The 57,208-nt window shown below is 40.9% G+C and carries 45 protein-coding genes and 2 pseudogenes; 32 read left to right on the top strand and 15 right to left on the bottom strand.

What is annotated here, in order from left to right:
- The first annotated feature begins 107 nt into the window (after positions 1 to 107).
- Positions 108 to 488, top strand: a complete 381-nt coding sequence (locus H5185_RS04760) for a PA2779 family protein (RefSeq protein ID WP_124017611.1) — start codon at positions 108 to 110, stop codon at positions 486 to 488.
- Positions 489 to 503: 15 nt separating this feature from the next.
- A complete protein-coding gene (locus tag H5185_RS04755; protein WP_182722041.1) occupies positions 504 to 1,484 on the top strand; it encodes a PA2778 family cysteine peptidase in 981 nt (326 codons plus the stop codon).
- Between the two features lie 248 nt (positions 1,485 to 1,732).
- Here the strand turns inward: H5185_RS04755 and H5185_RS04750 are convergent, their stop codons facing one another.
- Together H5185_RS04750 and yegQ are read right to left on the bottom strand one after the other, a co-directional pair.
- Positions 1,733 to 1,990, bottom strand: coding sequence for a YfhL family 4Fe-4S dicluster ferredoxin (locus tag H5185_RS04750; protein ID WP_182722040.1), 258 nt, complete (start codon positions 1,988 to 1,990; stop codon positions 1,733 to 1,735).
- Between the two features lie 11 nt (positions 1,991 to 2,001).
- Positions 2,002 to 3,366, bottom strand: a complete 1,365-nt coding sequence (gene yegQ / locus H5185_RS04745) for a tRNA 5-hydroxyuridine modification protein YegQ (RefSeq protein WP_182722039.1) — start codon at positions 3,364 to 3,366, stop codon at positions 2,002 to 2,004.
- 250 nt (positions 3,367 to 3,616) lie between these two features.
- Between yegQ and H5185_RS04740 the strand changes: the two genes are divergently transcribed.
- Positions 3,617 to 4,459 (top strand): HDOD domain-containing protein, encoded by an 843-nt coding sequence (locus tag H5185_RS04740; RefSeq protein ID WP_182697881.1) that lies wholly within the window; start codon positions 3,617 to 3,619, stop codon positions 4,457 to 4,459.
- A 154-nt stretch (positions 4,460 to 4,613) separates the two neighbouring features.
- Positions 4,614 to 6,092, top strand: a complete 1,479-nt coding sequence (locus H5185_RS04735) for a bifunctional diguanylate cyclase/phosphodiesterase (protein WP_259396162.1) — start codon at positions 4,614 to 4,616, stop codon at positions 6,090 to 6,092.
- 24 nt (positions 6,093 to 6,116) lie between these two features.
- Here H5185_RS04735 and H5185_RS04730 read toward each other — a convergent pair whose 3' ends face one another.
- The 7 genes from H5185_RS04730 to ettA form a co-directional block, all read right to left on the bottom strand.
- On the bottom strand, positions 6,117 to 6,548 hold the full coding sequence (locus H5185_RS04730; protein ID WP_182741480.1) for a thioesterase family protein: 432 nt from the start codon (positions 6,546 to 6,548) through the stop codon (positions 6,117 to 6,119).
- Between the two features lie 35 nt (positions 6,549 to 6,583).
- Complete coding sequence (locus H5185_RS04725; RefSeq protein ID WP_259395205.1) at positions 6,584 to 7,480, bottom strand: ABC transporter substrate-binding protein; 897 nt, start codon at positions 7,478 to 7,480, stop codon at positions 6,584 to 6,586.
- Positions 7,481 to 7,805: 325 nt separating this feature from the next.
- On the bottom strand, positions 7,806 to 8,279 hold the full coding sequence (locus tag H5185_RS04720; protein ID WP_124017604.1) for an NYN domain-containing protein: 474 nt from the start codon (positions 8,277 to 8,279) through the stop codon (positions 7,806 to 7,808).
- Positions 8,280 to 8,295: 16 nt separating this feature from the next.
- Positions 8,296 to 11,400 carry a multidrug efflux RND transporter permease subunit gene (locus H5185_RS04715; RefSeq protein WP_182697884.1) on the bottom strand — a complete coding sequence of 1,035 codons (3,105 nt, stop codon included), beginning with the start codon at positions 11,398 to 11,400 and terminating at the stop codon, positions 8,296 to 8,298.
- Positions 11,400 to 12,485, bottom strand: a complete 1,086-nt coding sequence (locus H5185_RS04710; protein ID WP_404948333.1) for an efflux RND transporter periplasmic adaptor subunit — start codon at positions 12,483 to 12,485, stop codon at positions 11,400 to 11,402. Before H5185_RS04710 ends, H5185_RS04715 begins: the two co-directional genes overlap by 1 nt.
- Positions 12,486 to 12,764: 279 nt before the next feature.
- Positions 12,765 to 14,000, bottom strand: a complete 1,236-nt coding sequence (locus H5185_RS04705; protein WP_182697886.1) for a hypothetical protein — start codon at positions 13,998 to 14,000, stop codon at positions 12,765 to 12,767.
- Between the two features lie 330 nt (positions 14,001 to 14,330).
- A complete protein-coding gene (gene ettA, locus H5185_RS04700) occupies positions 14,331 to 15,998 on the bottom strand; it encodes an energy-dependent translational throttle protein EttA (RefSeq protein WP_124017600.1) in 1,668 nt (555 codons plus the stop codon).
- A gap of 261 nt (positions 15,999 to 16,259) precedes the next feature.
- On the opposite strand from ettA, the gene glyA reads away from it, so the two are divergent.
- The 9 genes from glyA (at position 16,260) to H5185_RS04655 (ending at position 23,783) form a co-directional block, all read left to right on the top strand.
- The gene (gene glyA / locus H5185_RS04695) at positions 16,260 to 17,513 is read left to right on the top strand and encodes a serine hydroxymethyltransferase (RefSeq protein ID WP_182697887.1); all 1,254 of its coding nucleotides are present in this window, start codon (positions 16,260 to 16,262) and stop codon (positions 17,511 to 17,513) included.
- Positions 17,514 to 17,627: 114 nt separating this feature from the next.
- On the top strand, positions 17,628 to 18,077 hold the full coding sequence (nrdR, locus tag H5185_RS04690) for a transcriptional regulator NrdR (RefSeq protein ID WP_124017598.1): 450 nt from the start codon (positions 17,628 to 17,630) through the stop codon (positions 18,075 to 18,077).
- Between the two features lie 56 nt (positions 18,078 to 18,133).
- Positions 18,134 to 19,279, top strand: coding sequence for a bifunctional diaminohydroxyphosphoribosylaminopyrimidine deaminase/5-amino-6-(5-phosphoribosylamino)uracil reductase RibD (ribD, locus tag H5185_RS04685; protein WP_182722036.1), 1,146 nt, complete (start codon positions 18,134 to 18,136; stop codon positions 19,277 to 19,279).
- Positions 19,280 to 19,342: 63 nt separating this feature from the next.
- A complete protein-coding gene (locus tag H5185_RS04680; protein ID WP_182697889.1) occupies positions 19,343 to 20,002 on the top strand; it encodes a riboflavin synthase in 660 nt (219 codons plus the stop codon).
- Between the two features lie 113 nt (positions 20,003 to 20,115).
- Entirely contained in the window at positions 20,116 to 21,219 is a 1,104-nt protein-coding gene (gene ribBA / locus H5185_RS04675; protein WP_182697890.1) for a bifunctional 3,4-dihydroxy-2-butanone-4-phosphate synthase/GTP cyclohydrolase II, read from the top strand.
- Positions 21,220 to 21,342: 123 nt separating this feature from the next.
- Positions 21,343 to 21,819 carry a 6,7-dimethyl-8-ribityllumazine synthase gene (gene ribE, locus H5185_RS04670; protein ID WP_011636512.1) on the top strand — a complete coding sequence of 159 codons (477 nt, stop codon included), beginning with the start codon at positions 21,343 to 21,345 and terminating at the stop codon, positions 21,817 to 21,819.
- 13 nt (positions 21,820 to 21,832) lie between these two features.
- The gene (gene nusB / locus H5185_RS04665) at positions 21,833 to 22,237 is read left to right on the top strand and encodes a transcription antitermination factor NusB (protein WP_101085664.1); all 405 of its coding nucleotides are present in this window, start codon (positions 21,833 to 21,835) and stop codon (positions 22,235 to 22,237) included.
- Between the two features lie 87 nt (positions 22,238 to 22,324).
- Positions 22,325 to 23,281 (top strand): thiamine-phosphate kinase, encoded by a 957-nt coding sequence (gene thiL / locus H5185_RS04660; RefSeq protein ID WP_165870152.1) that lies wholly within the window; start codon positions 22,325 to 22,327, stop codon positions 23,279 to 23,281.
- 10 nt (positions 23,282 to 23,291) lie between these two features.
- Positions 23,292 to 23,783, top strand: coding sequence for a phosphatidylglycerophosphatase A (locus tag H5185_RS04655; RefSeq protein ID WP_182697891.1), 492 nt, complete (start codon positions 23,292 to 23,294; stop codon positions 23,781 to 23,783).
- A gap of 284 nt (positions 23,784 to 24,067) precedes the next feature.
- On the opposite strand, the gene H5185_RS04650 is transcribed toward H5185_RS04655, so the two are convergent.
- The 5 genes from H5185_RS04650 to barA all read right to left on the bottom strand — a co-directional run bounded on the left by H5185_RS04650 (position 24,068) and on the right by barA (position 31,835).
- Positions 24,068 to 25,210 (bottom strand): hypothetical protein, encoded by a 1,143-nt coding sequence (locus H5185_RS04650; protein WP_182741479.1) that lies wholly within the window; start codon positions 25,208 to 25,210, stop codon positions 24,068 to 24,070.
- A 71-nt stretch (positions 25,211 to 25,281) separates the two neighbouring features.
- Positions 25,282 to 26,940, bottom strand: a complete 1,659-nt coding sequence (gene recN / locus H5185_RS04645) for a DNA repair protein RecN (RefSeq protein WP_182722032.1) — start codon at positions 26,938 to 26,940, stop codon at positions 25,282 to 25,284.
- A gap of 127 nt (positions 26,941 to 27,067) precedes the next feature.
- Positions 27,068 to 28,036, bottom strand: a complete 969-nt coding sequence (locus H5185_RS04640) for an AEC family transporter (RefSeq protein ID WP_124017590.1) — start codon at positions 28,034 to 28,036, stop codon at positions 27,068 to 27,070.
- Between the two features lie 354 nt (positions 28,037 to 28,390).
- Complete coding sequence (locus H5185_RS04635) at positions 28,391 to 28,987, bottom strand: YjaG family protein (protein WP_124017589.1); 597 nt, start codon at positions 28,985 to 28,987, stop codon at positions 28,391 to 28,393.
- Entirely contained in the window at positions 28,977 to 31,835 is a 2,859-nt protein-coding gene (gene barA, locus H5185_RS04630) for a two-component sensor histidine kinase BarA (RefSeq protein WP_182741478.1), read from the bottom strand. Before barA ends, H5185_RS04635 begins: the two co-directional genes overlap by 11 nt.
- Positions 31,836 to 31,937: 102 nt before the next feature.
- On the opposite strand from barA, the gene rlmD reads away from it, so the two are divergent.
- The 13 genes from rlmD to rpoS all read left to right on the top strand — a co-directional run bounded on the left by rlmD (position 31,938) and on the right by rpoS (position 46,255).
- Positions 31,938 to 33,302 (top strand): 23S rRNA (uracil(1939)-C(5))-methyltransferase RlmD, encoded by a 1,365-nt coding sequence (rlmD, locus tag H5185_RS04625; protein ID WP_182741477.1) that lies wholly within the window; start codon positions 31,938 to 31,940, stop codon positions 33,300 to 33,302.
- A 208-nt stretch (positions 33,303 to 33,510) separates the two neighbouring features.
- Complete coding sequence (gene relA / locus H5185_RS04620) at positions 33,511 to 35,718, top strand: GTP diphosphokinase (RefSeq protein WP_182697896.1); 2,208 nt, start codon at positions 33,511 to 33,513, stop codon at positions 35,716 to 35,718.
- A gap of 108 nt (positions 35,719 to 35,826) precedes the next feature.
- Entirely contained in the window at positions 35,827 to 36,648 is an 822-nt protein-coding gene (gene mazG, locus H5185_RS04615; RefSeq protein WP_182741476.1) for a nucleoside triphosphate pyrophosphohydrolase, read from the top strand.
- Between the two features lie 114 nt (positions 36,649 to 36,762).
- Positions 36,763 to 38,400 carry a CTP synthase gene (locus H5185_RS04610; protein ID WP_182741475.1) on the top strand — a complete coding sequence of 546 codons (1,638 nt, stop codon included), beginning with the start codon at positions 36,763 to 36,765 and terminating at the stop codon, positions 38,398 to 38,400.
- Between the two features lie 274 nt (positions 38,401 to 38,674).
- A complete protein-coding gene (gene eno / locus H5185_RS04605) occupies positions 38,675 to 39,976 on the top strand; it encodes a phosphopyruvate hydratase (RefSeq protein ID WP_124017583.1) in 1,302 nt (433 codons plus the stop codon).
- A 100-nt stretch (positions 39,977 to 40,076) separates the two neighbouring features.
- Positions 40,077 to 40,379: a cell division protein FtsB gene (gene ftsB / locus H5185_RS04600; protein WP_124017582.1), complete on the top strand. Its 303-nt coding sequence runs from the start codon at positions 40,077 to 40,079 to the stop codon at positions 40,377 to 40,379.
- A gap of 62 nt (positions 40,380 to 40,441) precedes the next feature.
- Positions 40,442 to 41,140, top strand: coding sequence for a 2-C-methyl-D-erythritol 4-phosphate cytidylyltransferase (gene ispD / locus H5185_RS04595; RefSeq protein ID WP_182697899.1), 699 nt, complete (start codon positions 40,442 to 40,444; stop codon positions 41,138 to 41,140).
- Between the two features lie 63 nt (positions 41,141 to 41,203).
- Positions 41,204 to 41,683 carry a 2-C-methyl-D-erythritol 2,4-cyclodiphosphate synthase gene (ispF, locus tag H5185_RS04590; RefSeq protein ID WP_124017580.1) on the top strand — a complete coding sequence of 160 codons (480 nt, stop codon included), beginning with the start codon at positions 41,204 to 41,206 and terminating at the stop codon, positions 41,681 to 41,683.
- Positions 41,684 to 41,711: 28 nt separating this feature from the next.
- Positions 41,712 to 42,785 (top strand): tRNA pseudouridine(13) synthase TruD, encoded by a 1,074-nt coding sequence (gene truD, locus H5185_RS04585; protein ID WP_124017579.1) that lies wholly within the window; start codon positions 41,712 to 41,714, stop codon positions 42,783 to 42,785.
- 3 nt (positions 42,786 to 42,788) lie between these two features.
- Positions 42,789 to 43,538 (top strand): 5'/3'-nucleotidase SurE, encoded by a 750-nt coding sequence (gene surE, locus H5185_RS04580; RefSeq protein ID WP_124017578.1) that lies wholly within the window; start codon positions 42,789 to 42,791, stop codon positions 43,536 to 43,538.
- Positions 43,535 to 44,170, top strand: a complete 636-nt coding sequence (locus H5185_RS04575) for a protein-L-isoaspartate(D-aspartate) O-methyltransferase (RefSeq protein ID WP_124017670.1) — start codon at positions 43,535 to 43,537, stop codon at positions 44,168 to 44,170. Before surE ends, H5185_RS04575 begins: the two co-directional genes overlap by 4 nt.
- 102 nt (positions 44,171 to 44,272) lie before the next feature.
- Entirely contained in the window at positions 44,273 to 45,205 is a 933-nt protein-coding gene (locus H5185_RS04570; RefSeq protein ID WP_404948443.1) for a peptidoglycan DD-metalloendopeptidase family protein, read from the top strand.
- 78 nt (positions 45,206 to 45,283) lie between these two features.
- The gene (gene rpoS, locus H5185_RS04565) at positions 45,284 to 46,255 is read left to right on the top strand and encodes an RNA polymerase sigma factor RpoS (RefSeq protein WP_124017576.1); all 972 of its coding nucleotides are present in this window, start codon (positions 45,284 to 45,286) and stop codon (positions 46,253 to 46,255) included.
- A 448-nt stretch (positions 46,256 to 46,703) separates the two neighbouring features.
- On the opposite strand, the pseudogene mutS reads toward rpoS, so the two are convergent.
- Positions 46,704 to 49,286: pseudogene (gene mutS / locus H5185_RS04560) on the bottom strand (DNA mismatch repair protein MutS).
- Positions 49,287 to 49,571: 285 nt separating this feature from the next.
- Here mutS and H5185_RS04555 point away from each other — a divergent pair.
- The 6 genes and pseudogenes from H5185_RS04555 to H5185_RS04530 all read left to right on the top strand — a co-directional run.
- Positions 49,572 to 49,823, top strand: a pseudogene (locus H5185_RS04555) (DNA recombination/repair protein RecA); the annotation flags it as partial.
- Between the two features lie 134 nt (positions 49,824 to 49,957).
- Entirely contained in the window at positions 49,958 to 51,019 is a 1,062-nt protein-coding gene (recA, locus tag H5185_RS04550; protein ID WP_182741473.1) for a recombinase RecA, read from the top strand.
- 73 nt (positions 51,020 to 51,092) lie between these two features.
- Positions 51,093 to 53,201, top strand: coding sequence for a hypothetical protein (locus H5185_RS04545; protein ID WP_182741472.1), 2,109 nt, complete (start codon positions 51,093 to 51,095; stop codon positions 53,199 to 53,201).
- Positions 53,198 to 55,408, top strand: coding sequence for a helix-turn-helix domain-containing protein (locus tag H5185_RS23265; protein ID WP_182741471.1), 2,211 nt, complete (start codon positions 53,198 to 53,200; stop codon positions 55,406 to 55,408). The genes H5185_RS04545 and H5185_RS23265 overlap by 4 nt, the downstream gene beginning before the upstream one ends.
- Positions 55,409 to 55,413: 5 nt before the next feature.
- Positions 55,414 to 55,953, top strand: coding sequence for a hypothetical protein (locus tag H5185_RS04535; protein ID WP_182741470.1), 540 nt, complete (start codon positions 55,414 to 55,416; stop codon positions 55,951 to 55,953).
- An 11-nt stretch (positions 55,954 to 55,964) separates the two neighbouring features.
- On the top strand, positions 55,965 to 57,208 hold a 1,244-nt coding region (locus tag H5185_RS04530), incomplete at its 3' end, for a site-specific integrase (protein WP_182741469.1).

Below are 57,208 nucleotides of genomic sequence, written 5' to 3'. Positions count from 1 at the left end.
ATTTAAGTGTCACCAAAGTAGGTATAATCTCGATATACCTTGTTATTACGCAGCATTAACTCTACTGTTAATAAGATATTTACATTTGCTCAATCAAAGGAAATCCAATGAAAAAAGTTCTTGCAGTCGCCACAGTAATGTTAGCTTATTTGACTTGTATTTCGACCACCTACGCTGGGGTTATTTCCTCAGAGCAGGTTATCGTTCAGCAGAAAAATATTTATAATAAACAACAAGTCATTGCAATGCTGAGTAACGTTGACGTTCAAAATAAACTGGTAGCACTTGGCGTTAGTATGGAGGATGCAGAAATGCGGATCGCCAGCATGACGGATCAGGAATTAAACCAATTAAACACCCAAATGAATGATATGCCTGCAGCTGCTGGTGGCGTAGTAGGAGTTGTGGTCACTGTATTAGTGGTGTTAGTGGTTCTCGATTTGGTGGGCGTTACCGATGTGTTTTCCTTTATTAGGCCCATTAACTAGGTCGTATTTTCAAGTATGAGTCACATAAGCTGGTTCACAAAAGCCGTTGGTATTACTGGCTTTTGTTTATTTCTCAGTGGCTGTCTATCGGTTCCGCCCCAGACAGCCATGTTATTAGCTAATCCGCCCGATATTTCCCTTAAACATCAAATTACTGGGGTTCCTTTTTATCCTCAAGAGGATTACTTCTGTGGTCCTACAACACTCTCAGAAGTGTTCAATTTTTATGGGCTAACCAAAACACCTCAGCAAATAGCACCAGCACTGTTTATTCCTGATTTACAAGGCAGCTTGCAAATTGAAATGGTGGCCGCCGCCCGTCAACAGGGGCTGCTTGCTTATGCTGAATCAGGCAACTTGACCCAACTTCTGTCTTTGGTCAGTGACAACATTCCGGTCATAGTGCTACAAAATTTATCAACCTCATGGTATCCCATGTGGCATTACGCAGTGGTAACTGGCTATGACCTTAATAATCAGCAGGTAGTGCTCCATTCTGGCAGCCATAAAAACCGTATCGCGGAACTTAAAGTATTTGAACGCACCTGGTTGCGAGGCCAATATTGGTTATTGGCTGTTGTGCCGCCGGATATCAAGAGTTCACATTTCGACCGGTTTATTTACGCCAGCGCCGCCCAAGATTTGCTCAGCGTTGGCGAAAGTACTGCCGGCATAAATGCGCTTGAAAATGCCACCAGACAATGGCCTGACTATTGGCTAAGCTATTTTTTGCTTGGAAATTATTATTTAGCAATAGATAACGCCAAGGCTACTTTTTGGTATCAACAGGGATTAAATTATAGCGCGCAACAGCCTGAGCAACAGGGCGCTTATTTAAATAATTACGCTTACAGTTTGTCTGTGTCTGGTTGTAAACAGAGGGCAATGGAGATGATCAAAAAAGCACTTCAATTACAACCCGAAGATAGCAACATACTCAACACACAAAATGACATAGAAAAAATGTCCGATAATGCAAGTTGTACCACAGATTAAGCTCGCTCAATTAGTCTGATACTATTTTAATGTAATGATTTTAGAACAGAGCAAATAAACACATAAATAAAGATAACAAAATGAAATTTATCATCTTTTTTAATTTACTCAGAAGGTGAGTAAGTCTTTATGATTGCAATGATTTTTGAGCATGACTTGTGCCGCTAAATGACTCAAAGTGAATGAGCGCCAATCGGCGCTCATTCACTTTATGCTGACTACTGTATGATTAACATGCGTTGTCAGTGTTAATTGGGTGACTTACCCGTGAGCCTAGCATATTTGATTAGCAGCTCGTCTTGCGACTCTTTATGTTCTGGATCGGGATCGATGCAATCAATCGGGCAAACTGACACACAGGTCGGTTTGTCGTAATGGCCCACACATTCAGTACACAATCCGGGATCAATTTCATATACATCTTCACCCATAGTGATGGCCTCATTAGGGCATTCAGGTTCACACATATCACAATTGATACAGCTATCGTCAATGATTAATGCCATAAAACCTCAGGTTAAACAGATTGATGAGGGTTTCGAGTATCCATCCCCTCAGGTAAATTACGCATTAGCATGGCTTTGTCGATGTTAATATCTGCTGGCAGCGCGAGAAACACAAAATGTCCTGAGCCTAAAGCGGAATCGATAGATTCACCTTTGCGATTCAGTAATGCTTCAATAGTGATAACAAAATTACCTTCAGTTGTCATTATTTCAACGCTGTCGCCGACAGAGAATTTATTTTTGACGTCTATTTCAGCTAACCCTTGTGGATTTCGTTTGCCAGTAAATTCACCAGCAAATTGCTGACTATCACTTACAGAATGACCATATTGGTAATTTTGATATTCATCATGAACGTGACGACGTAAAAAACCTTCGGTATAGCCGCGATGCGCTAAGCCTTCAAGGTTGTTCATTAAAGTGCGATCAAAGTCTTTACCCGCAGCAGCATCTTCAATGGCCTGACGATAAAGTTGGGCAGTGCGCGCAACATAATAAAAAGATTTGGTACGACCTTCAATTTTTAATGAATCAATGCCCATTCTGGTTAAACGATCCACATGTTGAATAGCGCGTAAATCTTTTGAGTTCATAATGTAAGTGCCATGTTCATCTTCAAACGCTGGCATATATTCGCCAGGGCGACCGGCTTCTTGTAATAAAACAATCTCACTACTGGGTTGACCCGAACCTAAGGTTGGGGTTTCAAACTGAACTGTGGGGGTCACAGGGATGATATCTCCGCTCTCAGTTTGTTGTGCTTGGTGAACATCATATTTCCAGCGACATGCATTAGTGCAGGTTCCCTGATTAGGATCGCGTTTATTCATATAACCAGACAATAAACAACGGCCTGAATATGCCATACACAATGCGCCATGAACAAACACTTCTAATTCTATATCTGGACACCGCTGACGAATTTCTTCAATTTCATCAAGTGACAATTCACGCGATAATATGACTCGCTTAATCCCTTGCTGTTGCCAGAATTTGACCGACGCCCAGTTAATGGCGTTTGCTTGAACTGATAAGTGAACTACTTGTTCAGGGAACGCTTCGCGTACCATCATAATAAGCCCCGGATCTGACATGATCACCGCATCGGGTTTCATTGCAATCACAGGTTCCATGTCTTTAATATAGGTTTTGAGTTTGGCATTGTGCGGCGCAATATTACTCACCACATACAATTTTTTCCCTAGGGCATGAGCTTCTTCAATACCTGAAGCAAGGTTCTCCATTTTGAAATCATTATTTCTGACTCGTAAACTGTAACGAGGTTGGCCTGCATAAACAGCATCGGCACCATAAGCAAAGGCGTAACGCATATTTTTAAGCGTACCAGCGGGAGATAATAATTCAGGTTTAAACATGGTTTTACTCGACCTAGTTAAATAGTGTATGACTCAAGGGCCGAAGCTTACTTAAGGATATTAGCGGGGACAAATATAGCCTTAGAATTTGTGAGGTCGGTTGTATTTTACAACTACTAATCTGGTTACCGAGCGACAAAGCTTAACGGAACGATATAATTAATTGGCTTCTCGTTAGTTGAGTAATCGCAAATGTTATCGCTTTGGGTATATAATCCAACATCAGTGGCTATTTATTTATGGAGACCTCATGTCTACGGAACATCAACTCTTGGTTGGACTATTAAAAAAGCTTAAAGATGATGCTTTAGTTTTACCAACACTGCCCGAAGTGGCCATGCGTGTTCAAGAAGTCGTGTCTCGTCAAGATTCAAGCCTCAAGCAAGTTGCTGACATTATTGGTCAAGATGCCGCTATTTCAGCGCGCATTATCAAAGTTGCCAACAGTGCTTTATATTCTCGTGGTAACAAAGCTGAAAATATTAATGCCGCTGTGAGTCGTATTGGTTTAGTACAAATTAAATCTATTACCACATCTGTTGCCATGGAGCAGTTATTTATCTCCACTAACGAAATGGTGTGGGAGGTGATGGATGAAGTATGGAAAACCTCTATTGAAGTGACAGCTTCCTCCGGTGCCATGTTAGAGATGTACAATAAACGTCACCCGAGTAAAAAATTAGACCGTGATACGCTTACTCTAGCTGGTTTAGTGCATAATATTGGTGCATTACCAGTATTAACCGAAGCGGAAGTTCATCCTGAGTTATTTAGCCGAATTGATGATTTACGCAGTTTAGTGCGTAAGATGCAGGGCCCTATTGGTCGCGCCGTATTAAAAACATGGGATTTTGCTCCTGAGGTAATGGAAGTGGTCGAACGATGGGCTGATCTTCATTACATGCCTGAAAAAGTATCTTATCTCGACTTTATCCGTTCGGCTGCATTTTACACGGGTGAACTGCGTGCCGGTGAAGAATTAGCTGAAAGATTGGGCGTCTTTGCACAAAGAGGCTTGCCTGTTACTGCAGAAGATCTTGCCAGTGATGAGTTCATTGATATGTATCATTCAATTAAGCAAAGTTACGAATAGTAGTATGTTGTGCTTATTTCACTGATATTATCAAATGAGTCAAACACAGATGATTAATATTAGTGATGTATTTTTGCGTTGAATACTGTGATGATTAAAATTGCAACATGATGAAGACTTAATGAATTACTTTTTGATAACGATGTTATGTATTATGGCGATCTTGCTGTGTAGCGTTGCACTTCTCTATTGGCGTCAGCATCGTTTTATTCAACAATTGACTCATTCGTTGCAATTACAATTACTTAATCAAGATTCATTCAACGTAGACTCAGCTTCAACTTCAACCTCATTAAAACCGCTCATTAACGTTCTTCACGACTTACATCAATCAAGCATCTTTAGTACCGAACGAGATAAGTTAACTGGCTTAGCTAACCGTGTCGGTTTTAAACGTAAAATGTTGTCTAAAATGCCCATGTCAGACGGCATGTTAGTGCTGATAGATATTCGACAATTTCGGTTTGTGAACGATTTGTTTGGTTTTTTATTTGGCGACAAATTTCTTAAAGCGTTTGCGAAGCGGATCGATAACCTTAATTGCAAAGCACAGTTTATCGCTCGAATGAACGGAAATGAGTTTCTATTGTTTTTTCACCAAAAATTGACAGTTGAGCAACTGCTTGAAATCAAGAGTGAATTACAAAAACCGTTTGAAATTGAACAGCAACCCATCAGTATCAAAATACAATTGGGTGTATTGTCATTAAGTGAACATCATGCCGAGGTCAGTTTGATGCTGCGCCGCTTAGATTTGGCATTAAAAAAAGCCAAAACATTAAAGCAAGCCATGGCATTTTATGATCAAGATGATGATAAAGCCCAATACAGAGAATTATTAATTATCAATGGCTTGCCTAAAGGGTTAAAGCAAAATCAGCTGTTTATGGTATTCCAACCCAAGTTAGATTTAAAAAGTGGTCACTGTAAGCAGGTTGAAGCGTTAATTCGTTGGCAGCATGACAGTTTGGGATTAATTTCGCCTAATGAGTTTATTCCATTAGCAGAACAAACTGGAATGATTAATATTTTGAGTACTTGGGTGTTAGATAACGTGCTAGCTCAACAAGTTAAATGGCGCAACACAGGGGTTTACGTTAATGTCGCCATTAATTTATCTTCTACTGATTTAGATAATCCCAATCTTGCCGCTGATGTTGCAAGCAAATTAGCTCAATATCTGGTGCCAGCCGAATCGATTACGATTGAAATCACTGAAAGTGTTTTAATGAAATCACTGGCACAAACCATTGTGACCTTAAATCAATTACGCGATATTGGGGTTAAACTTGCGATTGATGACTTTGGTACTGGCCACTCTTCTTTGGCTTATTTGCGTCATTTACCCGTTGATGAAGTGAAAATAGATAAAGCCTTTTTAGATGAGTTTGAAACTTCACCAGCGGCAAAGCAAATTGTTAAGACGAGTATCGATCTCGCTAAAAATCTGGGTTTTGAAGTGACGGTTGAAGGGGTTGAATCTAAGACAGTATTGGAAGCATTACATCATTTTGGGGTGGATACCATTCAAGGTGATTATTTTGCTAAACCATTTACTGCCAGTGAGTTTGAGCACATATATCCGCAACTTAATTACCCACTCATCAGCTCTGCTCAAATTAACCAGCCATAAATTGTTATCTATAGCGCTAATGTCTTAAATCCCCTTGGATAGATGGGTCATTAATTCTGTCGGCATGGGCGCAAGTTGACGTTTCTGGTTCATACAGACCATTTCTATCGTTGCCGTCACTGCTGGTTTTTTCGCATTAGGTCGCCATATTTCCTGTTTCCACACTGTACGGTACTTACTTTCAAAATAAAATTGAGTGCGTACATCAATAATATCAGCAAATTCAACGCCATCGTGACATAACATATCACTGCGATAAACAGCAAAACCCAATTGTTTTTGTTGCCAAAGTGGGCTGTGGATCTCTGCACCAATAACATGTTCACGAGCACGTTCGAAATACTTCAAAAAATTTGGATGATACACCACTCCTGAAAAGTCAGTATCTTCATAATAAATTTGTACTGAAAAAGAGTGCACTGGGCTGTATTGTTGTTGCGCAGGGACACGACTCATTACACTATGACCTTATGTTATTTACTGTGTTGCTATTAATCATTTAGGGGCAGAAGTAATTGCTGGTATTTACCCTGTTTTTTTAGTGCTATTAGTCCTTTGTCGAGTAACTCACTAAGGTGTTTTGATTGCGGATTAAGTTTAGAAAAAGCGACAAATATTTTACTGGTATGATTGTTAAATTTAGCTTGTATATCATTGTTAACTCCCATCCGCTTGATGTAAACGTCAGCAACAAGATCATACATGATAGCAGAGTCAATTCTGCCCACTAGTAACAAATTAGTTAATTGGCGTTGGCTATCTACAGTGATAACTTGGAGCTTTCGTTTTTCTACCAGTGTTGTGAATTCATCTCCATACTCATAGCCATTGATAATACCTATGGTGCTTTGGGTTGGCAGTTGCCATTTATTTTTTGCAACCGTAGGATAATCTTTGGCAAAGAAAAAAGAAGCCGTTATGGTAAAAAGAGGTTCATTACCGAAAACAAATCGGTCAATTGTACTTTGCTCTCTGGTAACATTAAATACGCCATCAACCGAGCCTCGTTCAGTCATAATTAATCCGCGAGCATAAGGGACTACAATAGTTGAGATGTTAACATCAACTTGCTCAAAAGCATGACGGATAATGTTGTGGGAAATACCTCGACCAAATTCATCAGCAAAGGGTGGCCAGCTATCTTCAGCGGCTAGCGTAATTGATAATGGTTGTGCCACGGTATTGTGTATAGAAAGGAAACTGACAATAGTCATTAATATTAAAAATAAGTAATGTATTGATAAGCCAGAATATTTTGGCAGTAAAATGCAATCAAAAAGTACATTTTTTTGATATGTTGACGACATATAATCCTTTATCGAACAGTCCTGTAATGGCAAGGCAATAATAGCACTTCTAGCAATAAAGTGATATTTCATGTTTTTCATCATCAGTCCATTCTGTGAACTTTTAGTGATTAAGCGCTTGTTATATAAATTTTTTCGATTACCGATAAGCGTAATCGGCACCCGTTACTGTATTCTTATATTTGATAAATTAACCTGGCTTAAATCCATTTGATACTGACCAATATCATTGAAGTTAAACTGCATCGGTTTGTTAATTTATACGGCTATTCTATTGTGTTAGAACTTATGCAGTGTTGCTGTAATGGACTACAGTAATGTGGCGCTAAGTTGTGGCTAATGAGGTTTTTAGCACGCAAGGGTCACTTGGTATCGCTGATTGGCACAAGCTTACGTTTTATATTATCTAGATCAATAATGGTGCTTCGATAGCGGTAAATTGTTGGCATTGATCGGTTAAAGATTTTGCTGTGAGGCGCTCAACACTTAATACGTGGGTATAGCATGTGGTTGTTTGGTTTATCTTTTTGAGTAATAAATCAAAATCACCATCACCAGAGAGTAAAATAACTTCATCTACCGTGGGCGCTATCTCGAGCATATCGATGGTGATCCCCACATCCCAATCTCCTTTAGCCGAACCATCACTACGCTGAATATAGGGCTTAGTTTTTACGTTAAAGCCAATGTGTTTTAGCGCGTCTTGAAACTTTACCTGTCCATCATCAGCTGGCGCAATAGCATAAGCGATAGCATGAGAAATGTTCCCTCGTGCCGATAACTGCTTATACAAGGCTCGGTAATTAAACGAACGACCAAAACCTTGCTTACAGGTGTAATAAATATTTTGCACATCTACAAATACGGCAAGCGTTGTCATTATTACACCTGAAAAATTAAGGCTTTTGCGCTTGTTGAGCGGCAATAGCATTATTAAGTTGTTCTTCTACAAACCCAGGAGAGTGGGTTGACGAAGAAATAAGTCGGTACATTGCGGGGATCACTAATAAAGTTACCATGGTCGCAAATGCCATGCCAAAGAATATCACAGTTCCAACAGCAATACGGCTTTCACTCCCTGCGCCGGTAGAGACGATCAACGGTATTGCACCAATTAATGTGGTGAATGCCGTCATTAATATCGGCCGTAAACGACGTGCTGATGCATCAATAATGGCATTGTCCAGCGATAAGCCTCGATCGCGTAATTGATTGGCAAACTCGACAATTAAAATCCCGTTTTTAGTGACCATACCAATTAACATTATCATGCCTATTTGGCTGTAAATATTCATCCCTTGATGGGTAAGCACTAAACCTATAAAACCACCAAAAATGCCCATAGGAACGGTAAACATTACCACCGCTGGGTTGATGAAACTTTCAAATTGAGCTGCCAATACTAGATAAGCAATCAGCAATGCTAAACCAAACACTATCATTACCCCGGATTGATTTTCTTTAAAATCTTTTGACTCACCTGTGTAAGCAATAGAGATATCGCTGGGTAGCAATGTTATTGCGCGTTGCTCTAAAAAGTCTAGCGCTTCCCCAAGGGTATAACCTTCACCTAAATTGGCTTTGATGGTGATCGATTTTTGTTTATTGGTATGACTTAATCTTTGTGGCGAGGCGACTTCTTCAACATGAGTGACAGTATCAAGGGTAATGAGTTGGCCTCTGCTTGAGCGGAAGTAAATCTTGCTAAGATCAGTGATACTATTAAAGCTGTTTTCATCACCACGAAGGTAGACATCATACTCTTCACCGCGTTCGACAAACGTTGTCTCTTTGCGTCCACCTAACATAATTTCTAATGTGGTGGAGATTTCTTCCACACTGATACCGAGTTCAGCAGCTCGCTGTTTATCAACAGTAACAACCAGTTCTGGGGTTGTTTCCGCATAATCTAAATCAGCCCCTGAAAGCATAGGACTTGCATCAGCCTCTTGTTGCAGCACTTGAGCCCATTTGAATAACTCCGAATAGTCAGAGCCTCCGAGCACAAACTGCACCGGTTCACTGGATTGACCTCTAAATCCTGGCAGCATAGGGCGTACCATCACATCGGGAATATCTTTTAAGGTTTGAGCGATTAATGCCAGTGCTTGTTTAATATTAGTGTCACGATCTTGCCAATCTTCCAGCTGGATGATGGCAAATCCTGTTTGGTCTCCGGCTCGACCACCAAATGCCGGCGCTTCAACACTGAATGATTTCACTACACCTTGACCTAACAGTGGCATCAATCTACTTTCAACAATATCCATGTTGGCGATCATACGATTATAACTGGTGCCTTCGGCGCCTTTAATAAACGCAAATAACACGCCGCGATCTTCTTGTGGTGACAGCTGTGAAGGGACTTGTTGCATCAGCATGTAGCTACCACCAATGCAGGCGATGATAATCAGCGGTGCTGCTATACGCCAGCGTAATGCCCATTTAACCAGTCTACGATAACCTCGCTCCATACGGGCAAACCCATTATCGATAGCAATATTAAAACGATTTTTCTTCACATTGGCTTTTAAGAGTTTACTGCTCATTACTGGCGTTAGCGTTAGGGCGATAAGTGATGAAAACAGCACCGACATCGCCAGCATCACCGAAAACTCGGTAAACAGTAATCCAACCATGCCATCCATAAATGAAATAGGTAAAAACACCATTACCAAAACTAGTGTGGTGGAAATAACCGCAAAGCCAACCTCGCGCGTTCCCTTATAAGCAGCGAGGATCGGTTCTTCACCTTGCTCAATATGGTGGAAGATATTCTCAACGACTACGATAGCGTCATCAACCACCAGTCCAATAGCTAAAATCAGTGCCATTAGGGTTAATAAGTTAATTGAATAACCTAAGCTGTATGCTGCTATAAATGCAGCAATTAATGATACCGGAACCGTCACCGCAGGAATAAGCGTTGCGCGCACTTGTCCGATAAAAATGTACAACACCAGGATAACCAGTACCCCAGTAATAAACAGGGTGTTGTATACCTCATTAATTGAGCGTGCAATAAACACGTTAGCATCATAATCAACAATCAGTTTTGTGCCTTCTGGCAGGAAACTCTGCACTTTATCGACTTCTTGTTGTACTCGCGTCGAGATGTCTAATGGATTGGCATCTGATTGTGGCACTATGCCGAGACTTAAGTTAACAATGCCGTTACTTTTAAAGGTCGAGTTTTCATTCTCTGCACCGACAAACACGCTTGCGACATCTTTAAGGTAAATCGGTGTGCCATCATCTGCGGTGTGAACCACTAGATAATTAAAGTCTTCTGGGCTGTAATAGAGTCGTTTCGTTCTGACTGACATGACGGTCGTGTCATTGCGAACTTCACCACCGGGTGTTTCAAGGTTTTCAGTATTTAATGCACTGATAATGTCGTTGGTGGTAACATTTCTACCGGCCATTAATTGCGGTTTTAGCTGCACATACATGACTTTGTATAAGCCACCAGAAATATTAACCGAACTCACACCAGTAATTAAGCTAAATCGGTCTTCTAATACTCGCTGGGCGTAATCGGTCAGCTGAGTTCGGTCCATATTTTCAGAGCTTAAGTTGACGTAAATTGATGGCTCACCCGTGCCATTATCTTTCGATACAATAGGATCGTTTGCTTCATCAGGTAAGCGACGTTGAGCTTTTGCTACGGCGTCACGGACGTCACTTACGCCTTCAGTTAAGTCCCAACCCAGCTCAAATTTGATTGAAATACGTGACATGCCATTTCGAGTCGTTGAGGTGATTTCATCAATACCACTAATACCTGTTAATTCATCTTCGAGATTTTTAGTGATTTTACTTTCCATTATCGTCGCCGATGCACCGCTATAAGTGGTCATCACTGTTACGACAGGATTTTGCACGTCGGGCATTTCTCTCACTGACAGTTTGGAGAAAGATACTAAACCAAATACGCACAGCAACAGACTTAATACAATCGCAACAACAGGGCGCTTAACCGCCGTATCACTTAGCCACATTATTTATGCTCCTGTTGCACAGGAGACGTTTCCGATTGAGTCGCTAACTCTTTCACTTTGACACCATCACGCATGTTGACCAAGCCTTGAACTACGATGTGATCACCAATGTTGATACCAGATTCCAGTAAGACTTGGTCTTTAATTCTTGCGCCTAACATCACTTGGGTACGAGTAGCGATATTATGCTTATCGATCACGTAGACATACCGTTTTGTACCTGAATATTCAAGAGCTTGTACTGGCACTATTGGTGATGACACACTTGGAAATACTAGCGTAGCTGACATCATCATACCGGGCTTTAATTGACCCTTTTGGTTATCAAACTGACTGCGAATGTTGAGGTTGAGTGTGGCTGAATTCACACGAGGGTCAATGGCGATAATTTTGCCTGTGAAGGTGGTTTTATTCCAAGCTCTACTGGTCGCCTTGACTGACATTCCCGTGCTGAGTTGTGATAAATAATGCTCTGGCACTTGTAAGTCCAACTGAAGCACAGACAAGTCATCAAGTGATAATAGAGACTCATTAATGGTAACCATTTTTCCGCGACTGAAATTGACTAGGCCGGTATTACCCGAAAAGGGCGCGGTTAATGTATGGTAGTCAAGGTCAGTTTTGGCTGATTCTAGTCGGGCAAAAGCGATATCAACAGTCGATTTTTGCGCTTCTATTTCAGTTTGGGTAATGGCGTTAACATGGATTAACTTGTTAAATTCGTTAAGCTTGCGAACTTCATCTTGATAATAAGCTTGGGCTTCGGTCACGCTGGCTTTAGCTTTACGGTTATCAAGCGTCAGTAATGCTTGCCCTTGCTTGACGTATTGATTGGATGTGACTTCTATATTATCTATTTTGCCTGCAACTTGCGGGGCTATCATTACTGAGTGAGTCGCGACAAGCTTTCCTATTAAGGTAATTGATTGTGAAAGCTCATGTTGTTCAACGATGGCTGTGATAACAGGCACAACTTTTTCTGCGTGCATAGCCTTGGGCGCGGCGTCAACTGTGTGAACAAATCCAACATATCCCATAATCAATATGGTAGTTGAAAAAAGATATTGGCTAAGTTTTTTGATCATCTGAGTACACATCTCTATAAACAATAATGGAAGGTGTCGTTGCGCGACGACATTGGCTAATGGCTAGCCGGTGATTGATGTTTGGGTATTGTAATTATTTTTGCTTAATTGAGCGTAAAGTAATGTAAATCTTTCGATTTTCTTTGTAACAAGGCGCATATGAAGCAAGGGGGGCAACAATTAATCGTCACAAAAAAGCCATATCAGTTGATATGGCTTTTATTTAAGTGTTGGTTTCATCGCTAGAGCAAGATCTTCATTAAGCCTGCAATATAACCATTACTTATTAACGGGTTCATTTGTAAACTCTATGTTTTGTTTTTTATTTGCTGGGGCAACACCCATAAAATATTCGTAGCTGTTATCTGATGAGTTCTTTTTGGCATCATCGTCACTTAGCTTAATACTGGTTTGGTCAGAGAATAGAGTGTACTTAGCTTTGGGTTGTTGTACTGAAGGCTGGACTTGTTTAGGCGCCTGCTTAAGGATAACGTTTTTCACCTCAGCCGTGTCCATTTTAGGTTTGTTACTGACTTTTTGAGTAGAAGCAACCTCATTGAATTTGTAGTTAAATACTCCATTACCTTCAATGTTTTCGACACTTGATTTATCTTGATTTTGGTATGAAGCTAAAATGCCATGTTTACCTAAAGGGATCTCGTGAAACAGTTTTTTACCTGTACCCACCTTGGTGCCATTTACATACCAATCAGCTGGAACATTACTGATTAACGTCACCATCGCCGATACTAAACCTAGTTTTTCATTCAGTATAGTGTCGATTTTGTTGTTATATGAAGGTTTAAATTTCATCGCGACTTTATAGTGAAGATCGCCTTTCATATTCATGTTGGCATCAAGCACTTCATATGACAATAAAACACTTTTATCGTTTAAAAATGGTGATTCATTGCGAGTATTAGATAAAATGCTGCTTTTAGACTCTTTCAAACAATCTGCGATAGTTTGGTATTTTGAACATTCAGTAGAGCCATTGATATTGACTGGCAAAGTACTCGTTGATTTTGACAAGTCTGCGATTAAACGATTCGTGATATCGGTTTTAAGTTTAAATAATTGCTGACTTTTAGTTGTGCGTTTATTATTTATTACTTCATATTCAGACAGTATTTCGACTTTTTCAGTTTCCAGAAGTTTACTGTCTTGCTCTGCTTTAAGGGTCAGTTCATCGACTAGATTGACAGAGTCTTCAATTTTTTTATAGGTATCTGCAAGCGCTGTTTTGGCTCGAATGACCTTAGGTAATTCTGTAATTAATTCGTTGTATCGATTTTGTTCTGCAACAATCGTTTTTTTTATATTTTCTATGTCGTAGGCTTTTTTATTAAGCTGTGAGAACTTGTCGTTAACTGTGATCAGCAGAGTATCAATATCATATTGATCTTCAATCTTATTGAGGGTCTGCTTTTCTGACGAGGTAATGACTTCGAGTGCCGCAAATGAGTTGCTAGCGTATAAGCACAATAAAGCAAGGCTGATTGAACCGTATCTCACTGATATCTCCATTAAATTTCTCTTCAAGCTAGAACCATCGACACTCTGTAATGCGCTGAGTGTAATCAGCAAAGAGTAAAATAATCCATTAATATTTTATGATACTGAAGTTATTTTGGCTTTACAAACAGATTTAGTGCATTACTTACAATAAATTGACAGTTTTTTGACACATGTTGATATTTCTACAGAGCATTCTCAATAATAACCTTTCACATACGAGCTAATATAATAAAGCAGAGCTTAGGGCTCTGCTTTATTCGATACTTCTATTTCAACACTATCACTCAAGCTTAACAATTGTTAACCATTTGTGTGCAAGTGTTTAGGTTACTTGTTTAAACGCTTGTATTTTAATCGATGAGGTTCAACGACATCGGTTCCTAAGGTATTCTTTAACCAAGTTGAATACTCAGTATAGTTACCTTCATAGAAGTTCACTTTGCCTTCGTCTCGATAATCCAGAATATGAGTTGCAATGCGGTCGAGGAACCAACGGTCATGAGAAATAACCATTGCACACCCAGGAAACTCTAATAAGGCTTCTTCGAGAGCTCGCAATGTTTCGATGTCTAAATCGTTGGTGGGTTCATCGAGTAGCAATACGTTGCCACCAGCTTGCAATAATTTGGCTAAATGTACTCGGTTGCGCTCACCACCCGATAAGGTGCCGATGATTTTTTGCTGGTCGCCACCACGGAAGTTAAAGCGGCCAACATAAGCACGGCTCGATATCTCGGTGTTGTTGATACGCATAATATCGTGACCGCCAGATATCTCTTGCCAGACAGTATTTTTATCATTCATTGAATCGCGGAACTGATCTACTGAGGCGATTTGAACCGACTCACCGACAGATATATCGCCACTGTCCGGTTGTTCATCACCTGAGATCATTTTGAACAAGGTTGATTTACCGGCACCGTTAGCACCAATAATACCGACAATTGCCCCTTTGGGGACAGTGAAGGTTAGGTCGTCAATCAGTACGCGGTCACCATATGACTTGGTTAAATTAGTTACTTCGATCACTTTATCACCAAGGCGTGGCCCTGGCGGAATGAACAACTCATTAGTTTCGTTACGTTTTTGATAATCGTTAGTGTTGAGTTCTTCAAAACGAGCCATACGGGCTTTGCCCTTAGACTGACGACCTTTGGCACCTTGTCTTACCCATTCTAGTTCTTTAGCTATGGTTTTTTGACGAGCGCTTTCGGTAGAAGACTCTTGCTGTAAACGGGCGTCTTTTTGCTCAAGCCAAGATGAGTAGTTGCCCTGCCATGGAATACCTTCACCGCGATCGAGCTCTAAAATCCAGCCTGCAGCATTATCTAAGAAATAGCGGTCATGGGTAATCGCCACGACTGTGCCAGTATATTCTTGTAAAAAATGCTCTAGCCAAGCCACTGACTCAGCATCTAAGTGGTTGGTCGGTTCGTCAAGTAATAGCATTTCAGGCTTTTCAAGTAACAAGCGACAAATTGCGACACGTCGGCGTTCACCACCAGAAAGTACAGCTATTTTTTCATCCCAATCGGGGAGGCGTAACGCATTTGCTGCACGTTCCAGAATATGATCAATATTGTGGGCATCTTGAGATTGGATAATAGCTTCTAGTTGACCTTGCTCTTTAGCGAGGGCATCAAAATCAGCATCGGGCTCAGCATAAGCCGCATAAACCTCATCTAAACGGGTTAGGGCATTTTTAGCTTCACTTAAGGCTTCTTCAACGGCTTCGCGAACCGTTTGTTGCTCATTTAAGCGAGGTTCCTGGGGTAAATAACCAATTTTCAGTCCAGGCATTGGGCGCGCTTCACCTTCGATTTCAGTGTCTATGCCGGCCATAATACGCAGTAATGTCGATTTACCTGAACCGTTTAAGCCGAGCACACCAATTTTGGCGCCAGGAAAGAAGCTTAATGAAATATCTTTTAAAATCTGCTTTTTAGGCGGGACAATTTTACCCACACGAAGCATGCTGTATACAAACTGAGCCATAATAATACTGTCTAATTGTCAATAAAGATGATGATAATTCTACTGTATTATAGGCTGAACTCAACAGGCAATTGTGTGATTTACTCCTGAGTGTTTTTTCGGCCACATAAGATCTAAAATTTGCCAGTCTATTGGCATAAACATGAATCGTTTTGTATTCAGAACACAGTGAATTTCATGTTGTTTATACTGTAAATCATTATCGTTGCAGAGTAGAATACGCCGCAACCCTACTATATAGATAATGATGTTGGAGCTACCATGTTGAAGAAAGCGATGAATATTGCGGATTATGATCCAGAATTATTTAAAGCCATTGAAGATGAAACTTGTCGTCAAGAAGAACACATTGAATTGATTGCATCTGAAAACTATACCAGTCCACGTGTGATGGAAGCGCAAGGTTCTCAGTTAACTAACAAGTATGCTGAAGGTTATCCAGGTAAGCGTTACTATGGTGGGTGCGAATACGTTGATGTGGTTGAAACATTAGCGATTGAACGCGCAAAAGAATTATTTGGTGCCACATATGCCAACGTGCAGCCTCATTCTGGTTCACAAGCTAACAGTGCGGTATTTATGGCGCTATTAAAGCCAGGTGACACTGTATTAGGTATGAACTTAGCCCACGGCGGTCACTTAACTCACGGTTCACCAGTTAACTTTTCCGGCAAGCTTTACAACATCATTCCTTACGGCATCGACGAATCAGGTAAAATTGACTATGACGAAATGGAACGCTTAGCTATTGAGCACAAGCCTAAGATGATGATCGGCGGTTTTTCGGCATTTTCAGGCATAGTCGATTGGGCTAAAATGCGTGAAATTGCTGATAAAGTTGGTGCTTATTTGCTTGTTGATATGGCTCACGTTGCTGGCTTAGTGGCTGCAGATGTTTATCCAACGCCCGTGCCTCATGCACACGTTGTGACCTCAACAACCCATAAAACATTGGCTGGTCCACGTGGCGGTATTATTATTTCTGCTGCTAATGATGAAGACTTATATAAAAAGTTGAACTCAGCGGTATTCCCTGGTGGCCAAGGTGGCCCTTTAATGCATGTTATCGCCGGTAAAGCGGTTGCATTTAAAGAAGCATTAGAGCCAGAGTTTAAAGTATATCAACAGCAAGTTGTTAAAAATGCCAAAGCTATGGTAAGTGTGTTTTTAGATCGTGGTTACAAAATTGTTTCTGGCGGTACAGAAAACCATTTAATGTTGGTTGATTTAATTGGCCGTGATTTAACGGGTAAAGAAGCAGATGCTGCATTGGGCAATGCCAACATTACCGTGAACAAAAACTCAGTACCTGATGATCCACGTTCACCGTTCGTCACCTCTGGTGTTCGTATTGGAACACCAGCAATTACTCGTCGTGGCTTTAAAGAAGCAGAAGCGAAAGAGTTAACCGGCTGGATTTGTGACATTCTTGACGATGCATCTAATGCCGAAGTGGCTGAACGAGTGAAAGGTCAAGTGTTGGCATTATGTGCTCGATTCCCTGTATACGGTTAATCGTCTCTTGATGTCTGTTGAAAAGGTTTAGGTTAACCTTGCTCAACAAATAGGATAAACTTTAATGGCCGCTAATTGTTAGCGGCCATTTTGTTTTTTTCTGCAGGAGGCTCAATGCATTGCCCTTTTTGTAGCGCGACCGATACCAAAGTTATAGATTCTCGATTAGTGGCTGATGGTCACCAAGTTCGTCGCCGCCGGGAATGTACCGAATGCCATGAGCGTTTCACTACCTTTGAGGGTGCAGAATTAGTGATGCCCAGAGTGATTAAACGTGACGGTACTCGGCAACCCTTTGATGAAGAAAAGCTCCGTGGCGGCATGCTGCGTGCCGTTGAAAAACGTCCTGTATCAATCGATGAAATTGAACAAGCATTGACTAAAATCAAATCAACGCTGCGCGCAACGGGCGAACGCGAAGTTAATTCTGAAATGATTGGTAATCTTATGATGGAACAGTTGATGAACCTTGATAAAGTGGCTTATATCCGCTTTGCATCAGTTTATCGAGCATTTGAAGATGTATCACAATTTGGTGAGGCCATTGCCAAATTACAAAAGTAATGGCGAAAAATATCATCTTTTTATGACGGCATCTGAGCAATAAGAGATTACCTAATATGGCTAACTTTTCTACCTTCGACATTCAAATGATGAGCCGTGCGATAGCACTCGCCGAGAAAGGTCGTTATACCACTCGGCCAAATCCTTGTGTCGGTTGCGTCATTGTCGCCAATGGTCAGATTATCGGTGAAGGTTATCACCAGCGTGCAGGCCAAGGCCACGCCGAAGTCAATGCGCTTAAAATGGTTCGCGATAATGGCTTTTCGGCACAAGATGCTACCGCGTATGTCACTCTTGAGCCGTGTAGCCATTACGGCCGCACACCACCTTGTGCTTTAGGCTTAATTAATGCCAAGGTCGCTCGAGTTGTTATTGCTGTTACCGATGCCAATCCACAGGTTGCTGGCCGCGGTATCAGCATGTTACGTGATGCAGGTATTCAAGTTGATATCGGATTACTGACAGAGCAAGCTTATGCGCTAAATTTGGGCTTCATGAAGCGGATGAAAACTGGCTTGCCTTGGGTGACAGTGAAAATAGCCGCCAGTTTAGACGGTAAAACAGCCCTGTCGAATGGAGTGTCAAAGTGGATTACCGGTGACGCTGCCAGGGCAGATGTGCAAAAGTACCGAGCTAGGCATTGCGCATTAATCACTGGGGTTGAAACTATTCTTGTTGATGACCCTAGCTTAAATGTCCGTTATGAAGCGCTCGGTGAATTAACCACTTATCATACGCAAGAAGACATATTCCAGCCTTTAAGGGTGGTGCTTGATAGCCAAGCTAGATTAACGTCAGCCCAGCAGTTATTTTCGATTAAAAGTCCTATTTTACTGGTTTCAGGCTGTGCATATTCTGACAAGGTCAAAATTGACTTTCCACAGCACGTTGATTTTCTGCAATTAGAGTGTGACTCGTCAGGTAGAATCCCTTTGTTAGCTTTGCTAACGTATTTAGGTCAGCATAGCAATAGCGTATTAGTTGAAGCTGGGGCAACGTTAGCCGGCGCATTTGTTGCTCAAGGTCTCGCTGATGAAGTAGTGCTTTATCAGGCTGCTAAACTTTTAGGCAGCCATGGACGTAATATGTTGCAGCTACCCGATTACAGTGCGATGGATCAAACACCGTCGTTGCAATTAATCGATGAGCGTAGCATTGGACAAGATAAGCGATATATCCTTAGATATAATCAATCGTATTAATGTGCGAGTGCTTAGGCGAAAACCCGAGCAAGAGCAAAGTTTATAAGCAAAAAGTGAGTCATTATGTTTACTGGGATAATCGAAGCCCTTGGCACATTACGTAAAATTGATCGAAAAGGTGACGATATTCGCTTAACGGTTGCTAGCGGTAAGCTAGATTTAACCGATGTAAAGCTAGGTGACAGCATTGCGACTAATGGTGTGTGTTTAACGGTTGTTGAACGTTTAGGTGATGGTTATGTTGCTGATATATCAGCTGAAACTGTCGCGTTAACCGGTTTTAGTCATTATCAAGTCGGCCAAAAGGTTAATCTTGAAAAAGCGGTTACGCCAACCACAAGGTTGGGTGGGCACATGGTCAGCGGCCACGTGGATGGCATCGCAAAAGTAGAGCAATGTGCTTATCGAGGTAAAGCGCTTGAGTTTTGGCTATCAACACCAGCGCAATTAAGTCGTTACATCGCTCACAAAGGTTCGATTACCATTGACGGTGTTAGTTTAACCGTCAATGAAGTTGATGGTCATCGCTTCAGATTAACCATAGTGCCTCATACTGCGGGCGAAACTACGCTGGTGCATTTGAAAGTCGGTGATAGCGTTAACATTGAAGTGGATTTAATTGCCCGTTATTTAGAACGATTAATGCAACCAGAAGCTCACCATGCACAGCCTTCATCGGGCGTGACCATGGAATTACTCGCTAAATCAGGTTTTTTGCGTTAGTTGTTGCCGTAAAATATCATTCGTACCCAGTACCCGAAGTATAAAAACACACGGTATAAACAGATTTAATGCCTAAGGTTTAAATCGAATACTTAATCAATAAAGGTCTGACAATGGCGCTACATAGCATAGAAGAAATCATTGAAGATATTCGTCAAGGCAAGATGGTTATCTTGATGGATGATGAAGACAGAGAGAATGAAGGCGATTTGATTATGGCCGCTGATAAAGTGACGCCAGCTGCAATCAACTTCATGGCCACTTATGGCCGCGGATTAATTTGCCAAACCATGACCAAAGAGCGTTGTCAGCAGCTTAACTTACCTTTAATGGTGACCAACAATAACGCCCAGTTTTCAACTAATTTTACGGTTTCAATTGAAGCAGCAACTGGGGTGACCACAGGTATTTCAGCCCATGATCGTGCTGTAACAGTTCAAGCTGCCGTTGCTAAAGATGCTAAAGCCTCTGATTTGGTTCAGCCTGGACATATTTTTCCATTGATGGCGCAAGAAGGCGGGGTATTAACTCGTGCTGGCCATACCGAAGCCGGTTGCGATTTAGCGCGCTTAGCAGGATGCGAACCGTCAGGCGTGATAGTTGAAATATTAAACGAAGATGGCACTATGGCTCGCTGTCCGGATTTAGAAATATTCAGTGAAAAACATGGCATTAAAATAGGCACTATTGCCGACTTGATTGAGTACCGTAATACCAACGAAACCACAGTTGTTCGCGAAGCTCAGTGTAAATTACCTACTCGTTTTGGTGAGTTTACTATGGTGACCTTTAGAGACACTATTGATAATCAATTACATTACGCCTTGATTAAAGATGAAGTAAAATCAAATTGTTTGGTGCGTGTTCATTTACAAAACACCTTCAATGATTTATTGCATTCTGAACGTGATCAAAAGCGCAGTTGGCCATTAGAAAAAGCCATGGCAAGGATTGCTTTAGAAGGTGGTGTTTTAGTGTTGCTGGGTAATGATGAACATACAAGTAACTTATTGGCCAAAGTCAAAGCGTTCGAAGCTGAAGACAATGGTCAATCTCCAGCGCCAGCAATGTGGCAAGGAACATCTCGTCGTGTTGGCGTAGGCTCGCAAATTCTGTCGAGTTTAGGTGTTACGACTATGCGCTTATTAAGCTCACCAAAACGTTACCATTCACTGTCGGGTTTCGGTTTAGAAGTGACTGATTATATAGCTGAATAATTTTAGCTCGTGGTAAATTTAACAATTTCATTAATTGCATAGCGCTCAGGGCTTTTGGCTGTGATATTATAACGCCTCTTTTTGCCCCGAGCCGGGTGCTTTAGCTAATTTAGGTAAGATAGAATGAACGTAGTTCAAGGTAATATCGAAGCGAAAAATGCCAAAGTGGCGATCGTGATCTCGCGATTCAATAGCTTTTTAGTTGAAAGTCTGCTTGATGGTGCAATAGACACATTAAAGCGTTTTGGCCAGGTTAGTGACGACAACATTACTGTTGTTCGCGTCCCTGGTGCAGTTGAATTACCCCTTGCCGCAAAGCGTGTTGCAGCAAGTGGCAAGTTTGACGGTATCATTGCATTAGGTGCTGTCATTCGTGGCGGAACACCTCATTTTGAATTTGTTGCTGGTGAATGTAATAAAGGTCTTGCACAAGTTGCATTAGAGTATGATCTTCCTGTTTCATTTGGTGTATTAACCACAGATACCATTGAGCAAGCTATTGAGCGCTCAGGTACTAAAGCAGGCAATAAAGGTGGCGAAGCAGCCCTTAGTTTGCTTGAAATGGTTAATGTACTGCAACAACTAGAACAACAGCTGTAATAGTAGGAAAAGTATGAAACCTTCAGAGCGCCGTAAGGCCCGCCGTTTAGCCGTTCAAGCCATTTATTCATGGCAGTTAAGTAAAAACAAAGTTGCTGACGTAGAACATGAGTTTTTAACTGAACAGAACACTGACGGTGTTGATGTCGCTTATTTTCGTGAGTTGTTAACTGGTGTAGCATCAAAAACATCGCAAATTGATGAGCTATTAAAGCCGCATCTTGATCGTAATTTTGAAGAAGTGTCACCAGTAGAAAAAGCCATTGTGCGTCTGGCAACTTACGAGTTGACCTTCCGTAAAGATGTGCCGTTTAAAGTGGCGATTAACGAAGGTATCGAGTTAGCGAAAGCGTTTGGTGCTGAAGATAGTCACAAATTTGTTAACGGCTTGCTTGATAAGTTAGTGAAGCATAAGTAACACCAGAACGGTATCTTCGGATACCGTTTTCATTTGTTGTTAATGGTTTCAAAATTAAGGTGGACGGTTTTCCGTACCAGACTGAATGTGAAAGAATTCCAACTCATTGAACATTACTTCCGCAATAAAGGCCAAAAAAGGCGCGATGTTGAATTAAGCATCGGCGATGACTGTGCGTTAGTGAATCCTGCAGACAATAAATCCATTGCGATTTCTTGTGATACTCTCGTTGAGGGGGTTCATTTTTTAGCCGACATCCCCGCCCATGCTTTAGGGTACAAATCGTTAGCGGTTAATCTTTCTGATCTTGCTGCTATGGGGGCGGAACCTGCTTGGTTTACCTTAGCTCTCACACTACCTAGCGTTGATCAACCCTGGTTAGCCAGCTTTAGTGAAGGCTTATTTGAGATTGCCGAATACTACGGTATAGCCTTAATCGGCGGCGATACGACTCGGGGACCGCGCAGCATCAGTATCACCATTAATGGCCAAGTGATAAAAGGCACTGCCTTGACTCGTGCTGGAGCCAAAAATGGCGATTGGATATACGTCACTGGTACTTTAGGTGATTCAGCCTTGGGTCTTGATATTCTCAGAGGTGCCCAAAGTGTCAATACTGAAGATAAAGAATACCTGATTAATCGACATTATTACCCCACACCTCGAGTCTTGGCAGGTCAAGCACTAAGAACGCTTGCAACAAGTGCTATTGATTTATCTGATGGCTTAATATCCGATATTGGTCATGTGTTAACGGCATCGAAAGTGGGAGCGACAATCGATGTAAATAAAATTCCGTTATCAAAATCAATCAAAGCCAACCTCAGCCGTGAAGATGCTTTAAGTTATGCATTAACTGGCGGGGAAGATTATGAGCTGTTATTTACTGTACCTGAGTCACAGCGCGGTGCAATTAATACTGCTTTGATCCATGCTGGGGTGAAATTCGTTAAAATTGGTCAAATCTGTGCTGGTGATAAATTAAAATTAGTCGATGATGGCCAGGAATTTAACCTCATTTCACGTGGCTTTGTACATTTCTAATGTGAATATTATGAGACTATTAACCCAAGATAAATTTGTTAAAAAGCTGTCATTAGTCCATCCAATACACTTTTTGGCACTAGGCTTTGGCAGTGGTAAAGCAGCAAAAGCGCCGGGTACCTTTGGTACTTTAGCTGCGATACCTTTAGTGCTTTTGATGCAACAATTAAGCTTAACCCATTACCTGATCATTACCTGTATTAGCATGCTTGCTGGATTCTATATTTGTGGAAAAGCTGCTAAGGACATGGGGGTGCACGATCATGGTGCTATTGTATGGGATGAAGTTGTTGGATTGATGATCACCATGATTGCAGCCCCTTTAGGTTTTATGTGGTTAGCACTTGGTTTTGTATTATTTCGCTTTTTCGACATTGTTAAACCATGGCCTATCCGATGGCTCGATGCCAAAGTGCATGGTGGTTTTGGGATAATGATTGATGACGTATTAGCGGGTGTATTTTCGTTAATCGGGGTGCAACTTGCGGTTTATTATTTATAAGTAACCTGAATTTTGGATAACAAACGACTATCAAAAAGTCCTTTGTTTTCCTCACTGAGTTGATAGGTTTGTTATCGATGCATTCAGTAGCAAGATGCTGAATCTTGTTAAAATAATAAGTTTAGCGCGCGAGGTGGCAAAATAAGTTCACTTTTATTACCTCCTCATCTTTATCTCGATTTCAGGTTAAGCACTTTATATATAAAGATTTATAAAACAAAAAAGAGCCCATTTGTGCTCTTTTTTGCTAACGGCATTTAATAAAATCAGTCGAAGTGAATTTATTAAGATGATGTTCCGGTAAGTAGATTAGTGCGCAATTGCTCTAACTCAGTATTGATATTAGTCAAACGTTGCTTATAATCTGTTTCATAAACTGTGCAGTTAAATAGTTTACCAATCGGGTTGTAGCGTGACATCCATAATTGCTTTATATAATTGTCAAGAGAGCAGTAATCAGGCTTTATGACCGTGTGAGCAGAGCTCGTTGAAACCGGTTCCTTTACTAAGCTTACAATATACTCAGCCATAAGGTTGTCACTGTCTGTGGGCTTGTACAAAGCATCTGCTAGCCATTTTTCATAAAAGGCGACTTCATCAGAATGCACTTCAATTAGCATTTGTTCTCTGACATTATGAGCAAACTGCCATTCACCGGAAAATACTCTCTCAAAATCGTTGCTAGTTAATTCGAATGGCGTTTGCCAAGTTGTGACTTTATTTACAAATGCGCTATCGAGTGTCTTAGCTACAGTGCTGGCAAAGTTAAGTTGAGATTTGATGACGCTAACGGCAATCATATGGTTGACTATAGAGCGAGATGAGTGATAAACCATATTCCAGAATTGAGCATCTGTAGTTAAAAATGTTAACAAGGCCTCATTGGCATTAAGTTTAGGGGCCCCATCAAAGTTGATTAAAACGCTAAGTTCACTGATTGCTCGTAAGTTAAGTAGTGGTAACCATTTAAATAGACTCTCAGGTGTTAAATACTGAATATCTTCTTGCCAATAAGGCATTTCAATCAGCTTGTTATAATGGGTGATATTGGCTTTATGTGCCTTAATTGTTTGTAAAATACTATCGTTATTTTTTTCAATAAATTCATTACAGCTTGCTACATCTGTTTGATAACACGATTTTTTGTAATCGCTTAATAGTTGATTTTCTTCATCATTGAAACTTAATGTCGTGGCCATTTCTTTAGCCGTTACATCCTCAATAGTGCCGCTAAAAGCTTGCAAATATACAAAACCATTTTGGGCAGGGTCAATCGATTGTTGTTTTAACCAAGTTTCAACTAAAAGCGTGTTAGGTGACTTTGTTCTGTCTGTAGCGTTAATGGCCACTAAACAGACAACAATAAATACTAATAAGCTGCAAATTAGTCCGACAACAACACCCAAGCCCTTTATTACTTTGATCATTATGATTTATCCGTAAATCCATGTTAACTTTACGTTAACATATTGATTTACTTTTTATAAGTGCGTAACGATTATTGCAATAGTTCACGGGCGTTAGCTAAGGTGTTTTCGGTTATGACATCGCCACCCAATAAGCGTGCAAGTTCATTCACCCGTTGCTCTTTATCCAAGGCCTGCATGGTCGTTTCTGTGTTGCCACCTTTATTAAATTTATTCACAAACATGTGCTGATGACCATTACCCGCAACTTGCGGCAAATGGGTGACGCATAACACTTGGGTTGACTCGCCAAGACTGCGTAACATGCGTCCGACGACAGAGGCTGTTGGACCTGAAATACCCACATCAACTTCATCAAATATTAATGTTGGAGTGGCAACTTTTTTCGCCGTGATCACTTGAATCCCCAATCCAATGCGCGATAGCTCACCGCCAGAGGCGACTTTTGAGATCGGTTGCAATGGTTGTCCTGGGTTAGTGGTCACCATAAACTCAATGTTATCGCAGCCATTAACTGAAATGTTGTGCGGATTATGATTAATCTGAATGGTAAACTTACCCTTAGGCATGTTGAGTTCATGAATAGATTGAGTGACTAACTTATCTAATTCCTTGGCATAACGGCTGCGGCTTTGGCTGAGTTTTTGTGCATTGGTTAGATAAGCATTTCTGGTGTCTGCAAGTTGTTGTCTTATTTCATCTAATTTAGTTTCATCGTCAGCAAGTTCGGCTAATTCACTCATAAGCGCTTGATGATGTAGCGCTAGCTTGTCAGCACTCACATGATGCTTGCGCGCCAATTGCATTGCCATTGATAGGCGTTTTTCTAAATAGGCGAAATGTTCAGGATCAAGCTCTAAACTACTTAAATAACTCTCAATTTCGCTAGCGCTTTCTTGTACTTGAATTAATGCATCATTGATCATCGTGCTAATCGGGCTAAGTGATTCATCGTAGCCTTGAAGCGTATCTGCAATAGTGGCCACTTTATTGAGTAGTGATTCGATATTAGCATCATCATTTTCGGTCAATAAATGCAAGCCCGCTTGGCAACGTTCAATTAGATCTGTGCCATTGGCTAAGCGTTTGTGTTCTTGTTCTATTTCATCAAACTCATCTAAGCCTAAGTTGAATTCATTAAGCTCTTCAACTTGATATTGGAGTAACTGTTGACGAGAAATACGCTCATGCTGAGCTTGCTCAAGATCCTTCAGCTCGTTTTCAACTTGCTTGCAGCGTTGGTAGCTGGCACTGACACTATCGAGTAGTAGTCTGTGATTTGCATAGTTGTCGAGTAGGTTTAATTGATGTTCGCTTTTGAGCATAGCGTGATGAGCATGTTGGCCGTGAATACCAATCAATAACTGGCCGATGGCTTTTAATTGTGTCACAGGAACTGGATTACCATTAATGTAGGCTCTTGAGCGGCCATCACTGCTAATGGTTCGACGCAATATGCATTCATCTTCAGCATCGAGATCGCTATCTTCAAGCCAACGTTTAGCTAAAGGCACATCGACAAGGGTAAACCTTGCACTCACTTCGGTTTTACTGGCGCCAGGTCTGACAGTATTGGCATCACTACGATTACCAAGACATAACCCAAGTGCATCGATTGCAATCGATTTACCTGCACCAGTTTCGCCGGTGATGCTTGTCATACCGGCTTTAAAATCGAGTTCTAAAAAACGCACGATAGCAAAATTATTGATGCTGAGTTGGCAAAGCATAATGAATTCCTGTCAATAAACGACCAAACCACTGTATTGATAAACAGTATATACTGATTTTATATACAGTAAAGTGGTTGAGGTAAAATTATTAGTGACTATTTTATCGTCGAGAGTCGGTTGAACATTAAGCAATGGATTTTAAAAGTGTTTCTATTATAGGCAAACTGATAAAGGTGATTAATGTGCCATATAAAATCCCTTGAGCACTTCCATTGGCATTAATTTGGTATCGTTCAGCCAATAGATATACGCTTGCTGCCGTTGGTAAGGCTGCTAAAAGTACTCCCATAATCAGTAGTTGATGCTCTACGCCAAAGAATTTGAGTAATCCAAAGGCAATTAAGGGCTGAACAAATAACTTGAGTAAGTTAATGAAACTGAGTTCTATTATAAGTCCGAGACTGAACATTTTTGCGAACGATTGATGTCGTAACGCTTTAGCAAGTACCATTCCGATGGCAAATAGTGCACAAGGGCTTGAGGTATTGCCTATTTGATGCAGTACTAATGCCAGACTCTCTGGTAAGGTAATATGCAATGCCGATAGGCTGATACCAATGACGCTGCCCAGTACAATCGGATTTTTGCATAGTGCATTCGCCATGATGACGATGGCATGATCAGTTGATTTTTTGTCACGGCTGGCCAGTTCAATAGAGACCAAGGCAAAGGCAAACATAAACACCGACAGTAAGCTGGCAATGGCAGCTGCAACTAAGGCGATTTTGTTACCTGGAAATAATAAGCTCAGTAATGGAATACCAATAAATGCAGTATTGCCAAAGGTGGCATTTAAGGCGCGCATTGCCGCAACGGCTTGCTGCTTAGGTTTGCGCCACAATGACACAGCAATCACCAATGCATAGGTAATGATCATCGCCAAACTAAAGCCACCAATAAAGCCCCATTGAATAATGTCTTCAATTCGTGTTTCAGCTAATACAATCAGTAAAATTGCCGGAAAGGCAATGTAGTAGACAAATTGATTGAGGATCAGATCGGTGTCGGCTGGCAAAAATCTCAATTTTTGTACAATACTGCCAAGCAGCATAATGATAAATACAGCGATTAGCGGGGTAAGAATACTGGACATCCCACGCAATTCCTTAACAAAATGACAATATGGTCACTTTACTGCGTTTTGCTAGGAGGATGCAATTAGGCTAAAGTTAAACGAGTGTTTATTTTTTACTTTTTGGCTCAAACTGACCTGTAATACTTTTGCTGATGACAATATTTCAAGTTCAGTAAAAATGCACTTACCGCCTTCAAACCAAAGAAAGAGTCTATTTGCACCAGATAACTAACGATTAAGGTCCAATTATCGGTTTTTTATCAGGCTGGATAAAAATGAAACTGTGATAAAAAAATTTCATGGCGTGACACTCAATAAAAAGCCTGAATGACATCAGGCTTGGTTGTTTATTGGCAGTATCGGAGTCAGCCCTTATAGACTAATGCCAATATTAGACACACCGGCTTCGATAATCTCTTTACGTAAACCTTTAACCAGTTCGCTGGTGATTTCTGGGTTAGCTTCGATAATGTCGAGTAACATGCCTTGTAGTTCTTTTTCTTCTTCCATTACTGGGTGCGAAAATACAAATTCATCAAGTTCTTCATCCATTAATGATTCATCACTAATTGCTTCAATGTAATTTGCTACAGTGCTTGATGATAACTTACTAATATTAGTAATATCTTCTTCAATTTTCCCGTCTATTGCACCCATTAGCGTTGCAATGGCTACTGCTGCATCCATGGCAGGGTAAGCACCATAGGCTTCAAATTCACTAGGATCTGGAGTATTTTCATCAAGGCGTTGTAAATGCACGTCAATATTGAACTTAAGTTTTTTGTCATACTGGCTTTGCCACAGTAACTCTAAGGCTGTACTGAGCACCTGCGGTTGGCCAAATTCACACACTTCAGAAAATAATTGATAGTTAGGCAACATTCGTTGGCACAATGCTAAAGCAAAAAGCTGCTTCTGAGGTAACGATAACGCTTTTAGGCGTTTGAAAAAACCGGATTTACTGGTCATGGGGTATATCCACTGATAGCTGGTTTATGACTTCATTTGCTGCTGATTCTACCTTAGTTAACTCATCAAGTAACTCTAGTATTTCAGGTTCTAAGTCATCAATGGCAATTTTATGCTTTAATGCTGACTCAATATCCCGGCACAGTTTTTGTGTCGTAGGTACACCGCAATAACATGTTGCGCCATGCAGTTTATGCACCGCTTGCACAAGTACCTCGGCATTTTTTGCAATTAATGCCTCATTAATCGTTGCGGTGGTTTCAGGTAATGAGTTAACTAGCATCTTTAACATGTCTAATGCTAAATCTGTTTTTTGATTGGCCTGGGTTAAACATAAATCCCAATTGAGCACATGAGTATCAAAATGGGTGAATTGCGGTTTAATTATCCATCGACTGATAACGCTTTTTAGTGACAGTTCATCAATAGGTTTGGGAAGGAAACCATCCATACCACTGGCTAATATGTTCTCACGTTCTTCTGCAATAGCATGTGCAGTAACGGCAATAATCGGCGTATTTCGATTGAGAGATCCTGAACGAATTTGTTTGGTTGCGGTAATGCCATCTGTGCCTGGCATTTGAATATCCATAAAGATTAAGTCAAACACTTGTGTGTTTGCTTGTTTTATCGCATCCGCGCCGTTATTGACTGTGACCACATTGTCGACCAACTCTTTGAGTAAGGTATCAATTAGCTTTAGGTTAGCCATATTGTCGTCAACAGCTAATACGGATGCATTTTGGCGCTTGCTAATCTCATGGTTTATTTGTTCTGGTAAAGCCACTAAGGTTGACGGCATTGGAGGATAGATTAAATAATGTGCTAGGGTAAAATCGCTAACCGGAGTGTTGAGCAATACATCTGCATTGACTTTTAGTACATTGATTATCATGTCTTGGTCTAGACAGTCATGCAATAAAATAAGGCAATCAGTGTGCTGTCTGGCTTGTTGTAACAAATGAATAAAGGCTGCGTTGTCTGCAAACCCATGACAGCTAATGATGATGTAATCAAACTTGCTGTTTTTACTTTGCAAAACCGACGTCAGGTTTTCGGGATTGGCAACACTAGTGATAATTAATTGCCATGACACTAAGCGACGGTTAAGTGTGTCACGAGTTAATTCTCGTGGTTCATACAATAATACTGATTTATGTTGCAATACATCCACCGGCAGCACTTCACCAATCTCAAATTGACTGATCCCCAGCGGTAAAATAAACCAAAAGTTTGAGCCTTTATCGGGCGCAGAGGTAAAGCCTATTTGGCCGCCCATTTGGTTAATTAAGCGTTTGGTAATGACTAAACCTAATCCAGTGCCACCAAAGCGGCGAGAAATCGATGAGTCTGCCTGGCCAAATGCCTGAAATAGATACTCTTGCTGACTTTCATCAATGCCAATGCCGGTATCAATAACTTCGCAGCGTAAGGTAATATTATCGTCGTCCTGACCCACTAAGTGGATTTTGAGTATCACACTGCCTTTGTCGGTAAATTTGATGGCGTTACCGACTAAGTTGGTAATAATTTGACTCACTCTCATGGCATCACCACTGACGCTCTCAGGAACATTGGCATCGATATCAATGACTAATTCTAGGCCTTTTTCTTGGGCACTTCCGGCAATAATGGTCAAGGTTTCGGTAAGGGTTTCACGCAATGCAAATGGCATTTTCTCTAATACCATTTTGCCGGCTTCTAGTTTTGAGAAGTCGAGAATGTCATTGATAATCCCTAATAAATTACTGGCACTGCGTTCAATAGTTTTAATGTAGTCGAGCTGGCTGGTATGCAATGGCGTTTTTAACAGCTGTCTTGCAAAACCTATGACACCATTAAGTGGGGTACGAAGCTCATGCGACATGTTAGCTAAAAACTCTGATTTTATCCGGCTTGCTTCAAGCGCTCGTTTCTTAGCTATATCGAGTTCTACGTTCTGAATTTCAATTTGTTCAAGTGTTTCGCGTAAATCTGAGGTTGCTTGATCAATGTTTTGCTGCATTTCATCGTGGTATTCAGACAATGATCCTGCCATTGCATTGATACCCCGTTTAAGCAAGTCGAGCTCGCCAATCAGATTTCCTTCAAGGCGAGTATCGAGTTTACCTTCACGGATTTTGGCAACAACTCGCACCATTTCGGTAATGGGGTAGTTAACGTATTTGACTAAACGGAAAGTGAAAAATAAGTTAAACTGTACGCCAATCAACACGATAATAAATGCGGCTATTGCTGCTCTATGCTGTTCAAGCAGAGCGTTTTCTTTGTTTAATAATACCGAAATATAGCCGAGTATTTTTTCTTGTTGGTTGTTGTAAATCGGCGCAATCATGCCATTGTTTGCCGAGGCATTATCGGTATTAGTGTCATTCTGGCGATTGATGTTGGTAACCGGTTTTAGTTCTAAGCCAGTATGAGATATTATTGGCACTCGAATGACTAAGGTATCGCCAATGGTTTCATGCTCTGTTCCAACCAAGTTAGCCAAAGGTTGCTTATAACGCATGGTTTCAAAATCTTTATGATAGTGCGATGTCACAAAGAGTTGGTTTTTGGCATCAAAAACAGCGATGGAGAGGATTAGGGATGCATTGTTTATCTGTGAAGCGGCGAGTAAAAGTTTAGTTGATTCACGGTCTTGATTAATAATGCCAAATTCACTGGCAATCGCTAACGGTTCGACAATGTTACTGCCTTTTTCAATTAAGGTTTGTTCCAATTCATAAAAGCGGTTTATCGTGAAATAACTTCCAAGTAGAATACCCACGACAATAGTGGGTGCTAACGCAAGTACCAGAACCCAAGAGCGTAGGCTGTATTTGGTCATATTGTTGGCACTTTTCATGTTTGTTAGGTATGTCCCTGTTACTTAATCGCGATTATTGCGTCTAGATTGCCAGAGATGGCGCACTCTTGACTAGTTTTTTATTCAATACCTGAGGCCGAAATGGCACAATTTTTCCAAGCTAAACCGAACAAATCTAAGCAATTATCAACAAAACTAAGCCTCAGTGTGACTCAACTTGACCATTTAGGTGCAGGTATAGCGCAGCATCAAGGCAAAGTGGTGTTTATTCCTGGTGTGTTGCCTGGCGAAACGGCAACAGTGCAATTTGTGGAACAAAAGAAAAGCTACTCTAAAGCTAAGTTAATCGCGATTGAGCTTGCATCTGCTCATCGAGTCAAACCTCATTGTCCGCATTATTATGAATGTGGCGGCTGTGATTTACAGCACATGGACACACAAGCTCAGCGCGAACATAAACAAACGACCTTAGTCGACCTTATGAGTAAATCATCGATTGCTTCAGCGATTGAGACCGATGTTGTCGCAGCTCCTATCGTGGGTGACGGTTGGCATTACCGTCGACGCGCCAGACTGGCAACATTATTTGATCAAAACACTCGCCGGCTGCAGTTGGGGTTTCGCGCAGCCAATAGCAATAAAATTGTTTCTATTCAGCAGTGTCCTGTATTAGCAGAGTCTTTATCGGCACTAATTACGCCATTTGCGGTGAATTTAAATCAACTCAAAGCGCGGTCAAGTTTGGGGCACGTTGAACTCACTCAAGCGGATAACGGTAATTTTGCAGTATTAAGAGTGACGAAAGTGTTACCCGCGTCAGATATTCGTTGGTTAACGGGTTTTGCTGAGAAACATCAAATTAACTTATTATTGCAAGATGATGCCGGTCAATTGACCCAATTATATCCCTTGTTACAAACTGATGATGCGGTGACGTTACCTTATTACCATCTTGCGCAGGAGTCGGTGCGTTGTTCGTTTACCCCGGGTAATTTTGTGCAAGTTAACGGCGCGATTAATCAGAGCATGGTAGATCAAGCTATTGCGTGGTTAGACCCTCAGCCAGGCGAGCGCATTTTAGATTTGTTTTGTGGTGTGGGGAATTTCAGCTTACCTTTGGCATTGAAGGCTGCTGAGGTTGTCGCTGTTGAAGGTGTGCCAGAAATGGTACAACAAGCTAAACAAAATGCTATCGACAATAAACTGGATAACGTCACTTTTTATCATGCAGACTTAAGTGCTGATTTATCGACGCAACCCTGGCTGGGGAAAATTGATAAACTGTTACTTGATCCTGCCAGAGCCGGTGCCTTCGAAAGTTTACAATGGTTACAGAAAATGCAACCTAAAAAAGTGGTCTATGTTTCATGCAATCCGGCAAGTTTAGCTCGCGACAGTAGTGTATTATTAGCTAATGGTTATCGTATTGCTAAAGTCGGATTAGTGGATATGTTTCCACAAACACATCATATTGAAGCCATGGTGTTATTTGAATTAGATAAATAAACAGGCCGTTTTAGCGATATCGGAACTTAGGTATGCTAAAAATTTGTTCAACTAAACGCGATTAAATTGACAAACGTATGTAGAGCTTCAAGATAGGTCGTTTAGTTATTGTTAGCGCCATACAAACACAGTTTTACATGTGGCAATATGGTTGAATGTCTGTCAGTCTGTCAGTCTGTCAGTCGGTCATGCGGCTAAGGAAGGGTTCATGGTATCTGTTCGTGAAGCACATTTTAACACGCAAGCATTCCAATTAGATGAGTGGGTCGCTCGATATCTCGACGACAAAGATGATGCTCAGAAATTATTATTATTGATCCAGCAAGTTGAGGCCTTACCGGTTAAAAACAAGCTGGCTCATACAGAGTTGCTTGCGCGCGCTCGCGAAATGATTGAGATTTTAGCGCCGCTGAATATGGACATCGAAACCCTCCAAGCTGCGGTGTTATTTCTGCTACTCGATGCAGGTGTGCTCAATGAAGAGCAAATTGTAGAGCAATACGGTGAAAATCTTGCAAAACTTGTTGCCAGTGTTGTCACCATGAATGCTATCGGCGCGTTAAAAGTCAGTCAAAACTCCCGTGATGCAGAACCGCAAATCGATAACATCCGCAAAATGCTATTGGCTATGGTTGAAGACGTGCGCGCTGTGGTCATCAAATTGGCTGAGCGTGTATGTTTGCTTCGTGCGGTTAAAAACGCCGATGAAGAAACTCGAGTATTGTTAGCCCGCGAAATTGCCGATATTTATGCACCATTAGCTAATCGTTTAGGTATTGGTCAGCTCAAGTGGGAGCTGGAAGATATATCTTTTCGCTATTTGCATCCAACGGTTTACAAAGACATTGCCAAACAATTAGATGGTAAACGCCTTGATCGTGAAGTGTTTATCGACAAATTTGTGACTCAATTACAACAACGCTTAGACAGTGATGATATTCGCGCCAAAGTGTACGGTCGTCCTAAGCATATCTACAGTATTTGGCGCAAAATGAAGGGCAAAGATCTCAAGTTTGATGAGCTTTTTGACGTTCGTGCCGTACGTATCGTCACTGAAAGATTACAAGATTGCTATGGCGCATTAGGGGTTGTGCATGATCTTTGGCACCATATTCCTCGTGAGTTTGATGATTATGTCGCCAATCCAAAACCGAATGGATATCAATCGATTCATACTGTAGTTGTAGGCCCAGAAGGCAAAACAGTAGAAATTCAAATTCGTACCGAAGCAATGCATCAAGATTCCGAGCTTGGGGTCGCTGCGCATTGGAAATACAAAGAAGGTGCGAGTAACAGTAAGCAAACGGGTTACGAAGAAAAAATTAACTGGTTGCGTAAAATTCTGCAGTGGCAAGAAGATGTCGCCGAAAGCGGTAATTTAGTTGATGAAGTCCGCAGCCAAGTATTTGAAGATCGAGTTTATGTATTTACCCCAAGTGGTGAAGTAGTTGACTTACCTTTAGGTTCAACTGTGCTCGATTTTGCTTACTATATTCACTCGCAGGTGGGGCATAAATGTATCGGCGCTAAGGTTGATGGCCGCATAGTTCCCTTCACTTACCAAGTGGAAACTGGCGAGCGGATTGAGATTATCACTTCAAAAACGCCTAACCCCAAACGTGATTGGCTGAATCTTAATTTAGGCTATATCAAGTCGTCACGTTCACGCTCAAAAATTCAACACTGGTTTAAGCAACAAGATCGCGACAAAAATATTGCTGCGGGTAAGGAGATGCTTGAATCTGAATTGGCCCGCGTTGGCTTAAAAATCAAAGATGCCGCGGTGGCGGTAGAACGTTTTAATTTAAATTCAATGGATGACATGTTGGCAGCCATCGGTGGCGGCGATTTGCGCTTAAACCAAGTGGTTAATTTCACTGACACCAAAATTCGTAAGGTCGCTGACACAGACGAAAATTTACTTGAAGACATCATCAAGAAAGCGTCACATAAACCTAAAAAATCCAGCAAAGGCCAAGTTGAAGTTAATGGTGTGGGTAATTTAATGAGTCATATCGCTCGTTGTTGCCAACCGGTACCTGGTGATGAGATTTTTGGATACATCACTATGGGGCGGGGAATTTCTGTGCACCGCAGCGATTGCGAGCAAGTCAAAGAGTTAATGCGTGCTCATCCTGAACGTAGCGTCGATGTGATTTGGGGCGAGAACTACTCTGGTGGTTATCGTATCCGCGTTAGGGTGCTATCACATGACCGTAGTGGTTTGTTACGTGACTTAACCACAGTGCTGGCAGCTGAAAAGTCTAACGTGATGGCCATGAGTTCATCATCAGACGTGAAAACTCAAACCGCAACGGTAGAAGTTGAACTTGAGTTGTACAACTTAGACGGTTTATCACGGATCCTCGCCAAGTTATCCCAAGTTGATGGCGTGATTGAGTCGCGTAGACTTTAGTTAACAGACGGTAATTCGCAGATAATCAAGACACAGATAATCACATTATCGCGATCAAGGCACCTCTAACGAAGGTGCCTTTTTACTTATTTCAAAGAGGACACTATCGTGGCAGATATTCAATCGTTATTGACCATTATGCAGCAATTGCGCGACCCTAAATCAGGATGTCCGTGGGATCTTGCCCAAGACTTTACAACTATAGTGCCTTTTACCTTAGAAGAAGCTTATGAAGTAGTGGATACTATTGAGCGCAAAGCATGGCAGGAATTACCTGATGAACTGGGTGATTTATTATTTCAGGTGGTGTTTTATTGCCAATTAGGCCAAGAGCAAGGCATGTTTAACTTTGCCACAGTGATTGAGCGTATTAGTGATAAGTTGGTTCGTCGTCATCCCCATGTGTTTGCCCAACCAGAAACCCAAGCACCTGCGGCAATCACCAATACCGATGATTTAAGCCAAGCCTGGGATAGATTAAAAGCCTCAGAACGTCAGCAAAAGCAACTGCATTCCGCTTTAGATGATATTCCTCACGCATTACCGGCACTCAGTCGAGCACGAAAAATACAACATCGAGTGGCAAAAGTGGGGTTCGATTGGGCCGAGCTTGATCCTGTGGTGGCTAAAATACATGAAGAAATCGATGAAGTACTGGTAGAAGTTAATCAACGACATCAAGATCCTGATTTTTACCAACCGAGAATTGTCGATGAAATGGGCGATTTATTGTTTGCAGTGGTCAATCTTGCGCGCCACTTAAAGGTTGATCCCGAGCAAGCATTGCGTCAAGCCAATCATAAATTTGAACGGCGATTCAGAGGGGTTGAACAATGTGTTGCCCTAAGTGGAAAACCAATAGAGCAACACAGCTTAGAGCAATTAGACCACTACTGGAATCGTGTAAAACAACACGAAAACATAAATTAAGCTAAAATTAGCGCGTTTAAGTTTGTCGAAACGAGGTGGCTTTGCTATAATATCGCCCCGTCCTAGTGCTTTCTTACAAGCACGTTTATTCCAACACAATTTCTCAGGTTCAGCATGACTACAAGGTATATCTTCGTTACTGGTGGCGTTGTTTCATCACTAGGTAAAGGCATTGCAGCGGCTTCGCTCGCAGCAATTTTAGAGGCGCGTGGCCTCAATGTAACCATTATGAAACTTGACCCCTATATTAACGTCGATCCGGGTACCATGAGCCCGACTCAGCACGGTGAAGTATTCGTGACTGAAGATGGCGCTGAAACCGATCTTGACTTAGGTCATTACGAGCGTTTTATTCGCACTAAAATGAATCGTCGTAATAACTTTACCACTGGGCGTATTTACGAAGAAGTGATTAGTAAAGAACGCCGTGGTGATTATTTAGGCGCAACCATTCAGGTTATTCCTCACATTACTAACGCGATTAAAGAAAAAGTGTTAGCCGGTGGAGAAGGCCATGATGTGGCGATTGTGGAAATCGGTGGCACGGTAGGTGATATCGAATCATTACCTTTCCTTGAGTCTATTCGTCAATTAGGTGCAGAGCTAGGACGTGAACGCACTCTATTTATGCATTTAACCTTAGTGCCATTCTTAGGCGCTGCGGGTGAAATTAAAACTAAGCCTACGCAACACTCTGTTAAAGAGTTACGTTCTATTGGTATTGCTCCAGATGTGTTGGTTTGCCGTGGCGACCGTGCTATTCCTGCGAATGAAAAAGCCAAAATTTCGTTATTCTGTAACGTTGAAGAACGTGCAGTTATTTCGTTAAAAGACGTTGATAGCATCTATAAAATCCCAGCGCTATTGCGTTCACAAGGATTAGATGACTTGGTCATCAAACGTTTTAATTTAGAATGTAACGAAGCTGATTTGTCTGAGTGGGAAAATGTTATTTATCAAGAAGCCAATCCAAATGGTGAAGTGACTATTGGTATGGTTGGTAAATATATTGAATTACCTGACGCTTACAAGTCGGTTAACGAAGCCTTGAAACATGCGGGCTTGAAAAAACGCGTAACAGTGAACATTAAGTACATTGATTCACAAACTGTTGAAGCTAAAGGCGAAGAAGTATTACAAGGTCTGGACGGTATTTTAGTCCCAGGCGGCTTCGGTGAACGGGGTGTTGAAGGTAAGATTTTTGCTGCCAAATTTGCCCGTGAAAACAACCTACCTTATTTTGGTATTTGTTTAGGTATGCAAGTGGCATTAATTGAATTTGCTCGTCATGTGGCAGGTTTAGAAGGTGCACATTCAACTGAATTTAACTCGCAAACACCTCATCCAGTAGTGGGATTAATTACCGAGTGGATTAACGAAGAAGGTGATGTTGAAACGCGCCATGAGTCTTCTGATTTAGGTGGCACTATGCGTTTAGGCGCTCAGCTATGTCATTTGAAACAAGGAACTAAAGCCGCTGAATCCTACAAGGCTACAACTTGCGTTGAGCGTCATCGTCACCGTTACGAAGTCAACAACAACTATATTGAGCGTCTTGAAAAGGCCGGTTTAGTGTTTAGTGGTTTATCATCTGATCGTAAATTGATTGAGATGATCGAGCTACCAAATCATCCATGGTTTGTGGCAAGTCAATTCCATCCGGAATTCACTTCAACCCCACGCGACGGTCATGCATTATTTGAAGGGTTTATTGCCGCTTCTTATGCGTATCAAAAACGCGATATCGCTTAATGAACTAGCCGCTAATGCATGCATTAGCGGCTTTTTTATGCAGGATACTTGCGTTAGATCAAATAATAGCCTCAATCTTGTATCACAGTAGTCAAAACTAAGTTGATGCAAAGTCTAATTCGATTTATCCTAAGTGATATTCGAATTTAAATTACAAAACTGAAAGTTATATACCAATAAGTCTGCTGTTTTTAGTGTTGTATGTATTTTTATTGGTATTAACTTTTTATTTCTTTTAATTTTTTAATTTACTTACACAAAGTACGAGGGAATTATGGCTAACATTATTAAAGTGATTGGTCGCGAGATTATGGATTCTCGTGGTAACCCAACGGTTGAAGCAGAAGTGCATTTAGAAGGCGGTTTTATCGGTATGGCTGCAGCGCCATCTGGCGCATCGACCGGTAGTCGCGAAGCTTTAGAACTTCGTGACGGCGACAAAGCGCGTTACCTAGGTAAAGGTGTTCTTAAGGCTGTTGCCGCTGTTAATGGCCCAATCGCAGAAGCGTTAAAAGGCAAAGATGCATTGGCTCAAGCTGAACTTGACCAAATCATGATTGACTTGGATGGAACAGAGAACAAAGCAAAATTTGGCGCGAACGCGATTTTAGCAGTGTCTCTTGCTGTTGCTAAAGCGGCTGCTGCGGCTAAACACGTACCTTTATATGCTCACATTGCTGACTTAAACGGTACTCCAGGTGTTTACTCTATGCCTCTTCCAATGATGAACATCATCAATGGTGGCGAGCATGCTGATAACAGCGTTGATATCCAAGAGTTTATGATCCAGCCTGTTGGCGCTAAGACGTTCCGTGAAGGCTTACGTATGGGCGCTGAAGTATTCCACAGCCTAGCTAAAGTATTAAAAGCTGACGGTCACTCAACTGCTGTTGGTGATGAAGGTGGGTTTGCGCCTAACCTAGCCTCTAACGAAGCGGCTCTAGCGGCAATCAAAGTTGCTGTTGCGAACGCCGGATATGAGTTAGGTAAAGACATCACCTTAGCGATGGATTGTGCTGCATCTGAGTTTTATGACAAAGAAGCAAACATCTACGATCTTAAAGGTGAAGGTAAGAAATTTACTTCTGAAGAATTTAACTTCTTCTTACAAGGTTTGACGCAACGTTACCCAATCGTTTCTATCGAAGACGGTCTTGATGAGTCTGACTGGGATGGTTTTGCTCACCAAACTAAACTAATGGGCGATAAAATCCAATTAGTAGGTGATGATCTATTCGTAACCAATACCAAAATTCTTAAGCGTGGTATCGATAATGGTATTGCTAACTCTATCCTGATTAAATTCAACCAAATCGGTACATTAACTGAAACTTTGGCTGCAATTAAAATGGCTAAAGATGCAGGCTTTACGGTTGTTATCTCTCACCGTAGCGGTGAGACAGAAGATTCAACGATTGCTGATTTAGCTGTTGGTACCGCGGCAGGTCAAATCAAAACCGGTTCGCTAAGCCGTAGTGACCGTGTTGCTAAATACAACCAATTGCTGCGTATTGAAGAAGCTTTAGGTTCAAAAGCACCGTATAACGGTCTTAAAGAAGTCAAAGGCCAAGCATAATATTTTTGCTTTAGCTTAAAAAGGTCACCACTTGGTGGCCTTTTTTGTTGTACTATAACAGTCATATTTTCTAGGGGTTACTTCGACATAACTTAATATTATGAAACAACTAATATTTTTATTGATTTGTTTATTATCACTTTTACAGTACCGGCTTTGGCAGGGCGATAACAACTTTTCAGAATATGTCGTCTTGCAAACGCAAATCGCGGCGCAAGAACAAAGTAATGACAAGCTTGTTGCTCGAAATCAAATCCTTAAAGAAGAAATTATTGATTTAAAAAGTGGCACAGAAGCCATTGAAGAACGTGCCCGTAACGAGTTAGGTATGGTTAAAGAAGGCGAGACGTTTTATCGAGTTGTAGGCAGTGAGCTGCGTGAACGCAACCAATTTAATCGTTAACCTTACGTGGTACTGCAGGTATAACCCTCAATCATATTACTTTCAATCTTGGTACTGCTAATATGCGCAACAATCCTCGTTCTATTATCGCTATTGTACCTGCTGCAGGTATTGGTAGCCGCATGGGTGCTGACAAACCTAAGCAATATTTAATGCTTGGTCAACAAAGTATTCTCGCTCATACATTAGATACATTATTCGCTCACCCTGAAATAGAACAAGTCATTGTTGCATTGCATCCACAAGATCATTATTTCAGCCAATTACCGCAATCTCAGCATCCTAAGTTAATCCAAGTTGTGGGTGGTGGAGAGCGTGCCGACTCAGTTTTAGCCGCATTAGACTATGTTTATAGTCATCATCCAGACGCGTGGGCGCTAGTCCATGATGCCGCCAGGCCTTGTGTTACCCTAACCGATATCAGTCGATTAATTGAGTCGGTAGACATTTATCCTCAAGGCGCTATTTTGGCGGCACCGGTTCGTGACACCATGAAGCGCAGTGATGCCAGTGGTCATATTGTTAATACTGTCGATCGCACCTTGTTATGGCATGCGCTCACCCCACAATTTTTCCCAGCATCAATTTTACGCCGCCATTTATCAGCAGCATTAGCGGCGCAGGCCCCTATTACAGATGAAGCCAGTGCTATGGAATGGGCTGGTGTTATGCCGGGGTTGGTCAGTGGTCGGGTGGATAATATTAAAGTGACTCATCCAGATGATTTACAATTGGCAGTTTTGTTTATGTCACAACAATAAATTTAACAGATTTAGCTCGAGTCGTTAATATCACCTGATAGTCAGCTAACGTAAGGTTTTGAAATGAATATTCGTATCGGTCATGGTTTTGATGTACACAAATTTGGCGGTGACAGCCCGCTTATTTTAGGCGGGGTGACGGTGCCTTATGAAAGTGGGCTGATAGCTCATTCTGATGGTGATGTCGTTCTGCATGCTATTAGCGATGCCATATTAGGTGCGATGGCATTAGGCGACATAGGTAAACATTTTCCTGATACCGATGCTAATTTTGCTGGTGCAGATAGCCGAGAGTTATTGAAACATTGCTATCAACTTGCACTGCAAAAGCAGTTTGTTTTAGGTAACCTCGATGTGACTATTATTGCGCAAGCACCTAAAATGGCGCCTCATATTGAAGCGATACGTCAGTGTTTAAGTGTCGATTTACAAACCGATATCGATAATATTAATGTAAAAGCGACGACCACCGAAAAACTTGGTTTTACTGGGCGTAAAGAAGGCATTGCCGTTGAAGCTGTTGTGTTGATGAAGAGCCAATAACCTAAAAATATATAGAGAGTTCTGTCACATGAAAGAATTACATTACCTATTTGGTAAACCAATAAGCCAAGCTGATTTACGTACCCATAACAGTGATTTTATTGTCCAAGAAATTTTGCCTTTTACGCCAACTGGCGAAGGTGAACATCATATGCTCCACGTGCGCAAAAATGGCATGAATACGGTTTATGTTGCTGAGATATTAGCTAAATTTGCTAAGGTTCATCCAAAAGAAGTGACTTATGCTGGCCAAAAAGACAAAAATGCCATTACTGAACAATGGTTCGGGATCCGCATTCCTGGTAAAGAAACACCAGAGTGGGCTCAGCTAAATGATGAAAAGCTAACGATTTTATCGAGTAGCCGTCATAGCAAAAAACTGCGTATAGGCGCATTACTTGGCAACCGGTTTGTGCTGACATTACGAAATATTACTGATGCTACCGATGTTGACATGCGTTTACAGCAGATTGCTAAACTGGGTGTGCCTAATTATTTTGGTGAACAACGTTTTGGCCATGATGGTAAAAACCTTATCTTAGGCCGACAAATGCTCAGTGGTGGTCGAAATATAAAAGATCGTCACAAACGCAGCATGTATTTATCGGCTGTGCGTTCCAATATATTTAACCAAGTGGTGTCATTTCGCCTCGCCAATCATCATATCGAGACATTAACAGGCGATTGTGTGATGTTAGCCGGCAGTAAAAGCTATTTTACTGTGGAAGCTTGGGATGACGTTCTGACAACTCGTTTAGCAGAAAAAGATATTCAACTTGCAGCACCATTGTGGGGCAGGGGAACACCATTAGCACAAGGTGATGCATTAGCAGTAGAAATGATGCCGTTAGCCGAATTTTCAGCTGATCTTCAGGGCCTCGAAGAAGCGGGTTTGTCACAAGAAAGACGGCCTTTATTGCTTGAACCTCAAGGAATGAAATGGCAATTTGACGCCGATACGCTAACACTTGAATTTATATTACCAGCAGGGAGTTATGCTACATCAGTGCTTCGTGAACTGGTTGATTATCAAGATGTCCAAGAGTCACAGCGAAAAGTGATGGTTGCAGATCAACAAGCTAAAACAAATGAAGAGTGTTAATGAATGATTAATATTTTAGTCAGTAATGATGATGGTGTTAATGCACCCGGTATTATTGCGTTAAGCCAGGCACTGAGTGAGTTTGCGCAAGTATTAACGGTTGCACCTGATCGTAATTGCTCGGGAGCAAGTAACTCATTAACCTTGACTAATCCATTAAGAATTAATAACTTAGATAACGGCTGTATTTCTGTTAACGGCACACCCACAGACTGTGTCCATCTTGCGATTAGACAGCTTTGTGATGTCGAGCCCGATATTGTGGTTTCAGGTATTAATGCCGGAGCGAATATGGGCGATGATACCTTATATTCTGGTACTGTTGCAGCAGCCATGGAAGGGCGTTTTTTAGGTTTACCCGCTATTGCTATATCACTGGCTGGTAAATCACTCGTTCACTATGATACCGCTGCAATTTATGCCGTGAAAATCGTAAAAGGTTTATTGTCTCACCCAATTAGCCGCGATCAAATTTTAAATGTTAATGTTCCTGATTTGCCTTTAACACAAATTAAAGGGATTAAAGTCACCCGTCTGGGGGCCAGGCATAAAGCTGAAGGTATGATAAAAACCCAAGATCCAGCGGGTAAAGATATATACTGGCTCGGGCCAGTTGGCAGTGAACAAGATGCGGGTGATGGAACTGATTTTGGTGCAGTCGCAGCAGGTTATGTTTCGATAACTCCGCTAACCGTTGACTTAACAGCATACAATCAACTTGATGGATTAGCCGATTGGATAATAAAAATATGACCCGGGTAGCGTCAACATCAGCACTTAATTTGGCCAAAAAGTTGGCGGAGGCAGGAATTAAAGATCCTGCAGTATTGCATGCTGTCGCGACTACACCACGAGAGATGTTTCTTGATGGTGCGCTAGCTCATAAAGCCTATGAAAATACCGCGTTACCTATAGGGCAGGGACAAACTATTTCACAGCCTTATATCGTTGCTCGAATGACAGAGCTGTTAATGCAGCACCAACCTCAAAAAGTGCTCGAAGTTGGTACAGGATCAGGATATCAAGCTGCCGTTTTAGCGTCATTAATTCCTGAGCTCTGTACTATTGAGCGAATAAAGGCATTGCAAATACAAGCTCGGCAACGTTTAAAGCGTCTCGATTTACATAATGTGTCATTTAAATACGGTGACGGTTGGCAAGGTTGGCCAAATCGCGGTCCATTTGATGGCATTATGGTGACTGCTGCTGCGGCAACAGTGCCTCAAGCCTTGCTTGAACAATTAGCTGAACATGGAGTTTTAATTATTCCTGTTGGAGAAGACATCCAACAATTACTCAAAATTACCCGTATTGGACAGTCATTCCAATCTGAGATTATCGAGGCGGTTAAATTTGTGCCGCTTATTAACGGAGATTTGGCGTAGTCAATTCGACACAGTTGAGTTTTGGTTAGTGAACCTGATGTTCGTTTGGAATAAGCTTGTTTTAGCTTAACAATCATGTATTTTTCTCTGTAAGGATTTTGTTTGATGAATACCGGTTGGCCAAACTTTATGGTCTTAGCAATTATGCTCACAGGATGCAGCTTTCAAGCAGATCGTCCTGCGCCGGTTGACAGTTTATCATCAAAAAATCATGGACCTCGTTACCATAAAGGGTCATTAAAAACCGATAAATACAAAGTACAGCAAGGCGACACCCTTTATTCAATCGCTTGGGGAGCTGGACGCCATTTTGCCGAAGTTGCTCGCTTGAACCATTTATCGGCTCCTTATACTATATATCCTGGCCAAATACTTCATTTAGCGGCCAAAAGTCATCGTCCAACGCCAACTGTTCGTACCCCTCAAACTCAGGTTGCTTCTGTTCAAACTCAAGCCATTAATAAGCCATATATTGCCAGTTCAATTGGTTCAAAATCAGAAACAATAAAGTCAGTAGTCACTTCAAAGCCAGGCACAGCAGCTGTTTCAAGCAGAACGAAAAAAGAGCTTGATCACAAAGTCAAGCCTGCGTATTCTGTAACAACTACCCAACAAACAATTAACCAAAATACAAGTGGTTCTGTCGCAAATTTACCACAACAAGTTCAATTATGGCATTGGCCAGTTAGAGGTCTGATAATCGGGTATTTTTCGGCTTCAGAACAAGGCAATCAAGGTATTAAGATTGCAGGTAATCGCGGTGATATTATTAAAGCCGCTGCAGATGGGAAAGTCGTGTATGCAGGTAATGCACTGCGCGGATATGGCAATTTAGTGATTATCAAACACAATGATGATTTTTTAAGTGCTTATGCGCATGCTGACACGATAGTGGTTAAGGAAAGGCAATATGTGACGGCAGGTCAAACAGTTGCAAAAATGGGCAGTACTGGGACTAATCAAGTTATGCTTCACTTTGAAGTGCGCTTTCATGGTAAGTCTGTCAACCCATTACGATATCTACCTAAACAGTAATTGTTTAGCAACATAAATAACGGAGGATAAGCGAGTGCAGTAGATTAAATAACATAAATTAGGTTTGGGAGAGCAATTATGAGCCGCAAAAATAATACTGCTTCAGCAGAATGTCTTGTCGATCTAGCTAAACAACCACCAGAAGTTGCAACCGATGATGCTAATTTGGTGCAACAACTCGATATTGAAGAAAAAGTCCAAGATGACTTACAGAAAAATTTAGACGCCACTCAATTATATTTAGGTGAAATAGGTTTTTCCCCGCTACTAACAGCAGAGGAAGAAGTATTTTTTTCACGTAAAGCCCTCAAAGGCTGCGAAAAATCTCGCAACCGCATGATAGAAAGTAATCTTCGTCTTGTCGTTAAAATTTCCAGAAGATATAACAACCGCGGATTAGCGTTGCTCGATCTTATTGAAGAAGGCAATTTAGGTTTAATTAGAGCGGTGGAAAAGTTCGACCCAGAGCGTGGTTTCCGTTTTTCTACTTACGCGACATGGTGGATCAGACAAACAATTGAACGGGCAATTATGAATCAAACCCGCACCATTCGCCTGCCTATCCATATAGTTAAAGAATTAAATGTTTACTTACGCACTGCAAGACAGCTGGCGCAAAAACTTGACCACGAACCGACTGCAGAAGAAATTGCAGAAAAGTTAGATGTGTCGACGGGTGATGTCAGTCGCATGTTGAAACTAAATGAACGAATTACTTCTGTCGACACACCACTGAGCGGCGATAATGAGAAGGCTTTATTAGATGTTATTGCTGATGACGATTCAGTAGGCCCGGATTATCGGGTGCAAAATGAAGACTTATCGAATTCGATAGTTGGATGGTTAAATGAGCTTAATACTAAACAACGTGAAGTACTGGCGAGACGCTTTGGTTTGCTTGGATATGAACCTTCAACGTTAGAGAATGTTGGTGCTGAAATTGGTTTAACACGTGAACGTGTGCGTCAAATTCAAGTGGAAGCGCTTAAACGTTTAAAAGATTTATTGGGCGCTCAAGGGCTTTCTGTTGAAGCATTATTCAGAGACTAATGGACAGTGAACGTTTACTGTCATAACTAAGTTACTGGTGATTAATTAATTTAACTTGAATCATTTGTGATAGCTAAATTTTGGATAACGTTAACTTAAGCTATTGTTGATATGCGGGTAAAGCCTATATGAGAGATTACTTTTTGCTCATGTGTTTAGGTTTATCCCGACAATCAATACCAACGTGATTGATGTGATTGTGATCGATTGATCACTATTCGATATGACAATTTAAGCTCAGTTCAGCAACTTGTTAGAAAGACAATCCTATTGTCTATAGCCTATTTTATGCCTGTCTCACTCCCTCGGTACGTTTATCCTTTTGATGCAGTATATTGCTAAGAGCTAATTAATAGTGGGTTTGCGTCAGTTAATCGTAAATATCAAATGGAAGTCTCTGCAGACTTCCACTGTTGTTATCGTCGCGAAAAATCACTAGCACTATTTGTTAGCTCACGTTGTTTAAGCGCTTCCATTCATATAAATAATCTAATGCCTGTTTAGGGGTCAAATCATCAGGGTTAATTAGTCCTAATTTTTCCAGTACTGCTGATGGCTCTGGCACTGGCGGTAATAAATTCATACTCACTTGAGCCTGATTATGTTGTGGTGAACTCATATCCCTATTTTCAAGTTGATGTAGCTTTTGTTTTGCCGCCTTAATGACCGCAGCGGGAACCCCGGCTAGCGCAGCGACTTGTAAGCCATAACTTTTACTTGCCGCACCTTCTTGCACTGAATGCATAAAGGCAATGGTGTCATCGTGTTCTATTGCATCTAGGTGCACATTCATTACTGATGGTAACAGCTCTGGCAGTTGGGTGAGTTCAAAATAATGAGTGGCAAATAATGTCAGTGCACTAACATTTTTCGCGAGATATTCTGCAGCAGACTATGCCAGCGATAGACCATCATAGGTTGAAGTACCGCGGCCTATCTCATCCATTAACACTAAACTGTTTGCGGTCGCATTATGCAAAATATTAGCCGTTTCGGTCATTTCAACCATAAAGGTGGAGCGACCAGATGCTAAATCGTCTGATGCGCCAATACGGGTGAATATCCGATCGATTTCACCAATTTGAGCTGAGTCAGCAGGAACAAAACAGCCTATGTGTGCCATTAATGTAATCAGTGCCACTTGACGCATATAGGTTGATTTACCGCCCATATTAGGGCCAGTTACAATAAGCATTTGCCGTTTAGGTGTTAATACCACAGGGTTAGCAATAAATGCCGCTTGACTGACGCGCTCTACCACAGGATGGCGTCCAGCATTGATATGAATACCAATATCCTGCGTCATTTGTGGACATTGATAATTAAGGGTTTCTGAACGCTCGGCAAAATTACTTAATATATCTAATTCAGCTGCTGCGCTGGCAAACTGTTGTAACTCTTGCAATTTAGGTAGCAATAAGTCAAAGAGCTGTTCCCACAGTTGTTTTTCAAGTGCGAGCGCTTTGCCCTGGCTTGAGAGCACCTTTTCTTCGTATTCTTTTAATTCTGGAGTGATATAACGTTCGGTGCCTTTAAGGGTTTGGCGACGTTGATAACTCAGTGGCACTCTATCAGCTTGTAAACGGCTGACTTCAATGTAGTAACCATGGACGCGGTTATAACCTACTTTTAAAGTGTTAATTCCAGTTTGCTGTTTCTCGCGAGCTTCAAGTTCGACTAAATAATCACTTGCGCCTTCACTTAACTTACGCCATTCGTCTAATTCATTGTTGTAGCCCGTTCGGATTACGCCACCGTCACGAATTAATACTGGCGGATTATCAACAATTGCGCGTGCTAATAAATCGTGTTGTTCTGGAAACTCACCCAATAATTGAATTAAAGCTGTCAATCTTGGTTGTTGGCATACGGTTAATGTTTGTTGAATTTCAGGTAGCAGTGCTAGCGCTTGCTTTAAACGTGAAAAATCACGAGGTCTGGCGCTACGCAGTGCCAAACGAGCCATAATACGTTCAATATCGCCTAAAACCTTCAGCTGCTCATGTAGGGGTTGATATATATCTTGCTCAATCAACTCGCTTACGGCGTTATGGCGATATTGAATCGTTTGTCTATTTCGAAGTGGCTCATGGATCCAGCGTTGTAACATGCGACTGCCCATAGGCGTGGCAGTATTATCGAGTACCCACGACAGGGTATTTTCACGCCCACCAGACAAGTTTTGCGTTAATTCTAAGTTACGTCGCGTCGCGGCATCTAAAATAATGGATTCAGATTGGTTAAAACGCACAATCGAATTAATGTGTGGCAGTGCCATCTTTTGCGTATCTTTGACATACTGCATTAAACAACCAGCAGCTTGTAATGCTAAGCGTGCATCACTAATACCAAAGCCATGTAAATCTTTGGTACCAAATTGACCAAGCAGTAAATTTACGCAAGTATCATAATCAAACTCCCACTCTGGACGGCGACGAATACCTTTCATATTATTGATTAATAACATGTCAGTAAAATCTTCACTGTAGAGCAACTCGGCAGGATTAGTACGTTGTAATTCAGCTTCTAGGGCTTCACGAGTGGGTAATTCAGCAACCACAAAACGACCTGATGAAATATCTAAGGTAGCGTATCCAAAACCGTTTTTACCTTGATAAAGCGCCGCCAGTAAATTGTCGTGTTTTTCTTGAAGTAAAGCCTCATCCGTTAAGGTACCTGGAGTCACAATGCGTACGACTTGGCGCTCAACTGGGCCTTTTGATGTCGCAGGATCACCAATTTGCTCACAAATGGCTACAGACTGGCCGATATTGACTAGTTTAGCTAAATAGCCTTCTACAGCATGATAGGGGATTCCAGCCATTGGGATAGGATCGCCGCCGCTTTTTCCGCGAGCAGTAAGTGAAATCCCCAGCATTTCAGAAGCGCGCTTAGCATCATCGTAAAACAACTCATAAAAATCACCCATTCGGTAAAACAATAACATATCAGGATGGGCCGCTTTTAAGCCTAAATACTGACGCATCATCGGGGTGTGTTTTTCTAAATCGCTGGTATCAATCACTGTCATTATGAACACTTCACTATTAATCAATCTTAGGACGTAAATCTTATGAGGCTAATCTTAACAATATTTGCCCCTAGGGTATAAATAGATTCAAACAAAAAAGTATATGGAGATAAAATATTGATGTAAAAAGGCAATTCGCTAAGGTTTAAAAAAAATTGCCCTCAGCACTTGATACTGTATGACTATACAGTATACTGATGAACATAATGAAATGGTTTACATCATTTCACCTAAGTCAAAATAGCATTTTACTAAACGTATTGAATGCCTTAAGAGGGTTTTATAATGAAGGTTGATCCAAACAAAGAGAAAGCGCTAGCCGCCGTATTAAGCCAAATTGAAAAGCAGTTTGGTAAAGGCTCAATTATGAAGTTGGGCGAAGATCGCACAATGGATGTTGAAACTATCTCTACCGGTTCGCTTTCATTGGACATCGCACTTGGTGCGGGTGGTTTACCAATGGGACGTATCGTTGAGATTTATCAAAGCCAAACTTTAAGTGGTTCACCTAGATTAAACCCCTCTTTAATCGCTGCCTAGAACAAGTTAGACGCAAAGAACCGGTTCATAGCGTTCCCAATATACTAATTTGATATGAGCTGTATATATTAACAAGTGGTGATGATGAATAAATATTCACTTCAAGCCAAAAAATATGCAAGGGTTATAACATGTCTAAAACAGATGAAAATAAACAAAAAGCACTTGCCGCAGTGTTAAGTCAAATTGAAAAGCAATTCGGTAAAGGTTCGATCATGAAGTTGGGCGAAGACCGCACAATGGATGTTGAAACTATCTCTACCGGCTCACTTTCATTAGACGTCGCGTTAGGTGCAGGCGGACTCCCCTTAGGTCGAATAGTGGAGGTCTATGGGCCTGAAAGTAGTGGCAAAACTACTTTGACATTGGAAGTTATTGCTGCTGCGCAACGAGAAGGTAAGATCTGTGCCTTTATTGATGCAGAACATGCTTTGGACCCTATTTATGCAAAAAAGCTTGGTGTAGATATTGATAACCTATTATGTTCACAGCCAGATACTGGTGAGCAAGCATTAGAAATTTGTGACGCTTTAACTCGCTCAGGTGCTGTAGACGTTATTGTTGTCGATTCTGTTGCTGCGTTAACACCAAAAGCTGAAATTGAAGGTGAAATTGGTGATTCGCATATGGGCTTAGCGGCTCGTATGATGAGCCAAGCAATGCGTAAGCTGGCTGGTAACTTGAAGCAGTCAAATACTTTACTTATTTTTATTAACCAAATTCGTATGAAAATTGGTGTCATGTTTGGTAACCCAGAAACGACCACTGGTGGTAATGCGCTTAAGTTTTACGCTTCAGTTCGTCTTGATATTCGCCGTACAGGTGCGATTAAAGAAGGTGATGAAGTTGTCGGTAACGAAACTCGGGTGAAAGTGGTTAAAAACAAAATTGCCGCACCATTTAAGCAAGCTGAATTCCAAATTCTTTATGGTCAAGGTATTAATCGTACGGGGGAATTAGTCGATTTAGGTGTTGCACATAAATTGGTTGATAAAGCGGGTGCTTGGTACAGCTACAAAGGTGACAAAATTGGTCAAGGCCGTGCTAACGCGGGTAAATACTTACTTGAACATCCTGAAGTGGCAAAAGAAATTGATACGACATTACGTGCGATGCTATTAAGTTCAAAAACACCAGCTAGCTCATCTGCTAGTGATGAAAATATTGATTTAGAAACTGGTGAAGTTTTCTAATTTAAGACTGGACGTGGTATAAAAGGGGCTAACAATTAGCTCCTTTTTCAGTTAATGACAGAGCAAAAGTAATTTGAACCGAAACCGCTCTAAAAAATCAAGAAAGTTTTCTGAAATAAAGGAGTTAAAATCCTTAGATAAGTCATTCTTGCGATGTTTTGATGAGTCATTTAAAGAGTATGTATCAAAAACACTGAACACTACTATAACAGGTGATAGTGCTATCTATGGCAGATTATACACTTTCTTAACCTTCCTAGTGAGTAAAAACTCCCAATCTACGATTAGCCTTATTAGGAAGTTAAATCGTGTTGGTCATGCAGAAGTTGCTCATCTAGATTGGCAGTTCGCCTTAGATGCATATAGAGAACACGTAATAAAAACTTATGGCAAAGGTACTAATGCCCATAATTATCTTTCAATCCTCTCATCTTTCCTCAAACACTCCGCGTCTAATGGTATTTGGCCTCACGGCCTTAGGATTAAAGGTTTAAAATTACCTCCCAGACTAGCCCGTTCTATGGTCACCAATAATCTTGCTAGACCTAAGGAAGGGATACCTGAAGTCGAAAGCGTAATTAATGAGTTAGGTTTAGATAGTGATAATAATCAAATAAGATCAATGCTATCCAGCGTTATGAGCGCAACAGGGGTAAAAATTAAGTCGACTGATGATTTGATTAGAGCCACCTGTTTTTTTTTAAATGACAATCTAAAACTTATTAGAATAAACGCAGAAAAGCGGCTTCGTACGATTATTGCAAAGCATTTACTTGCCATCCGCTCAGCGAATAAAAAGCAAAATATTGAGATAGCCGCCAAGATTCATGAATTATTGCTCTATCGTGAAGAGCTAGTCTCATCTGGAGTTGGCTCAAGATTAAAGTTTCAGGAAATAAACTTATTAATTGAAAGTTACGGTATTGATGGCCTATCGGCTTATATATATCACTATCAAGAAGGAATCGTTCCTCGGGATTCCGTTGAGAAAAAAGAACCACGAAGATACCATAATCGTAAGCTTTATAGTTATTTAAGCCGACGATGCCGAGTTATGGGAGGTAATTTAATCATTGATATTAACAACCATTTTAATCTTCATTCAGAAGCACAAATTTTAGCTCAATGTATTTTGTATATTGATACTTCAAATAATGAGTCTAGTATTCGCTACCTAAACAGTGATTGTTTAGTTGAAAATGAGGATGTGTATCATTTAATTGATAATAAAAACCGTGCGAATATGTCAAAGAGACGGATAGGGCTAACAAAAGCTGATCCGAATGAGGAGCGTATTGATGTACTAGTGTTTGAAGGTTGCGAACGATTGAGGCTAGGTGTCCCTAAAGTCATAAGGTATCTCCAGTCCGCAACAAGCCGCTACAGGAATATGGCGAAAGATCACAATAAAAATCGTTTATTCTTAACTTTGTACAAGAATCAAAACAAAAATAATAGTGGTTACTTTCCTGCCCCTTTAAGTGCTGGAGCAAGTTCAACGTCTTTTCCCAAAGTCATAGCTGAATTGACTCATGGTGCCGTTCAGGTACCCCCAAGCATGATGAGGCAAAGCAGTATGCAATTAACGGCCCTATTAACTAAAGATCCTCTTAGGGTTATGAAGCAAGGTAGGCATACTAATATGTCCTCAACCTCAGCTTACTTGAAGCACTTGGCATTGAACTTCAACAATGAACTTGATATCCGTAAGTTTCAAAATTCACTAGAGGCTCTAGTAACTATGCAGATTGATGAGTTTGTTGATTTTGCCGGTATTGATCGTAGTGACTACCTTGCTAGTGTTGAAGGGGCCAAGAAAATCTTAAATAGTCAGTTCGGTGGGGTGTATTGTACGGATCCAATCGACGGGCCGTATACAAAAAAAGGCCAAGCTTGTAATAAGGTTGAGTTTTGCCCTACCTGTACCAATAGGCGACCAGTGCTTGTTGCCAGCAAGCACTCTATATTGAATACTTTATTGTGGAATGCTGCATTAGAGTATGCCTTCGATCAACTTAGTGAAGCAGAGATGAAGAAGTGGCATTTATGGAAGGTATTTAATAATTACGCAATCGATGCATACAGGCGTAACCAAGATGTTCGCTTCGAATTATCTGGTGCGGAGACGCTTTTTAATCTGCAGAAAGACGAAAACCCTTATTTGAAGGTCTTCAACTTGTGAGAGTGAACAAAATCGCGTTAAAGAAGCTTGAAGTGGTGATTGACCTTAGCAATATCGAAGCTCCTGTTTGTGACAAACTTTTAAGTCCATTTAGTGACAATAAATGGATATTGTTACTAAATGGAGAAAAAGATGAAATTGATTTTGAGCTAGTATTAGATTGTAAATTATTACTTGTTGACGAGCCTGAATTACTTAAGACCGTAAAATGGCTAGTGCTGTTATCTGTTGTTGACTCTAGAGCCACTAATCAGGCATTGGATAGTCACCAGTCAATCAAGAAGTATTTAGCTAAACTAATGTATTTCATTCGATTTTTGAGATGGCAGCAAGATATACGTAATCCTAAAAATGCGACATCAGAAATGGTTCGTGATTTTGCTCAGAACTTGTACCTAACTACAGCTCATAACTTAGGGTTTACAGAAAGATTCCAGGCGCATGTAAATATTTCTAGCGGTGACCTATCCAGATATGTCAAGAAGAGTCTCTATCCAGAAGTGAGACAACAGACCCTTTTTAATATTGAGCATTTAATGTTTGACCTTGGCATTCCAACCAATAGTTGGAGTAATTTCAGAGAGTTGGCTGATATTTCGGATAGTTTGCGAGATGATTATAACTCGAAAGGTTTCAGAAATCAGGTGAATTCAGGCAAAAAAAAATCAGTATACGCCTTAAATACAACGGGGACGGTTGTTAAGCAAATCTCTGCGCTAAATAGAACACTACGGCTTGCTACTCGCTACCCTGATCTGCTTCCTATGATGCCTTCGGATATTCCTCCCATATCGAACTGTGAAATCAGATCAATTAACAAAAAGGCTAGTTCAAATGGTAAAACAAAAGATGTTCCCTTTTTTATTATGAAAAAGGCAGTAGAGCGTTCTATTGAGTTTATTCTACATTACGGCAAGCCATTGTTAGAAAAACGCGATGACGCACTAGAGAAGTTTGCTAAGTTAGCGTCTTTTAAACCTCACTATAATACAGCTGACTTAGCTAAGGAATACTTTCGAAAGAACACTATTACAGTTGAAGGTTATAAAGATTCATTTCCTCCAGTTCTGTTCACTAATTTCGATAGAACCACAGCAAAGACGTCTAGTGAAGCGGATCGTAACAAGTGGTCGGAAGTGGCTAAGCTACGTGCTAGTGGCTGGACATTAAAACAGATTGCAGATGAATATAAAACATACAAAAGCACCATTAGTAATTGGATACAAAAGCATAATGAATCACATGATAAACAAGCGAGAAACTATGGTTTAGCAACTTTTTTATACCGCCATTTGATGGTGGCTATTGAAATGGTTCTTTGCTTTTTTACTGCTCGTCGAAGCTCTGAAATTATGTCTTTAAAAGCGGGGTGTATTAGTACGACGGAGTCTGGCCATTGGATTGATATGTATGTGGCGAAAACATACCAAGTTAATGACCAGTTTCCCGCAACTAATTTAATGAAAATATGCATTGAGTTGCTTGAAGAAATTAGTCGTCCTGCCCGAGAAATAACTGGTGATGATAACCTGTGGCAATATAAAAATATGACCAACGATAATGTATCGCAGTATTGGTTCAAGGAGAATCGGACTGAATATTTTGCGTTTATAGGTATAAAAGATGATTATCTTTGGCAGTTTAGTGAGCATCAATTTCGCCGATTCTTCGCCGGTGTTTTTGTAAACCATTTTGGCGGAAGTGTTGATTCACTAAGGTATCATCTTCGGCACACTGATATTGCGATGACATTCGAATATCTTAATTCTACTAGTGAAGATGCAACCCAGGAGGCCTTTACTCGTATAGCGATGATTGATGTGCTAGAAGAGCACAACAGGCAGAGTGGCTTATTTGATTCTGCATCTGATATCGGTGAGAAATTTAATGAATGTGCAAAAAGTATCACATCAATTACTGAAAACCGTGTCAGGATGGCGTATGAGCAATTTATCAAGGAGGATGATATTGTCTTCGAAATGATCGAGGAAGGTCTTTGTGTGGGAAATACAAGTTGCAGAAAAAGCAAGTCTAAGTGTATCTCCGGCAATGAAATGGCGCACACTTTATCTGCCAATCGTGAGCAGTGTCATGGATGCCCAAACAAACTACCTTTAGCTAACTGGAACTATAAAAACTTGGAAGAACAGTGTCTACTAAATCCTGAAGACTCGGTTATATTTAATGCCGTCCTGGCTAATAGGTAACGAGAATGGCCAACACAGAAGCCGCCAATAGAGCTAACTTGGAAGCAATTCAAGCTAAAATAGATAACAAAATTGATGTTATCAGAAGTGTCATCCAAAAAGACGATGAACTTAAAACGTTTCTTGAAGAGCTTGCTGATAAAAATGGAAAGGTTAGCGTTAATTGGTTTTGTACTTTGAATTGTCAAAAGCGAAATCTACAGTCCTTTAGCAAGTCATCTAAAACTTATAGAATGAATGCTAATAACATACACGATCAAGTTGATTCTCTTAAAAAAGCTATTAGGGTACTTAATAAGTCCCCAGAAAGGGATAAAATTGATTATGAAGCGCTTTATCGCGAGATGCTATTTCGCAATGCCGCATTAACTGAGGATTTACTTAATCAACATGAGCTTATACTTCAGCGAGAAGAAGATTTTAGGCGAAATAATGCCTTAATTACCGATCTCAGGGAACGGATTGCCAAGGGTGAATGCGAAAATAGAGAACTGATGGCAAAGATGAAAAATTATCAAGTAAAAATTATAGCTCAGATTAAATAGTAGAGGTAAGTTTGAGATTTTTTTTACATACTCCCAGCCAGCAGTATATTGACAAAGGTAGCAATGGTTTACTTGTGGGTTTTCCGAATGGGCACGTTTATTGGTCTGCGACCGAATTTTTAATGAGTCGAGCCAAAACAGTATCGAAGGATACCAATTATTGCAATGCGTTATACCTTGTCAAATTTTTCAACTATTTATTTCGAATTACAGCCCTGAACGAAAAAAGCGAAAGTAAGTCCTTTGAAAGAAAAATTAATGCAGTGACTTCAAACGACTTAGATAAATATTTTGAGTTTCTTCAGCAGGGCAAAGATAAAATTCAGGTGGACTCAGCAAACCAAAACTTAAGTGCAGTAGTAGGTTTTTTCTGGTGGTTGCAGATTAACTCCAAAACAGATGTTAAATATTTATGTGGCTGGGCTGATACAGAAAGAGGCATTCCTGTTCATCAAATTAAAGTTTTACCAGGTGAAGGGGAGAGAGAATGCCGTAGTCCTTATAGAAAACGTGTAGCCTCATCAGGCGGGCCTCTGTTTGTACCAACTCGAAATCATATCAACCTTCTTTCTGAACTGGTCCTTCAACGTGCTAGTCAAGCAGCACCTAAAAATAGTGATGACATGGAATACATGTATCGTATTCGTAATCTACTCGTTTTTGATTGGATGTCGCAAGCCGGTCTCCGCAGTGAGGAGACACGATTACTACAATGTGAAACCATTGAGCAGGCGTTAGATCAAGCTAAGGCGGAAGCAGATGGCTTGCAAAAACAGTTGGCTATTCTCAAGGGAGTTGAATACGAACCTAAAACGATTAACAAAATGTTCAATGTTCTGGTAAAGCATGGAGCTAAAAATGATAAACAGCGTATGGTGCAGGTGACTCCTGATCTGCTTGAAAGAACACTCAGTTATATATCCTTCGAACGCAAAATGATTTTGAAAAAGGGACATTGCAAGGATAGTGGAGAGGTGTTTGTAACAACGGCCAATAAGCGCAAGAATAGCTCTGCAAGGATGTCAGATACTTATATATCATCTATTGTAACCTTTGAGCTCTCTGTGAATGATACAAAGAAAAGAGTGATGGGGGGAAAGATAAGCAAGTCAATTAAAATCACCCCTCACGCTTTACGTCGATATGCAATAACAAGCTATGGTTGTTTATTGTTAGAGATTGAGCAGCGAAGGAGTCGCGCGATCGGTAGGTTGTCTGATACTGATTACGACAATATGTTAAATAAGTTAAAACG

Origin of the sequence: Shewanella sp. SG44-6 (assembly GCF_014164185.1) — a bacterium.
Lineage (GTDB): Bacteria > Pseudomonadota > Gammaproteobacteria > Enterobacterales > Shewanellaceae > Shewanella > Shewanella vesiculosa.
The sequence above is the reverse complement of the archived record's forward strand: the minus strand, read 5'-3'. Positions and strand labels throughout refer to the sequence as shown.

Bases quoted from the DNA above. Each gene is read 5' to 3' on its own strand.
- H5185_RS04760 (WP_124017611.1), top strand. From the start codon at position 108: ATGAAAAAAGTTCTTGCAGTCGCCACAGTAATGTTAGCTTATTTGACT.
- H5185_RS04755 (WP_182722041.1), top strand. From the start codon at position 504: ATGAGTCACATAAGCTGGTTCACAAAAGCCGTTGGTATTACTGGCTTT.
- H5185_RS04750 (WP_182722040.1), bottom strand. From the start codon at position 1,990: ATGGCATTAATCATTGACGATAGCTGTATCAATTGTGATATGTGTGAA.
- yegQ (WP_182722039.1), bottom strand. From the start codon at position 3,366: ATGTTTAAACCTGAATTATTATCTCCCGCTGGTACGCTTAAAAATATG.
- H5185_RS04740 (WP_182697881.1), top strand. From the start codon at position 3,617: ATGTCTACGGAACATCAACTCTTGGTTGGACTATTAAAAAAGCTTAAA.
- H5185_RS04735 (WP_259396162.1), top strand. From the start codon at position 4,614: ATGGCGATCTTGCTGTGTAGCGTTGCACTTCTCTATTGGCGTCAGCAT.
- H5185_RS04730 (WP_182741480.1), bottom strand. From the start codon at position 6,548: ATGAGTCGTGTCCCTGCGCAACAACAATACAGCCCAGTGCACTCTTTT.
- H5185_RS04725 (WP_259395205.1), bottom strand. From the start codon at position 7,480: ATGAAAAACATGAAATATCACTTTATTGCTAGAAGTGCTATTATTGCC.
- H5185_RS04720 (WP_124017604.1), bottom strand. From the start codon at position 8,279: ATGACAACGCTTGCCGTATTTGTAGATGTGCAAAATATTTATTACACC.
- H5185_RS04715 (WP_182697884.1), bottom strand. From the start codon at position 11,400: ATGTGGCTAAGTGATACGGCGGTTAAGCGCCCTGTTGTTGCGATTGTA.
- H5185_RS04710 (WP_404948333.1), bottom strand. From the start codon at position 12,485: ATGATCAAAAAACTTAGCCAATATCTTTTTTCAACTACCATATTGATT.
- ettA (WP_124017600.1), bottom strand. From the start codon at position 15,998: ATGGCTCAGTTTGTATACAGCATGCTTCGTGTGGGTAAAATTGTCCCG.
- glyA (WP_182697887.1), top strand. From the start codon at position 16,260: ATGTTGAAGAAAGCGATGAATATTGCGGATTATGATCCAGAATTATTT.
- nrdR (WP_124017598.1), top strand. From the start codon at position 17,628: ATGCATTGCCCTTTTTGTAGCGCGACCGATACCAAAGTTATAGATTCT.
- ribD (WP_182722036.1), top strand. From the start codon at position 18,134: ATGGCTAACTTTTCTACCTTCGACATTCAAATGATGAGCCGTGCGATA.
- H5185_RS04680 (WP_182697889.1), top strand. From the start codon at position 19,343: ATGTTTACTGGGATAATCGAAGCCCTTGGCACATTACGTAAAATTGAT.
- ribBA (WP_182697890.1), top strand. From the start codon at position 20,116: ATGGCGCTACATAGCATAGAAGAAATCATTGAAGATATTCGTCAAGGC.
- ribE (WP_011636512.1), top strand. From the start codon at position 21,343: ATGAACGTAGTTCAAGGTAATATCGAAGCGAAAAATGCCAAAGTGGCG.
- nusB (WP_101085664.1), top strand. From the start codon at position 21,833: ATGAAACCTTCAGAGCGCCGTAAGGCCCGCCGTTTAGCCGTTCAAGCC.
- H5185_RS04655 (WP_182697891.1), top strand. From the start codon at position 23,292: ATGAGACTATTAACCCAAGATAAATTTGTTAAAAAGCTGTCATTAGTC.
- H5185_RS04650 (WP_182741479.1), bottom strand. From the start codon at position 25,210: ATGATCAAAGTAATAAAGGGCTTGGGTGTTGTTGTCGGACTAATTTGC.
- recN (WP_182722032.1), bottom strand. From the start codon at position 26,940: ATGCTTTGCCAACTCAGCATCAATAATTTTGCTATCGTGCGTTTTTTA.
- H5185_RS04640 (WP_124017590.1), bottom strand. From the start codon at position 28,036: ATGTCCAGTATTCTTACCCCGCTAATCGCTGTATTTATCATTATGCTG.
- H5185_RS04635 (WP_124017589.1), bottom strand. From the start codon at position 28,987: ATGACCAGTAAATCCGGTTTTTTCAAACGCCTAAAAGCGTTATCGTTA.
- barA (WP_182741478.1), bottom strand. From the start codon at position 31,835: ATGAAAAGTGCCAACAATATGACCAAATACAGCCTACGCTCTTGGGTT.
- rlmD (WP_182741477.1), top strand. From the start codon at position 31,938: ATGGCACAATTTTTCCAAGCTAAACCGAACAAATCTAAGCAATTATCA.
- relA (WP_182697896.1), top strand. From the start codon at position 33,511: ATGGTATCTGTTCGTGAAGCACATTTTAACACGCAAGCATTCCAATTA.
- H5185_RS04610 (WP_182741475.1), top strand. From the start codon at position 36,763: ATGACTACAAGGTATATCTTCGTTACTGGTGGCGTTGTTTCATCACTA.
- eno (WP_124017583.1), top strand. From the start codon at position 38,675: ATGGCTAACATTATTAAAGTGATTGGTCGCGAGATTATGGATTCTCGT.
- ftsB (WP_124017582.1), top strand. From the start codon at position 40,077: ATGAAACAACTAATATTTTTATTGATTTGTTTATTATCACTTTTACAG.
- ispD (WP_182697899.1), top strand. From the start codon at position 40,442: ATGCGCAACAATCCTCGTTCTATTATCGCTATTGTACCTGCTGCAGGT.
- ispF (WP_124017580.1), top strand. From the start codon at position 41,204: ATGAATATTCGTATCGGTCATGGTTTTGATGTACACAAATTTGGCGGT.
- truD (WP_124017579.1), top strand. From the start codon at position 41,712: ATGAAAGAATTACATTACCTATTTGGTAAACCAATAAGCCAAGCTGAT.
- surE (WP_124017578.1), top strand. From the start codon at position 42,789: ATGATTAATATTTTAGTCAGTAATGATGATGGTGTTAATGCACCCGGT.
- H5185_RS04575 (WP_124017670.1), top strand. From the start codon at position 43,535: ATGACCCGGGTAGCGTCAACATCAGCACTTAATTTGGCCAAAAAGTTG.
- rpoS (WP_124017576.1), top strand. From the start codon at position 45,284: ATGAGCCGCAAAAATAATACTGCTTCAGCAGAATGTCTTGTCGATCTA.
- recA (WP_182741473.1), top strand. From the start codon at position 49,958: ATGTCTAAAACAGATGAAAATAAACAAAAAGCACTTGCCGCAGTGTTA.
- H5185_RS04535 (WP_182741470.1), top strand. From the start codon at position 55,414: ATGGCCAACACAGAAGCCGCCAATAGAGCTAACTTGGAAGCAATTCAA.